Genomic DNA, 56097 nt, shown 5'->3' with positions numbered 1-56097 from the left:
GGCCATGTCTACGCCAATGTCCGCCAGCCCCCGGTTTCGACCCTGAATCTGGCGCATATGATTCCACTCTCCGCCGTCTGGGCGGGGGCGGAGCAGGACGGGCATTTCAGGGCTCCGCCGCTGTTCTACGGCAGGACGGCGGGGGCGACACCCTTCCGGTTTTCCCTGCATGTCGGGGATGTTGGTCATACCCTGATCGCCGGGCCAACGGGGGCGGGGAAGTCGGTGTTGCTGGCCCTTATGGCGCTTCAATTCCGTCGTTACGCGGGATCACAGGTTTTCGCCTTCGATTTTGGCGGTTCCATGCGCGCGGCGACGTTGGCGATGGGTGGCGACTGGCACGATCTCGGGGGCGGGTTGTCGGACGGCGACATAGAAACCGCCGCCGTCGCCCTTCAGCCGCTGGCGTCGATCGATGATCCGGACGAACGGAAATGGGCCATGGAATGGCTGGGTCAGATTCTGATGGGCGAAAGGGTGCCGCTCACCCCCGAGGTGAAGTCTCACCTCTGGTCCGCCCTGAATTCGCTTGCATCTTCGCCCGTTGGTGAACGGACCCTGTCCGGTCTGGTGGCATTGCTCCAGTCCAACGCGCTGAAGCAGGCATTGGCGCCTTACTGTCTGGGTGGCCCCTATGGTCGCCTGCTCGATGTCGATATCGAACGGCTCGGTGACGCCGACGTCGTCGTTTTCGAAACCGAGGGCCTGATCGGCTCAGGCGCCGCGTCTTCGGGTCTCGCCTACCTGTTCCACCGCATTGAAGGCCGTCTGGATGGCCGCCCGACGCTGCTGGTCATCGATGAGGGCTGGCTGGTGCTCGATGACGGTGATTTCGCCGGACAACTCCGGGAATGGCTGAAAACGCTGCGCAAGAAGAATGCGTCAGTGATTTTCGCCACGCAAAGCCTGTCAGACATTGCCAACTCGCCGATCGCGCCAGCGGTGGTGGAAAGCTGCCCCACGCGGATATTCCTGCCCAACGAGCGCGCCATCGAGCCACAGATCATGGCGCTCTATCGGGATTTCGGTCTGAACGACCGGCAGATCGCCATCATCGCCCGCGCGGCGTCCAAGCGGGAGTATTATTGCCAGACCCAGCGGGGAAACCGGTTGTTCGAACTGGGTCTCGGTCCGGTGGCGCTGGCGTTGTGTGCCGCGTCCGGCAAGGACGATCATCGACTGATCGATAGCGTGCTGACCAAGCACGGGCGGGATGGTTTCCTGCCTGCGTGGTTCGAAGCACGTGGTGTCATGTGGGCGGCGGACCTTCTGCGGGAAGGGGGCGTGCCGTGAGATATCGTCTGATTCCTGCCGTTATGGTCATTACTTTTACGGTTTCATCTTCTCCACCTGCCCACGCGCAATGGGCGGTCTATGATGGTGCGAACCACGTCCAGAATGTGCTGATCGCGGCCCGCACACTCCAGCAGATCGACAACCAGATCACCTCTCTCGCCAATCAGGCCCAGATGCTGGTCAATCAGGGACGTAATCTGGCGAGCCTGCCGCTTTCGACATTGTCGACGTTGCAATCAACGGTTTCCCAGACCACGGCATTGCTCGCACAGGCGCAGAACATCGCCTACAGCGTCCAGTCCGTTGAGCAGCAGTATCAGCAGGCGTACACGTCCGTGTCCTCGGGCATGTCCGACAGCGCCCTGTTCGGTCAGGCACAGACACGCTGGCAGAATTCCGTTGGCGGGTTTGAGGATGCCCTGAAATTGCAGGCCCGCGTGGTCGGAAACATCCCGAGCGACAGCAGCGCCATGACGCAACTGGTCTCGGCCAGCCAGACGTCAACCGGGGCGTTGCAGGCGGCGCAGGCCGGAAACCAGCTTCTGGCCCTGCAATCCCGTCAGCTATCTGACATTCAGGCGGAACTGGCCGCCAACGGTCGCGCCACGGCTCTGCAACAGGCACGTGATGCTGCGGCGGAAGCGGAAAGCGATGCGCAGTATCAGCATTTCTCGCTGCACGACGCCTATGTGCCTGGCACGGTGTCTATGTTCGGCAGCGGCGGGAACTGACGGTCATGGCCACCAATGATGTCGGCGTTATCGACACTTTCCTGAACACCTTCACGACCACGATCGACAGCGGCTTCGGTCTGCTGAAAGGAAACGTTGTTTCGCTGGCGGGGTCGTTGTCCGTGCTCGACATCGCACTGGCCGGGCTGTTCTGGGCGTGGGCAGCGGATGAGGACATCATCCAGCGTCTGGTGAAGAAGACCACTGTATATCGGGTTCTTCGCATTCCTGATCAACAATTTCGACCATCTGGCGAAGGTGGTGTTTGACAGCTTCGCCGCCATGGGCCTGAAGGCTGGGGGCGGCAATCTGACATTGTCGGATTTCCTCCGCCCCGGTCGACTGGCCGCGACCGGGTTTGATGCGGCCCAGCCACTGCTGGACTCTGTCCACAACCTTTTGGGTCCGGTGGCCTTCTTCAAGAACTTTATCCAGATCTTCGTGCTCTGCCTGTCCTGGCTGATCGTGCTCGCCGCGTTCTTCATCCTTGCCGTGCAGCTTTTCGTGGCGCTGATCGAGTTCAAGCTGACCAGCCTCGCCGGTTTCGTGCTGATCCCGTTTGCCCTGTTCAACCGGACGGCCTTCCTGGCGGAGAAGGTGCTGGGCAATGTCGTGTCATCGGGCGTGAAGGTGATGGTGCTGGCGGTGATCTCCGGCATCGCGTCTGTATTATTCCGGCAGTTTACGACCTCTTATGGCGATGCTGTGCCCACCGTCGGACAGGCAACGTCAGTGGTACTGGCGTCCCTCGCTATCGTCGGTCTGTCCATTTTGGGCGGCAGCATCGCCAATGGTCTGATCTCCGGCGCGCCACAGCTTGGCGCTGGCGCCGCTGTCGGCACCGGCATGGCGGTTGGCGCGATGGGGGCAACGGCCGTGGCTGGCGTTGGAGCGGTTGCCTCTGGTGGGGCTGCGGCCGTGGGCGCGACGGCAGCCGCCGCGCGGGGCGGGGCCGCGATCGCAGGTGCGGCGAACACGGCTTATTCGATGGGTGCCATGAATGCCGCTGGCGAAAGTGCCGGTGCCCGCATGGCAGCCGGGCTGGGCGGTGTCGCCCGGGCGCCGGGCAGTGCTGCCGCGAATGCCGTGAAGAGCAAAATGTCGTCTGCGGCGACCGCCATGAAGCAGAGCTACGGCGAGGGCGCGCGAGGCGCTTTTACCGCGACGGGCGGACGCTTCACAGGTGGGACATCGTCCGATGCGAACGGCGGGCAGTCTGGTGGTCCGTCCGGTAACGGCGGCGGCCCAGCGGATGGTGGTCTAGAAAGCAGCGGTCCCGACGGTCAGCCACCCCGCTGGGCGCGGAGCATGAAGCGCCGTAACGCAGCCACCCATGCCGCCGAAGCCGCGCATGTCATCCGTTCCGCCGATGGCGGCGGCGGAAGTTCCAGCATTGATCTCTCGGAAAAGGAATGAGGACGATGTTCCGTCGCTCCACCAGCCGCTACGGGATCACGCCCGAGCCCGTAACCCCATACCAGAAAGCAGCGCAGATCTGGGACGAGCGCATCGGCTCCGCCCGTGTGCAGGCCCGCAACTGGCGTCTGATGGCGTTCGGGTCACTGTTTCTGTCCGCCGGCCTTGGTGCCGGTCTGGTCTGGCAGTCGGTGCGTGGCACCGTCGTGCCATGGGTGGTGCAGGTCGATCGGCTTGGCCAGGCGCAGGTCGTGGCTCCCGCGACGGCGGGCTACATACCGACCGATCCGCAGATTGCCTGGTATCTGGCGCAGTTTATCGGCGATGTCCGTGGTCTTTCATCAGATGCGGTGGTCGTGCGCCATAACTGGCTGCGGGCCTACGACTTTGCCACTATTTCGGGGGCGCAGGCGCTGAACGATTATGCGCGCCTGAATGATCCATTCTCGCAGATTGGCCGCGAGCAGGTCGACGTCGATGTGTCGTCGGTCATCCGGGCTTCCCCCGGAAGTTTCCGTGTCGCCTGGACCGAGCACCATTACCGCGACGGAGCGTTCACCGGCACCGAACGCTGGACCGCCATCGTGTCGGTTGTTCTGCGCACGCCGCGTGACGCCGATCATCTGCGGAAAAACCCGCTTGGCATTTACGTCTCCGCCATCAACTGGTCGAAGGAACTCGGACAATGATCCGCATGGTCATGCGCGCCGTTCTACTGGCGCTGCTCACCCTGTCCGCCTGCGCGGGGCAGTATCATCCGCCCGTCATCCGCTACGATGATGCGGCCCAGGCGACACGCCAGCCCGATCCACCGAAGCCTGTGCAGGTCGTGGAAGTCCCGAAAATCCTTCCCCTGCCGGGCCAGCTCAAGCCGCTTCCACCGTTACGGCGCGTCCACTTCGCGCCTGAAGCGGCCGATCCCGCCGTGCGCGTGACCCAGGCCAATCTTGCCGCCCGCATCCAGCCGACACGGGCCGGTTATGTGAACGCGGTGCAGGTTTATCCCTACAGTCCGGGAGCGCTCTATCAGGTCTATGCCGCGCCAGGCGAGATCACCGACATCATGCTCCAGCCCGGCGAGAAGCTGGTCGGCACCGGGCCGGTCGCGGTGGGTGATACCGTGCGCTGGATTGTCGGTGATACGTCGAGCGGAGCGGGAACCACGAAGCGCGTGCATATCTTGGTCAAGCCTACACGCCCGGATCTGACCACCAACCTGATCGTCAACACCGACCGGCGGACCTACCTCGCCGAACTGAGGTCGACGCCCGCGACCTATATGGCGTCGGTGTCGTGGGACTATCCCGAGGACGATCTGATCGCGCTGCATCGGCGGGATGATGCCTCCGACGAGGAAGCGCCGGTGGATGCGGGGCTGGATCTGAACTCGCTGAATTTCCGCTATGCCATCCAGCCAGTGAAAGGCGGGAAACCGCCCTGGCTGCCCGGCCGGGCCTTCGATGACGGCCACAAGGTCTATATCGCCTTCCCGTCGGGGATCGGGCAGGGGGAACTGCCGCCCCTGTTCGTGCTGGGGGCCGATGGCGGGCCGGAACTGGTCAATTACCGGGTGCGGCAGGACTGGATGATCGTCGACCGCCTGTTTGCCGCCGCTGAATTGCGTCTGGGTGACAAACATTCCGAGCAGCGCGTGCGCATCGTGCGCACGGATGGCAGAAAGTCATGAGCAGCGCGGAAGAACGCCCGGATGAGGACGGAGGCGCTACTGGCAACGGAAGCGCAGCGGGGCCGGGATCAGCAGCGCCACCCGATCTGCGGCTGCGCGCGCAGCGTCCGCCGGTCGTAAAGCTGTCGCGCCCCGTCATCTGGACATTGGGTGCCGCCGGAATGCTCGCCATCGGTCTTGCGCTGGGCTACGCGCTGCAAGGCAACACGCCAAAAGGGCCGGTTCAGGCGGCACAGGATACCGACGCGCGCGCCTCGGCCGATGGGCTGTCGGCTCTGCCCAGCGACTATACCAATGTACCGAAGCTGGGGCAGCCTCTGCCCGGCGATCTGGGCGGGCCGATCCTTAATGCGCAGCGGCAGGGACGTGCGGGACCGGTTCCCGGCATGGGGGATCGTCGCGGTGACCAGGAGATCGAAGCAGCGCGGACCAGTCGGCTGTTTGCGCAGGTCGAGGCGCGGGAGGGTCAGAGCGCACAGGCGGTCCCGGTCCCGGCACAGGCAGCTCCCGGAGTGCAGGCATCATCCGCAGGAACCGATCAGCAGGTTGGTAATCGTACCTTTCTGGCGGGTCAGCCAGATCGTGCGACGGTGAGTCCCGACCGGATTACGCCGCCTGCATCTCCTTATATCCTTCAGGCAGGGACCGTCATCGCCGGGGCGCTCAACACGAAAATCAGCTCCGACCTGCCGGGTCAGATTGTCGGTCATGTCACCCAGAACGTCTATGACAGCCCGACCGGGCGGTATCTGCTGGTCCCGCAGGGCAGCACCCTGTTCGGGGCCTATAACAGCAGCGTCTCCTTCGGACAGCAGCGCACCCAGATCATCTGGACCCGGCTGATCTACCCGAACGGGGAGAGTCTCGTGTTGGAAAAACTGCCCGGCGGCGACGCCATCGGCCAGTCCGGTCTGTCCGACGAGGTGAACAATCACTGGGGGCAACTGTTCCGCGCAGCCCTCGTCACGACCTTGCTCAGCGTGGGTTCGGAAGCGGGCACGTCATGGAATGAGAATAACCTGATGCAGGCGATCCGCAGCGGGGTCAGCAATGGCTTCTCCATGGTCGGCAACCGGCTGATCGATCGCAGCCTCAACGTCCAGCCCACGCTGACCGACCGGCCGGGGCTGCCGTTTACGCTTATTTTGAACCGCGCTCTGGTTCTAAAGCCTTGGACAGAGAAGGAAATCCACCCATGACGACAGTAGCGGTTCGTCGAGCGATACAAGATAGTCAAGTGAGTCTGAGAACGCTGGCAAAACGCTACAGATTAACGACCAATCCGTCTCGCGCCTGCACTGGAGTTGGAAAACATAAAGACAACGCCATCATACCCAAGCCTCTTGAACATGCACGCGGCGCTTCAGGGTGCTTACTCCCCAAATACACGATACAGCCCGAAGATGGTGGACGAGGGTTTCGAAACACCCCGCTCCATCCACCGCCGGGATTGCTGATAAACTGCAGACCTCGGCACTGACATTAGATAGATACGGTTTGCGGGCAGTAATCATCCACTTGTTCTGTGCCACCCATCCCGGAAGGTGTATAATAGCTTTTAATTAAGCGTAATCGCCTGCACCTCAGCAAGCAAAAGGGGCGAAAGTCCCAGCGCTTCAAGCGGACGAGTTCGCAACCACTGTAGCGCGGCGGCAGTATCGAGATCTTTACGGGCAGACATTTCGTTCAGCTTCATCGCTGTGACACGTGATAACCCTAGAGAGATGAAGCTAATCATCGTTTTGTCGGATGCGCCGATCTCCAAGTAGAGTGGCAAGGACGGGATACTGGAGACCATGTCCACCAAACCTGCGCTGTCGAGCGCGTAGACAAGAAGTGCAGTGTAGCAACCAAATAGACGCACCGCTTGAAAACGGATATCACCTTCAATTAAATCTAACGTGCTTCTGATCGTCGTTCGAACAGGTTTCGACGCATTTCGCGAAATTTGCTCGTCAATGATCTGGGGAAGCGGAAGGCCAAGCATCCAGCGCCGCGCAATCAGGGCATGGAACCGATGGCGGTTTTTCGATGTGTCGATACCGAGGATGATCTCGTGGCACAACTCCAATATATTCGCATAGGACTGAAACGCTTCGCTCTCTCTCGGATGCGACGGAATAAGGGTTCGCGCGACATCGGGACCTAGCGCTATCTTCGAGCTCAGCCGCTCATAAAGGCACTGCTGTTTATGGGCAGAGATGTTCGGAGTTCGGCGCAGAACCGCCGCGGGCAGGGTCAGTTTTTCGCTGGCCGATCCAAGTGCAGCTGCTAACAGACTGGACTGGACATCACCTACTGCGAGGCCAGCACGCTCGAATGTCTGATTTAGATCGCCACCTTTGAAATCGGTATAGAGGCGGACGAAAACTGTCTCGAGATCAGTCTCATCGCTGCGGCCTGCTGTGGGCGCGCCAGCAATCACATTCATTAACTGGTCATGATGTTTGTTGAGGCTGGTTTCAATTGCTGGCGTCACGACCGAATTTTTTGGACCGGCGAGCGGTTTTTTCTTCCAAGTATCATAGTCGATGAGAAAGATGTTGCCCTGAAACTCCCGTTTGAGTCTACCGGCGCGACCAGCAAGATTCCAGAAGTCTGTCGATTCCAGCGCTCTGGTCCGCCCCTTTTCTGGGGCGAACATAAAGATATTCTTGGCGGGAAGGTTGACACCTTGAAGCAGCGTACTTGTGCAGACGAGATAATCGATTTCGCCAGACGATACGGCCGCTTCAATTGCACGTCGGAGCTGGGTCGGGATGTTGGAGTAGTGAAATGCTACGCCGTGTTTGACGCACTCGACCAACCCGTAGTTAGCGTGTACCGCTTCTTTCGCCAAGTCGGATAAAGCAAGGAGTGCTTCGGTTGGCTCGCGATCGGACATCAACTCTGCGAGTTGGAGCGCGATGCTCTCCGCTTCAGCCGCACCATTCGCGTAGATGATATTTGAATGCCCGTGTCCAAGCACCGCCGGGATATGGACGAGCTTCTCTGTTCGGCTCGCCACCGTCCGCCCCAGCTGCAGCGTTGCGACTTGCCGCAGCGTTCTTGATCCGTCGCCAGCGGTTTGGACCACCAGCTTGCCCTTGGTGGCGGACTCGACGGTAATGACCAAAAAATTTTGGGCAACGGTCGGCTCTACAGACGAAAATTCAACCACATCGTCCAAGCCAAACAGCCGTCCAAAGACATCTAGGTTACGGATCGCTGGGCTGGCAAAAAGAATTTGTGATGCCGAGTTGCGGATTAGTAAATCGTCGATGACCCATTGCAGTAGTACGCCGCGTGACCCTTCCGCGATCGAATGCGCTTCATCGACGATGATGACGCTGGCGCTAAAGTCTGGGTGAGCTCCAAGGGCGAGTTGTACCCTCTCTTGAGTCATCACGTAAATGGAGCGCTCGGCGAGGGTCGTTTCAGCATCGACTGGTACCGTCACGATGTCGGGGGCATCTTGGTGCATTCCCTGAAACTGGATCTTCAAATCTTCGGCCACTTGGGCAATCAAGGCGCGAGTTGGGACGATGTAGACGACTGACTTTGGCTGCTCGTTGTCGAAGAGCGCCGACAGATAGCCCTGCAAGACAAAGGATTTTCCTGCGGATGTAGGTGCAGCCAACGCGATGCGACGACTTTGGATAAGGTTTAGCCACAGTTTCTGCTGGAAATCTGTCAGCAGCACTGTTTGTCCGTTGATCGTAACCTCATGAGCGTCCGCCGATACAATTTCTTCTGCCGCAAGCATGAGCGGTAGACTTGTCCGTGCGGATGCCACGTCTGCACGAGTGCCGATGGAAGGAAAGTTGCCGAGACGCGTGAGCACAACACGTAGGGCTTGATCTAAAGGCACTTGGCTGGTTCCGAACAAGTCATACGCACACGTCGCCACCCGGAACGCCGCGTGTCGATGATCTCGCGTCTCGGAGCAAGCCAAGATTGCCGCCGAGCGCATCAATCGCGTGGCGTCCGCAATGTCGGCGTGACCATCGTCAATGCCGCCGATTTCTTTGGTTAGCCACGCGAGCTCAATGCGATGCGCCGCATCATGAAAGCCGGGGTTTCCCCAAACCTTATCAGCCAGTTCCTGCATCATGGTAGCCAGCCAATTCGAGCCTGAAAAAGATCGCGAAACTCCTGGACGGCAGGGAGTGGAAAAAAGAATAGCTCCACGTCCTGAGAATCCAGTCCAGCCGTCTTGAGCGCAGCTGAAACCTTAGGAGCCATTGCTGCAAGCTGCTCTTTGGCCAGTGCTCGAAACGTATCTTCAGCAGCCTGATCACCAGCAGCGTTGGCCTTCTGGAAGCCATCAAAATCGAAGCCGATTAGGCAGGTGATGACATCCTTACGTTCATTGTATTCCTCCTCATGCGGGTCTAGGTAGCGTAGCAGCGCTGCTTTGCCGTCAGCCCCTAGTCCTGTAAAATCGATATTTCGCTGAACAAGCTGGAGTTCGTGGTCCAGTTCTCCTGGCCCTAACGATTTTGCGATCGATGTCGCGGCAGCGTTAATAGCTGCACCGACATCACCATACATTTTAGACTCGCCCCAATAGAGGAATAGCCGCGCAGTCTCCGGGCAGTAGCGAACATGGATCCCGTCCGCTCCGTGTACAGGCATTTGCGAATTAGTTTTTAAGGTCATCTTGGCGATGAACTGCGGCGCGCCTAATATCCACTCGGTTAGCAGGTAGAGCAACAATTCGCCAGCTTCGCCATTTCGATTTGTCGCTTTATGAGCCTTAATGAAAAGCTTGGCCGCCGTGTCGTTGAGCTGCGTGGTTTTGATTAGAAAATCTTCAAACGGCAGAGTCGACTGAAGCTCCCTTACTGCGTCGATTTCTTTTCGCGTGAGCGCAAAAGGGGTCAGGTGAAGCCATACCAACTCCACCAATTCATGAATGGTAGTCTTGCCTTGTCGGAAAGCGGGAAAATGCAGACGAAGTGTGACACCGGCGCACTCGCACGTCACCTCGTGCTGTAGTTCCCTTATCCTTGGTCCTAATTTCGAATAGTCACGGCGGAGCGCTGCTAGGACCATATCTAAATCAGAGTTTACTGCTTCATTTACACGCGGCTGGCTCAAACCTTAGTCCCCAATGATCCAAAAGCATTGTTCATTTTTCAAATAAAGCTGTCTGATTTTTTCCTTCAGGATTTATCTGATACCTGACAGGCCTCGTTAGTTTAGAGATCTTTTCTTCACATTGCGCGCGCTTCAGCCAAGCGTTTACCTGCGTCTTCTCAAGTTCAAGGCGCGCGGCTATATCATCGACCGCCATGGGGCCGGCTGACGTAAGCTCCAGAAACCGGGCCAGGAAAAGGGTATAGAAGTCTACGTTGACCACCGCGCTGCTCTCAGGAACAGATACGCTAGGAATGACTGTCGCGCTTACTGGTGGTAGTTGGCTCTCCGTTATGGAACTGGCTCCAGTCTTTTTTTCATTTTCCGATCCGGCCTCTCGGTCATCATCCCGCCCAAGCAGTGGAAGTTCATTGCTTAAGGTTTGAGACGATGCGAAGTGAGGTTCCCCGAATAATTTCGACAGCGAGGTCATGTCTTCTGGAAACCAGTTGGCTCCACGCAGGACAAGCTCTCGATTGCCGGAATCCCGATCGTTACTCGCCTTAACCCAAAGCGGAACCCATCCAGCGCGGATGTCCTCGATCGCTCCGTTCCACGTTCCTCCCTTTTCGCGCGTGCTGCTAATGACGACAGCAGCGTCGGATAAGCAGTAAATATATCGATTGCGCGACATTGCATGACCAACATTGAAGCCTGCCTCGGGATTATACGGGCTGATCAACGCTAAATCGCCGGACATAATATGCTTGCGATACTTCGATGACGTTGCGGACCGAAGCAGGCTGTCAGCAAGAACACCGACAGCTGTGCCTTGCCTCGCCAATGCTCCAATCATTGCGCTTTGATCGACCCCGCGAGCACCCCCAGAGACAAGTGAATATCCTTGTGCTGCTGCCTCGGCTCCAAGTCTTTCGGTGTAGGCGAGATCCTCTTCGTTGGCGTCACGCGAGCCTACCACGGCGATTCCGCCGGTATTAAGAAGAGCCTTGTTTCCGCAGCCGAACAGGACGGCGGGCGATTCTGAGCGTAGCCGCCGCTTCAGCCGCTCCGGGTATTCTTGGTCAGATCTCGTTAAAACCCATAAACCTGCCCGCTGCCATTTTTCGAGCGCAAGTCCAAGGGCGGCCCCCCTTCCTAAGAGAGTCCGAATACGCGCTATTGAAACTGTACGATCCACCCAACTGGCGAGTAGAGAGTCCAGATCGCCTCTCAACAGGACGGCAGGCTCCAGCCCATGATCCTTTAACCAAATGGCAAATTTAGCCCACTCGCTGTTAGAGAAGGGTTTTCCATTCTGTGACTCGGACTTTCCGAAAGACACGGTTAGGAGCATCACCGCCTGAGCTTGAGGTGTAAGATGCATGTCAGCCTCCCACGCTCGAAGTCGTTAAGGCGACTGGCCAAACAGGGCCACTGCCGGCTTGCCTGAGAAGCGCAGCGGCCACTGTCATTGTCCACGCTGAGTCAACGACGTCATCTAGGAGGAGCACAGGGCCATTGGACACAGCCCCGACGATTTCAAAAACACCATCGAGGTTGCGGCACTGGTGGAACCTGTTCTGTTGCCCCTTCTGGGGCTCATTGTCCTTCACCTTGACGATTGCCTGCACGAACGGGAGGCCAAGAGCCTTCGCAAGGCGGTGCGCGAAGTCAGGTACAAGTGTCGGATGGTTTCTGGAAGGGACGCAGGTGACCCATGTCGGTGACGGATTTGGTTGCCAGCGGTCGCGCAGCATCTCCACAACAGCATCAACGAGTTCGTCTCTGAAACGACCATTGTGCTTGTCGTCAGCGACCACTTGCCCCCAACCAGCGTCACCCCAACGGGAAAGAATCCGACCTGGTTCTGCGCGGAGTTCCAAGGGAAGATTCCCTCTAAGCCCATATTCGGCGAAGGCATCCTTTGCGACCTGCTTGTTGCATTCCAAGACGATCTCGGAATGGCGCAGGAAACGGCCGGCCGCGAATGCCGTTTTGCGAGTGAATGACGGATCCACGACTGGCCTGCCCAAGCAGTTGGCACAGTTGCCGCATGCCTGCGGGTTCGCATCATCAAGGGCGTTGGCCAGAAACTCCATCAGGCATCCCGGTTCATCGATGTAGGCTTGAACTTCGTCCCACTCGATTTCGCGCTGTTCGGTTAGACGCTGAATGCGTTCATGATCCATACGAAATGGGACGGGGGTCCTCTGCCATTTCGAGCCGTCCTTGATGACAGGGGCAGGGCTATTGACGGAAAGGAACTTGAGTACCTGCTCGATCTGGCCGTGTCGCAGGTTCACTATCTCCTCGATTTGAGCTGTGCTCAGACCATCGCTGTCCTCAAGCGCTTTCAAGATCGATTGAACCCATCGCTCGCGCGGGAACGCATTGCTACGAAAGAATTCGTGGATCTGATCATCTTCGTCGCCTGACATTAAAACGCCGACTGCGTGAGCAATGCCACGGCCGGCCCGGCCGACTTGCTGATAATAGGCAACGATCGATCCGGGTGCCTGATAGTGAACAACGAAGCTGAGATCCGGCTTGTCGTATCCCATTCCAAGGGCGGTCGTCGCGACCAATACCTTGATCTCGTTTCTCAGGAGTTGATCTTCAAGGTGCTCACGATACGTGTCAGAGTCTTCAAACCCATCGCTCAGCACACCGCTATAGTAAGGTCGGGCAGCAATGCCGTGCTGATTGAGCCAATCAGTAACCTGGTTGGCATCCCGCTTTGTCAGCGTGTAAATGATACCTGTACCCGGAAGTTCATTGATATGCTCCACCAACCACGCGAGACGCGCTGCTTGCGTGGGGAGGCGTAACGTCTGTAGCGCAAGTGTTTGCCGTGTGAGTGCTCCGCGCTCGATTCCAACGTTGCCCAGTTGTGCTTGAACATCCGCAACGACGCGATTGTTGGCCGTCGCTGTCGTACCCAGTATTGGGACGTTCTCTGGCATCCTCTGCAAGACGTTGACGAGGCGCCGGTAATCGGGCCGAAAATCGTGGCCCCAGTCGGATATGCAGTGGGCCTCATCGACGACGAGCAAGCCAATCGTTTCAGCGATTGGTAGCAAGATGTTTTCTACGAAATCGTCATTGGCCAAACGTTCGGGAGAAATCAGAAGCGCATCAGCCTGATTGGCCCGCACGATCTGTTGAAGTGCCGGCCATTCGTTTCTGTTCGTAGAATTTATTGTCAGGGCGCGAATGCCAAAACGATTTGCGGCTTGAATCTGGTTGCGCATCAAAGCGTGAAGTGGAGAAACGATGAGAGTTGGTCCACGACCACGATCTCGAAGAATACGGGTGGCAATAAAATAGACGGAACTTTTTCCCCAACCAGTCCGCTGTACGACCAGCAAGCGCTCCTGTCTGTTCACCAAGGCGTCTATGACTTCCCACTGCCCATCGCGAAATGATGCCGTGTTATCGCCAAGAGCCCGTCTAAGGAGAGAAAGTGCGGTCGAATAATCGGTCATTATCTATGCTCCAGTTCCGTACCGATCCGCAGTCGGTCGACATAGGTTTGATAGGCGAAGCTGCGATCTCGTTTTTTGCCCGTCGTCTCGACGAGAATGCCTGCAGCGATAAGCGTCTCAACGGCACGAGTGGCCGTCGGCTTACTCGTCTCGATAAGCGTCATGGCGGTTGCGATGGTGATGATCGGATGATTGGGCAAAAGCTCGAACAGCCGCATAGCGGAGACAGATGTCGTGTCTTGGGCCAGTACGCGGGCTCGGTCAGAGGTGACGACGGCAAATAGCTCGCGTGCCGATGCGACGGCCTCGTCGGCAATCGTCGCCACGGCATCGAGAAAGAAGTCGGTCCAGCCCTCCCAATCGCCGTCGGTGCGCACGGCAGTCAGTCGGCTGAAATATTCTGCACGATGACGCTTGAAAAAGAGACTGATATAGAGAAGCGGTGCCTTCAGCAGCCCCCAATGTTCGAGGAGCAAGGCAATGAGCAGGCGACCCAGGCTACCGTTGCCGTCGAGATAGGGGGAGATGCTCTCGAACTGAACATGGGCTAACCCCACTCTTACCAAAGGTGGCAGGTTGTCGGTCGTATGAAGGTATTTCTCAAGATCGCCAAGCAGACTGGGAAGCGCCTGCACAGGGGGCGGAACATAGATTGCATTTTCCGGACGACTGCCGCCGATCCAGTTTTGGCTCCGCCGCACCTCGCCAGGCTGCTTGGTTGCGCCCCTCGCGCCGTGCATCAGCCGCTGATGCGCGCCGTTCAACAACCGCATCGAGAGCGGCAGGCCATCGGATTTCGCCAGCTCTTCGCGCGCGTAGGTCAGTGCATCCAGATGGTTGCAGATCTCCTCGACATCCGCGTCTGGCTCTACTTCATGCTCGGCTTCGAAGTTCAGCAGATCGATAAGTGTCGCCTGTGTGCCCTCGATCTGGGATGAGATGACCGCCTCTTTGCGCACGAAAGCGTAGATGAACCAGTCGAGAGACGGGACTATCTCACTGGCGAGATCGAGCCGCGCCAGCGCGTGCTCGGCCGTGCGCAGTCGCTCCGCGAGTTGAACGCCGATCTTAATTTCAGGGTCATTCGGTGGCAGGGCCGCTGGTACGAATGCCTGTACCGCCTCACCACCTGCGATAGTGCGTTCGTAACGACCAGTGGTTCGTTTCACGCGTGCATCCTGCCTAGCAAAGCGTAATTATGTGCCGACTCGGCAGAGGAGCATGATTCCATTTCCAAGCTGAGACTCTAAAGAAAGAACTCTTTACCAGCCGGGAGAGAAAGTCAAGAGATCGTTATTAACTGTGAAGCCGGGTGCCTTCTTTGCGGCTTTCGAAGACTGCGGGAAACGTTAAATCGTATTTTAAAATGCTCGTGTGAGGGAAAGTGGTTTATTGATATTTCGTAATTATATCGCCGTCTGAAGTGAATGTGGGTATCGGTGCTTGCGTGCCCCCGCAACCACACCAATACAGTTCCAAAAACCCCCGCTCTCTCACCGAGACAGCGGGGGTTTTCGTGTTCTACCCTACCGGATCACACCACAAATCACGCGAGACCCCGAGCCCCCAATCGGCTGACTCTTGTAATCATCAGAAAACGCATGAACCACTAGAGAAGAACCATCAGCATCCAGCAATGCTGGACGCCCATCTTTGCCTGTTAGAGAGACGAAAGTTGAATAAACTTCAGCTGACGCTTTGCCGTCTGCGCCCGCAAAAATGTTAGGAAGATCGCCAGAGTCATTTTCCTTTGCATTCAATAGGCCGTGCGTGACTGGTGTCTTTTTATGGACATGTGACCCTGCCTTGGTAAAGGCTGGGTCGCTGCAGTCGCCTTTTTCATGGAAGTGCATGCCGTGCCAGCCCGGTGTTAGCCCGCTGACTTCAATATGAAGGAGGACACCTTGTGGCGCTTCGGTAATTTGAGCCGTGCCAGCCGGTTTTCCGTCGCTTCCTGCAAGAGAGGCAGTCGCCTTTTCTGCTGAAAAGGCCAGGGACGGCGTCAGGCTCAGGGACCCGGCTATAAGAGCGATCCGTGTCAAGCGCATTATAGTCATTGGGAGTCTTTCTCAGTTATGAGGATGGCAGGGGCATTTCGTGAAATTGCGGGATATGGTGCAAACCTGATGCAATTAAGACGCAATAGCAACAAGGATATGTTGCTTTCTTCTCCCCACTTTCTGGCCTTGGAACGAAAACGCTAGCGCCTGCTATCATAAATCGACATTCACATTGTCATGAGGAGAGAGCGGCTAGCCAATCGTGCCATTTTCCCAGCGGGAGATTGTGAGGGGAAGAAATAATAAAGAACCTTCGGTGAACTTCACTTCTTTCGTTTTGTTTTGGTGGAAAGAATGGCAGAACGCGCCCTGGCCCAACGCAATCACTGCGGCACTGTATTCAGGGAAATTATGCTTTTCAAAACTCTCCCCAGGCAGACCGTTATTGGTTTGTGTGCACTATTCGCGTGTACATTTACGGCACTGACCAGTGAAGTGGCCCCGGTTGGCCTCCTGATTGATATGGCTCAAGGGTTTCATATCACAGAAGGTCAAGCAGGACTGGCTGTTAGTGCCTTTGCTCTGATGGTTGCTTTGGGAGCAGTCCCTCTGACCATCCTGACGGCGAAAGTGGACCGTAAGAGACTGATGCTGCTGTCTTTGGGAGGCTACGTGCTTTCCAATCTGATTGCCGCTGTTGCTCCGACCTTTATGATTCTATGTGCGGGGCGTGCGATCGGTGGCATCGCGCATGCGTTGCTGATGTCGATTGTCTCGGCTTATGCCGCACGGCTTGTTCCGCCCAAAATGACTGGGCGCGCTATTTCGTTTGTTTATGGTGGTACATCTTTGGGCTCTATTCTTGGGGTGCCGGGGGCCGCTGCAATCGGACATTTTGCCAGCTGGCGTATCGCGATGCTCGTGATGACTGCCATTGCAGTGTTGCTGACGGTTTGTATTGCTTTCTTTCTGCCGCCAGTCGCAACATCCGGAGATGCGAGCACGAACTTGCCATCGATGGGCTCACGGAAGGCAATGAGGATCTTCCTGATCGTCGTGGCTATTGATGCAATCTTCTTCGTCGCTCACAACATGCTTTATACTTACGTCACTCCATTGCTGCTGGCACATGGTCTTCCCAAGAGTGTTCTCAGCGTTGCTCTGCTCCTGACGGGTGCTGTGAGTATTCTGGGTCTTTGGGCCGCGGGGCAGATTGTGGATCGCTGGCCGGCGGCGGGCATGCTGGCAGGGGGAATGGCGATGCTCATCGGAATGGGCCTGATGTATGGTCACATTCTGTCTGGCTGGGGTTCTGTGGCCTCTGTTGCGCTTTGGTGTACCGGCTATTCAGCACTCATTCCATTCGTCATGTCTGGGGCCATTCGTGCAAGAGCGACCCGCCCGGATGTGGCGGGAGCAGCTATCAACGGCGGTAGTAATCTCGGGATTTTGCTCGGATCAGCGTTGGGTGGTCAGGTGCTGACCTGGAGTGGGTTCAGCGTTTTGACGCCAATCGCTATTGCCATAACGCTTACCGCTATTCTTCTGGCAATTTTCAATCCCGAGGCTTTTCCAAGGATATTGAACTCTTCAGAAGAAGAGACTGCTTCCTGACAATAAAAAGGGGCTCCGAATAGCAATTCGGAGCCCCTTTTTGTCGATTTGGTCTTAGTAGACTGAAAGCCTATCAGAATGATGTCGATAGTGTTCCCATCATCGCGAATGGCGGCATGATGTAATAGGTTGGGGCTGTATCAGCACTGATCTTGTGGCCATAGACGCCTGTCGTTGCCCGGGCATTGTTCGAGAAGTAATAAACGCCACCCAGCTTGTACTGGCCTGTCAGGTTGGTGAAGTTCAGCTTGAACGTCGGCGACTGGGCGATGAAGAACTTTGGCAGATGGTAACCCAGCGTCAGGGAGTCTGAGAAATAAGACGGCATGTACTGATCATTCATAAAGGACGATGCCTGCTTGGACGTGTAATGCACGCTCGCATTCAGGAAGAACGGGCCTTCATTATAGGTTAGGCCAACGCTGCCAGAGAACTTCGGCGACATGACAGCCGTCTTGCCCTTGGTCCGCATATAGTCCACGGAGCCGTCGTCGGCCGTGGTCTGAAGGTTGTTGTCCATCGTCGTGTGCAGGTATTCAAATGCGAAATACGGCTGGAAACGATGGAACAGCGGACGAGTGGACAGCATGACATCCACGCCGCGGATTGTTTCGCCGCCTGCGTTAATTGTCTGGCTAACCTGAACGTCGTTGCTGAACATGTTGACGGACAGCAGACGATTAGAGACGTTCATGTTGAAGAAGCTGATATCCGCCAGGAACAGGTTGTCGTTGTAACGATAACCCAACTCTTCTTTGATCGAATACTGCGGCTTTGCTCCTGCCCCGGATGTCGTCATGACGCCTGTGCTCGTGCTGTAGCGCGAGATCATGTTGATCGGGGAGGGCGCGCGGAAATCGCCTTCAGCATTGATATAAAGCTGATGATGAGGGGCAAAGTTATACGACCAGGAGAAACGCGGCGTTGGCGAAACATAGGTGTGATTGGTGTGGCTGGCCGTGCTGGGCAGGTAATCCTGCCCTTCCAGTGTCATGGACGTCACCTTGATGCCGCCAGTGACGGACATCTTGTGGTTCAGAAGGTGGACGGTGTCTTCCAGAAAGCCTGAGTTCAGGCTGTAGGATCCCAGATAGTCAACGGAATAGTAGATGTTGCCGCTTGTCGTCCGGTAATAGGACGATTTATCCGTATCAGAGGGCTGTGCGCCTGTTGTCTGGTTCATCCGTGACAGGGGAGTGCGCAGGGCATAACGGTATTCTTCATGCCAGTAACCGATCTGCCCGTCATTGTTCTCCGAATGCCAGCCGAGCGCCGCAACAACACCGCCCTGTTGGGTAACGGACATGGAATTCGTTGAGACCGCAGCGCGTGTTGATGTGCTGATCCTGCCATCGCCATTCAGGTCCACCCGTTGCAGGGCTGTCCCGGCGTAGGTCCGGCCTTCCTGCAGGCGGGAAGCACTGTTCAACGTAATGTCAGACCGCTCATAGTAGGGCGAGATGTTCAGCGTAAAGGTGTCGTTCAAGGCGAATTTCATGGGCATGGACACATAGAACTGGTCCTTGTCCGTACCACGAACACCATAATAGCTGCCCGGAGACGTGGCGCTGAACTCGGCATTATAGCTGAGTGGCGTGGAGACCGGGCGGCCATGTTTGTCATTCTGAAAGTTCGCCAGCGTCGGATAGCGGTTCAGGTAGTAGTGCGAGTGGTTGTATCCAGCGAACAGGTCAATGGAACTGCGGTTGCCGATGAGCTTCTGGGCCCGGAAGTCCATATGCTTGCGATCACTGTCCCCCGACCCGCGCCATGCATCGGAATGAGTATTGGAGAACGAGGCATAGCTGGTGATGCCGGTGTGCCCAATCTCACCTGAATCCACACGGATGAAACCGCGTGTTCGGTTGAAAGAGCCATAGCTGCCGGAAACCAGACCGCCAAACTTTCTGGAAGGCGCACGGGTTGTAATGCTTAGGGCACCGGCGCCAGCCGAGGTCAGCGGGTCTTCTACGGAAATAGAGCCAGGGCTCATGCTTTCCGAAGAGATATTGTTGCTGTCGATGTAGTTCTGAACAAAGTTTGAGGCCGAAGACGTACCGCCGTTTGCGATAGGCATGCCGTTCAGCATGATGCCGATATCGTTGTCATACAGACCGCGGCTCTGCATGGACCCGCCTTCGTTGCCGCTCGGGTCCGGCGTGGTGATATTCACGCTTGGCAGATTGCTGATCAGGTCCAGCGGGCTGCTCGTCGGGCTCTGCATTTCGATGTAGTTCTGCGTCACGGTCTGCACAGCGCGGGATGCTGTCTCGGCGCGCATCATGCCGCCGCCCGGCTGATGATGTGTTCCTGTGACACTGATGGACTCTTTGCCGGCTTCGACTTCAGTACGGGCAGCGTGTGCACGGTGCTTGGAGGGCTCTGTTGTCGCAGAGGAGGCGGCATAGGCTGTTGGAACAGTGACGGAGAGGCCGCTCAGAAACGTGGCTGCTGCAAGAGCTTTCTTTCCCGGTCCGAAAAGAGCGTTAAGCGGAACGGAGATTCCGGAACGGCTGGAGCGGTTGGGAGAGAAAGTACAGGAAGACATTTCTGGGACTCATTCTGCAGGAGACTAACGCTTCGATAGCGTTATGAATTTGGTAAGCGAAGATAAAGGAGAGAATTATAAGAACATTCCAAAGAAAAAATTGATAGTTTCAATTTTTGTCTGAGGGGCTGTTTTGCGTCAGGAGCGACGCGTCAGCAGGGGCTTGGCCAGAAGGACACTCATGAAGGAAATAATGGCCGTCAGGATCATATAAAGCGCCGGCGCATGGTTCATGCCGCTCCAGGCAATCAGGGCGGCGTTGGTCATGGGAGCAAGGCCTCCGAACAGCACCACGCCGAATGAATACCCCATCGTTAGTCCACGGCCTCGCCGTTCGCTGGGAAAGATCTGCCCGATGAAACCATCGAGTGCCGCAAAGTAGAAAAGCCCACTGAGATTGAAGATCAGCGGCATCAGCAGAACTGTGGCCGGAGCAACGCGGATCAACTGGAATGCAGGTAATGGAAGAAGGATCAGAAAGGCGCAGGACAGAAGCATGGGGCGAATGCTGTGTGTTCTGTCGAAGCGGTCTGCCAGTTTCCAGCGCAAGGGGGTGAAAAGCAGCTGTCCGCCATAGGTCAGGAGTGGCGCAAGGGATGTGCTGATATTGGAGAGACTGTACTGGCTGCGGGCATAATGCGGCATGTAAAGGCCGAGATAGGTAATGCCGCTCCCCAGTGCGACAGATCCCATGATGAGCGTGGTACGCAGGATTGTATCGGACTGGAAAAAGGGAGCAACGACTGGCGGCGGAGCAAGCTGTGTCGGCGGTGCCCGGCTGTTCAGAACAAGGCGCAGGATCAAGCCCCCCATGCCTACAGCCGCACCAAGTCCTGTAGCGATACGAAAGGCATAGTCGTTGAATGCTGCTGTCGGAAGGCAGAGGTTCAGAAGAAGGACCACGGTTGCTGCGCAGAGGGAGGCCGTAATCTGACCGATAGCCTGCCAGCTTGCGGCACGGGCTTCATGGTGAGGTGCATGCTCGATCAGGAAAGATGTTGCGCTGCCAAATTCCCCCCCAAGTGAAAAGCCGTGAATGAGACGCGCCACGACAATCAGAACTGGTGCTGCAATGCCGATGGTGGCGTAAGGCGGCGTCACGGTGAGGAGCACGCTGCCAACCGCCATGAGAAGAATGCAGATCATCATGGTGGGGACGCGACCCCGCCGGTCTGCATAATTGCCAAGAACGATAGCTCCGAGCGGGCGGGCAAGCAGGGTCAGGCCGAATGTTGCGAGAGATAGCCCGAGTTGCGACAGCGGAAGCCCTGACGGAAAGAAGGTGCGTCCAATCGAAGCGGAAAAATACGCGTAAATGACGAAGTCGTAGTACTCAATGATATTGCCAATGATCGAAGCAATAACAGCCTGATCTGGCTTTTTTTGAAACAGGGCAACCCTCTTCGCCATCAACCCTGGATGCCCCCAAGTTGCTGGATCAGGAACTGGATGAATGAGCGGAGGGTCGGCGCGCTGTAGCGTTCCTTGTGATACAGGAGATAAATAGGCCGGGACGGAAGCGTATAGTCTGGAAGAAGGGCTTGGAGTTTTCCGTCCCGGATATCTTCGCGCACCAGGTCTGAGGGCAGCATGGCAACCCCCATGCCTGATAAGGCGGCACGGCGCATGGCCTGCGTGTTATTGAAAAGGCCCTTGCGGTTCATTTCTATCGAGACATGCCCCTGCGGTCCTTCAAAGTGCCATTCCCGTCTGGCCCAATGCCAGGGGGATGCTGGCGTATAGGAAAAGGCTAAGGCGTCATGTGTTGCCAGTTGCTGGGGCGTAAGGAGTTCCTCACGGCGCGAAAGATACGCAGGGGACGCGCAGAGCGTCATGGTGTAATTGGCAAGCCGACGACAGATCAGGGATGAGGGCTCCGGCACGCCCAGTCTGATGGCGATATCGAACTTCTCGTGCGTAAGATCGACGCTGCGTTCCGTCAGGACGAGGTCGATATCCACGGAGGGATGCTCGCTGAGGTAATCCGCGATGCAGGGCGTGATGCTTTGTGTGCCATACGTGACCGGAGCGGTAATTCTCAGGGTTCCGGAAGGGAGGCTCTGGGCAGCTTCCGCCATCCGTTCCGTCTCGTCCAGCATGCTGAGAATCTTCTGGCACTTGGCGAAATAGACGGCCCCAAATGCGGTCAGGCTCTGTCGGCGTGTCGTGCGTCTCAGCAGACTTGTGCCCAAACGTTCTTCCAGCAGGCGCACGTAATTGCCCACCATTGTGGGTGAGATGCCGCACCGCTCTGCGGCAGACGTCATGCTTCCTGTTTCAACGACCGCGATAAAGGTCGTCATGGCCTGAAAAACGTTCATTGCAAACCGCAGGTTAGTAATTATCGCACCATAACAGCATTTATCGAAGAGATCGAAGACCGTAACGGTTTGACGTAGATGCTCCCGATCAGGAACTGAAGGTTGATGTTTTCCATGCGTATCAGAAGTGCGGCTCTCTCCCAAAGAAAGCTTTCTGCCAGAACTCCGGTTCTTGTCGGCCTGCTTGGAGCAACGGCCCTCGGACTGAGCGCCTGTGCACATCAGCTTCAACCTGTTCAGCCTGTATCCCAGCCCACAGTGGCCCATGATTTTATGGCTGCCACAGCCAATCCCATGGCGTCTCGTGCCGCTTCTGATGTTTTGCAGAAGGGTGGAAGCGCCGTTGATGCTGCCATTGCGGCCCAGATGGTTCTTGCCGTGGTGGAGCCCCAGGCTTCCGGTCTGGGTGGTGGTTCCACCATCCTGTACTGGGACAAGGCCGCTGATCGTCTGAGCTTCTTTGATGGTCTCGCCAGTGCGCCGTCTGGTATGCATCGGGACTACATGCATGACCGCAATGGCGTCCGGATTCCTGAAGCAATATTGCAGCGGACGGGCCGTGTCGTCGGCGTCCCTGGAACCTTGCGAACGCTGGCACTTTTGCATGAGCGCTATGGCAAGCTGCCGTGGAGCGATCTTTTCCAGCCAGCAATTTCAGCTGCCCGGGGTGGTTTTCCGCTTGCCGGATATTTGCATCTCGTCCTGACCGAACGTCCGGAGCTCGCGAAAGAGCCGCAGTTTTCGGCATATTTTGATGGCAGCGGTCAGCCTCTGCCTAAAGGCACGATCCTGCACAATGCCGATCTGGCAGGTACGCTCGAACATGTGGCGCATGATGGAGCGGAGTATTTCTATACGGGCGCTTTTGCGAAAAAGCTGTCCTCTGCGGTTACGAGTGGCGCTTATCCCGGAGCGCTGTCTCCTGCGGATTTAAAGAACTACAAGGTGCGCGAGCGAGCCCCTCTGTGCGTTACGGCCTTTAATCGTCGCATTTGCTCCGCGGCTCCCCCGGTTGCGGGCGGACTGTCCGTTCTGCAACAGCTTGCCATTCTGGATCGTCTGAACATTGGTCAGTACAAGCCGGGCAGTGTGGAAGCCGCCCACTTGCTGCTTGAAGCCTCCCGTCTGGCCGAGGCCGATCGCCGGAAATATGCTGCTGATCCGGATTACACGCGAGTGGATACGGCAGCCATGCTTGATCCAGCGTATCTCGATCGCCGGGCAAAGCTTGTTTCAACGGGTGAAGCGGCCAGCCGCGTGGTGGCAGGGCAACTTGCCGGGAAGCTGGCGCTTTTGCCATCGTCCGACCCTATGACTGTGCCTGCAACAACGCATCTGTCCATCCGTGATGCATCTGGCAATGCGCTGTCTTTCACAACCACGATCAATTTGAATTTCGGATCGGATATCATTGTGGATGGTGTCGTCCTGAATAATGCCATCACGAATTTTGCGTCCCATCCTTTCGTGAATGGGCAGCCTGCGGCTAATATCGCAGCACCGGGGAAGCGTCCTATCACCACCATGTCTCCAACCATCGTCTTTGGGCAGAACGGGCAGCCTGAAGTCATCGTTGGTGCGGGCGGTGGTGCCCGGATTATTGATTCCGTCGTGCAGACGCTGGTGGGCTATCTGGCGTGGGGACAAAATATCCGCACGGCTATTGAGCAGCCTCGGATTGGGGCCCAGAACCATGCCGAGGAACTGGAGCAGGGCACATCTGCCGCCGGGCTTGCTTCCGCTTTGAGTGCCATGGGGCATCACCCGAAAATTGACGTCATGAATGCCGCCGTGCAGGGCATCACCATTCATCCGGACGGCCTTACGGGATGGGGTGACCCGCACCGTGACGGCGTGGCCGTCGGTCAGTAATATCTGCCTCGATCTGCTGGAGACCACAATGAAGCTTTCTTTCCGCGCTGCCCTCAGCGCTGCCACACTCCTGTCTCTCGCGGCCTGTGCCGAACCTGCCCAGACTGCAAAGCCTGCAGGTGTGGCAGAGGTGGATCGTGCTCTAGGTGATGGTGGGGTCAGCGATTTTTACACACCGCCCGCTCAGGTGCCGGCAACGGTGGGTCAGATGATCCGCACTCAGCCTATTACCGATCGTCCGCTGCCGGAGAATGCAGGCCAGGCCGTACGGACGCTTTACACGTCCATCAGTGGGGTGAATGCTCCTGATCCCGTCACGGTTTCCGGTCAGATCATCTTTCCCAAGGGTACGCCCCCTAAAGGTGGCTGGCCTGTTGTGGCATGGGAACACGGCACAACAGGGATTGCAGACATCTGCGCCCCATCCTGGCGGGGATATCTCTCCCGGGATCGTGCCTATCTGGACCATTGGCTGAAGGCGGGCTTTGCCGTTGTGGCCAGTGATTATCAAGGACTGGGAACGCCGGGGCCGCATCCGTATCTGATGTATCGCCCGGAAGGTTACAGCGTTCTGAACGGATTGCGGGCCGCTCTGGCTCAGTACAAGGGCACGCTTCAGAACCGTATCATTCTTGTTGGTCAGTCGCAGGGTGGTGGCGCGGCATTGGGTACGGCGTGGCTTTCACCGAAATATGCACCGGATCTGCATGTCCTTGGAACGGTTGCAACAGGCGTCGTAACGCAATTCAAGCTGCCGGATCATCCCAAGCATGAGCCGCTTCCACGCCTGAATGTCGAACCACCCCACATGGCTGCTGCTTTTGGTATCCTGACGATTGAGGGATCCCGGAAGAGCCTGCATCCTGAGGTGGATGTCCGTGCGAACATGACGGATAAGGGCAAGGACCTGTCTCATCAGGCCCGTCAGACCTGCCTTGGCGATCTGTTCCGGTACACGGAGGCGCATGACATCACCGAAGACAATGCGTACGCAGGTGATACATCCAGGCTTGAAGCTGACTTTCAAGACGCATTCACCATCCCGGATGCGCACATGACGATGCCGGTTTTCGTGGGTACAGGCCTTGCCGATAATGAAGCTGGTGTGGCCCAACAGTATAACGCTGTGGCGGCCATGTGTGACGCAGGTACGAACGTAACCTGGAAGACCTATTCCGGTCTGACTCACAACGGGGCAGTGAACGGCTCTGCGGCTGATTCTGTTCCGTTTGCGCTGGCGCTGCTGAAAGGCCATCATCCGAAAGGAAACTGTGCAACGATCAAGCCCGTTTCCGAAGTGGAGAAGGCATTGCCAGGAATTCGCTGGAACAACTGAGTTCTGTCGGCCTGTGCGTTCTGCCGTCTGGGAAAGGAACGTTTATGCCGACGCTTGAAATCTGTGTTGAAGATGCCGTTGGGTTGCAGACAGCCCAGCGGCCCGGCGTCTCACGAATTGAACTATGTTCCGCTCTGGCGCTGGGCGGCCTGACCCCTTCGGCAGGGCTGATGCACCTTGCTGCAAAATCGACGGTCCCAGTTTACGCCATGATCCGCCCGCGAGAGGGCGGTTTTGTGTTTGCCGAAGCGGAAATTGATCAGATGCTGGCGGACATTGATGCCGCCCGTGCCGCAGGACTAGCCGGTGTGGTTCTCGGCGCGTCTCTGGACGATCATACGCTTGATATCGCGACCCTGAAGCGTCTGTCTGAGGCCGCCGGTTCAATGGGGCGCACGCTTCATCGCGTCTTCGACCTCACGCCTAACCCGCTCATGGCCGTGGATCAGGCGGTTGAGTTGGGCTTTGAAAGAATACTGACGTCCGGGCAGGCAATTAGCGCCCCCAAGGGACATTCTGTTCTGAAGAATATTGTGCATCATGCCGCCGGGCGTATCGAAATCATGGCGGGAAGTGGTGTGCGTGTCGGGAACGCGCGCGATCTTCTGCGCGACACAGGTGTCACCAGTCTTCATGCCTCCTGCCGGGGGCCATCTGTCGGGCAGGCCTGTCGCGTCTGGGACCTGGGCTTCGGGCGACTGGCATCCCGAACCAGTGGTCGCATCATCGACCAGATGCTGGCCATTCTGGCGGAGGAGACAACAGCGCAGACTGTCTGAGATGTCAGAGCTGGTGTGCGAGCGCTGCCCGAAGTTTCAGTGGCGTGTTGGTCACCAGAATATCAATCGGCAGAAAATGCGCCCGGTGTGCGCCTTCACTCGGTGAAACGGCATCCATTATTGCGGTTGGGCCGAGCAGATCCGTGATGATAACGGCGCCCTTTGCGTGGGCGGCTTGGAAAAGAGATGGTGGAGAATTTTGTGGGATATACGCTGCAAACTGTCTGCCAGCGGCCATTCCGGCATATGCTTCCAGATCCTGCGGTTGTGTGACGAGGACGGAAATGAGCGCCTTGGGGTCAGCAGCAAAGGCTTCCCGGGCCTGCTGTTTTTTGAATGTCAGCACCACAATCCGCTCTGACAGACCTCTTTGCTGAACGGGTTGTAAGGCATCATGAGGCGAGACATCTTTGATATCGAGCATGAGAAGGGCATCGGGTGTTGCAGCGGCCCATTGCAGCACCTTGTCGTAGGTAGGAACAGGGTCGCGGGGTGTCCCATGCCCATTCCTGAGTCGTAGCGTCGCGATCCTTGCATCGGTCAGGGCGCTGAAGAGGCCGTGCCCCGTCGTGACACGATCCACCTCTCGATCATGCATTAGCATGATGGTGCCGTCAGCCGTTTTGGCGAGATCAATTTCCATCATGAATGGACCGGCCTGATGGGTCTGGCGCATCTGGGTAAGGCTGTTTTCCGTTCCTGCAGGGCTGGTCCAACCGCGATGCGCACAGATTAACGGTCTGGCGCGCAGATAAGGTTTCAGATCCTGGGCCCTGACCATGGAAGAACACATGAGGCCAACAAGAACTGCTGTGCTTTTCGTCAGGATTGTCCTGCGTTGCATGGTCTGCCCTTCGACCGAAAGATGTGTGGGTAAAATACAGGGTCTGTCAGAGCGATAAAAGTGCTCTGGCTGCCTGCATTCTGTGCTGGCAGCTCCTATCGGGACTGGCTAGAGAATTCAGTCCGAATTGCTGTGGAAAAGGAATAACCAGAATGACCGTTTCAGTCGTGCTGTATGGCATCAAGGCTTGTGACACCATGAAGAAAGCCCGGCTCTGGTTGGACGATCATGGGATCGATTATGCGTTCCATGATTACAAGAAGGACGGGATCTCAGATGCTGTGCTGGAAGGCTGGGTTCGTCAGGTGGGCTGGGATGTGTTGCTGAACAAGGCTGGGACGACGTTTCGCAAACTGGCACCGGAGCAGAAGGACAATCTGACACAGGATAAAGCTGTGGCTCTGATGCTGGCACAACCGTCCATGATCAAACGGCCTGTTCTGGAACGTGCGGGTAAGATCGTGCGCGTGGGCTTCAAGCCTGCTGAGTACGAAGAAACCTTTGCTGGCTGAACCTGCTGTTCAGGGCGTCAGGTTCAGCATCTTGATCTTGCGATGAAGTGTGGAGCGACTGATGCCAAGTGCGCGAGCCGCTGCGCTGACATTGCCCTGTGTCGTGGCAAGAGCCGAACGTATGACGTGGACTTCGGCTTTGCGGAAACTCAGTTCATCCTCTGAATCCAGGAAGTTCATCAGGGCAGGAAGATGCTCCAGTTCGCCTTCTGGCCAGTGCATACGCTCCCGGCTTGCATGGGTGGCACCCTGCACATGCCCATCGGCGTTCAACGCGACCAGTGGCGTTGAACTTGCCGTCGCCAGCCCGAGCGTAATGATCGTCTCGTTTGGGAAGAATTCCCGGAACAGTCTTTCTTCGATTTTGCGTGCCGTGGTCGTCATTGTCTCCATCAGCAGGCCTGCAAACGGCAGGATATCGTTCCCCGCGAAAGAGCAGATGTTAAGGACGCCCGCCAGCTTTCCACTGGCATTGTAAAGCGGCGCGGCAATACCGGTCAGGCCCCGGAAGCACAGACGCCAGTGCTGGCTTTGCAGCACCATGACGGGCTTTTTTTCCTGCAGGCACGTTCCAATGCTGTTCGTCCCGGCATTGGCTTCATCCCAGAGGGCCCCGGCCTGAAAGCCCCAGCGACGGCAGCCGGTCAGATCTTCCCGGCTGGTCTGACGTGACAGAACAACGCCGTTCGCATCCGCCAGCATCACGGTAAAGCCAAGTGCCATCACCATCGTATGCAGACGCTCCATTTCTGGCAGGGCATGCTGGATCAGAAGGCGCGTACGATTGCTGATGAAGCGCAACTCCGGCGGGCTCAGAAGGCGCGTTTCCCACCGCTCAGCCGGGTCAAGATTGTAGCTGGTGGAGCACCGGATCCATGACTCGGACAGACCGGCTTGTGGCGTAATACCGGTCATGAGTGTCTCTCGTTTTTCAGATGTGTCTCAGAACTGCGACAGGTGACGACGATATAGTCACAATCGGGTGAAAGAGATCCGATCATGGATGGCATCGCGCGGGCTGTGGAAGGAACAAGGCTGTCAGAGTGCGTGACTGACCGGTGCCCGTGTCTTTCAAACGAAAGTTTCGTCCGCCGGTAGCTCTCGCCTTTCTGTTGTAACGCTCTTGGCGAGGGGTTGGATGCATGGATGAGAAACAAGCTTTTCAAGACAACCATCCGGCCGGCAGGGAAAGACCTGCGCAGCAGTTTTCTGCCCTCGCACAGTCATATGGGGGACGGATCATATCCTGCTCCTTAAGCGATTAAGAGAGACAAAATATTTCAGAAAAAGTGGTTTTCCATATTTTTGAAAAACGAGGTGTCATGTCTTCTTCTCTCCAGAGGGTGCTGTCTCCAGTAACCTCTATCCTGCTCGCGCTTGTGGGGCTGTTCCTGTTGGGTGGGGGCGGTTATCTGCTCGTGCTCGGCGGGTCCTGGTTCTATGCGCTGGCTGGTCTCGTCATGCTTGCGGCGGCTGCCGTCAGCCTGAAGAACCCGTCTCAGGCAGGCCGTATTTATGCAGGTCTGCTGCTGGTTGCCACGATCTGGTCTGTTGTTGAAGTCGGCTTCAACATCTGGGGGCTGGAAGTTCGTCTGTTCACTCTGGTTGGCATTGCCTGCTGGATGCTTCTGCCGTGGGTCTGGCGCTCCAATGCGTCCTGGGCTGCGGACAAGCGCGAACTGGCCGGTTCTGCGGCCATCGCCGTTGTGGCGATCGTTGCAAGCTGCTTCACGTCCTATTCCATCAATGGCACGCTTCCGGCAGAGCGTATGGCTGCATCTGGCCAGGTTGACGAAACCGGCAAGGACACGCCTGCTGCGGATTGGCCTGCTTATGGCCGGACGGTGGGCGGTGATCGTTACAGCCCGTTGGGTCAGATCACGCCTGCCAACATCAGCAACCTGAAGCGCGCCTGGGTTACCCAGACGGGTGACGTCCAGAAGGCTGACGAAGGTGTTGTGGCCGGTCCGGATCAAGGCCACGAGTTTAACCTCGAGGTTACCCCGATCAAGGTTGATGACACGCTCTACCTTTGCACGCCGCATAACTGGGTCATGGCCCTTGATGCCGCAACGGGCAAGGTGAAGTGGAAGTTCGATCCGAAGCCTGCTGCTGAAGATCTGGCTGCCAATGTTTATCTCGCCTGCCGCGGCGTCTCCTATTACAAGGCTCCGGACGACTATACCGCTCCTGATGGCTCCAAGGCCTGCCAGAAGCGTATCTTCTCCCCGGTTGGTGACGTTCGTCTTCTTGCTGTCGATGCTGAAACAGGCAAGCCCTGTGAAGACTTCGGCGAGCACGGCTTCATCTCCCTGCGCCAGTATCTTGGTCATGTGCCGCATGGCTTCCACTTCGTGACGTCTCCGCCGCTGGTGGTGAAGGATCGTGTGGTTCTTGGTGGCTGGATCTTTGATAACCAGGCGAACTTCGAACCGTCCGGTGCAATCCGTGCGTTCAACCCGATTTCCGGTGAGATCGAGTGGGCATGGGATGCCGGTCACAACCCGGAAAACTGGAAGCCCGGCCCGAACGACGAGCTGACGCGTGACACCCCGAATGCATGGGGCGTTTACACGGCAGATGAGAACCTCGGCCTGCTTTACCTGCCGATGGGTAACTCCCCACCAGATAACTGGGGTGGTTCACGCCGTCCGTTCGACGACGCAACCTCCAGTGCAACGATTGCTCTCGACATCGAAACCGGTGAGCGTCGCTGGACTTTCCAGACCGTGCATCACGATCTGTGGGACATGGATCTGGCCATTGGCCCGTCGATGGTTGATCTGCCAGGCCCGAACGGTGAAACCGTCCCGGCTCTGATCCAGACCACGAAGCGCGGTGAGTTCTTCGTTTTGGACCGTCGCACAGGCAAGCCTGTTCCGGGTTATCCGGTTGAGGAACGTCCGGTTCCGACTGCTGGTGTTGCTGCAGACGATCACGTGTCTCCGACACAGCCGTTTGCTGTTGGTCTGCCGTCTCTGACGCCGCCTGACCTGAAGGAAAGCGACATGTGGGGCGCGACGCTGCTGGATCAGATGATCTGCCGCATCCAGTTCCGTCAGTCTGCTTATGAAGGTCAGTTCACGCCGCCGCATGTTGGCAAGACGACAATCGTCTATCCGGCATTCTATGGTGTGGTTGACTGGCAGGGTGCGTCCATCGACCCGCAGCGCAAGCTGCTGATCGCCAACGCCAGCTACCTGCCGTTCCGTATCCGTTTGGAAAAGCGTAACCACGCTGAATCCGCGGGTATCCTGCCGAAGTGGGATGGCAAGGGTGACAAGCCTGAAGCCAAGGGCGATGCGCTTAGTGTCTCTCCTGACTACGGTACGCCTTATATCGCTTACACCAGCCCGTGGCTGAACCCGCTTCAGATCCCCTGCAAGGGACCAGTCTGGGGTACGATCACCGCTATCGATCTGGTGACAAAGAAGATTGTCTGGCAGCACCCGGTTGGTACGACGCGCGACACCGGTCCTTTCCGGACGCATAACAACCTTCCGCTTCCGACCGGCATGTACAACATCGGTGGCAGTGTCATCACCAAGGGTGGCGTATCCTTCATGGGTGCGACAGCTGACGATTACCTGCGTGCCTTTGATGTCTCGACCGGTAAGGTCATCTGGCGTGACCGTCTGCCGGCTGGTGGACAGGCAACCCCGATGTCCTATCAAATCGGCGGGAAGCAGTATGTTTTGATTGCCGCTGGTGGTCATGGGGGCCTTGGCACCCGCAGCGGTGACTATATCATCGCTTATACGATTGACGGACAGCAGGGCGCAGCCGCGCACTGATCTGACCGGATTACTGCTGGAGCGTGTCCTTTAGGGTATGCGCTCCACGCTCTACTTCTTCGACGGAAATAAATGTCATGTCTCGCAAAACCTGGACCGGAGGGTGTCTCCGGGCCCTGAGTATCCTATTGCCCGCGTCATCCCTTCTGCCAGCAGTTGCGGTCCATGCAGCCGATATTCCACTGGCCATCATCGGCCCGCACGAATACGACCTGCCGGTAGATTTCAAACCTTTCAACGTGCTCGTGCAATACGGAGACGGGAACGTTGCCGGCAATACCTATGACAGTGGTGGCCGGCGTCAGCCCACAGGCGGAAGCCACACTTGGGCAGGCATGACGAAGTACGTGCATTTCCGCAGCTTCGATGCTCTGCCGCATGTCGGTTTTGCGTTTGAAGTCATTCAGTCGGAAAGCTTCGTTCTGGCACAGGGCAAGGATTACGGTGGCCTCGGTCCGACAATCGTGGGCCCTGCTGTCTGGTTCAAGCCGAATGCTCACAGCACCTTCGGTATCCAGACCTTCATGCAGACGCCAGTTGGCACACGGGATGCGTTGTCCCCGAGCTACTGGTCAAACCTGTCCAGCTTCATGTTCGATTATGAATGGAAGCATTTCAGCTTCGATGGCGATCTGGGTGCAATTGTAGCATCCACGAAGCACAAGACAGGCGAGCACAGCTACTCGCCAGGGACGGTCTTTCATTCCAACCTGCGTTTCAGCTGGAAAGCGAGCAAGATTGTTGAGCCGTTCTTTGCATTCGACTGGCAGAACACAGCCGGAATGCGGGACAACACTGCCAACAGTTGGGTCAGTGAATCCAGTGGGCGTGAAGTCGCACTGGGTGTGGGCGCCATGGTCAATATTTCCAAGCGCGTCTCATTAACTGGTCGGTATTCTCATTCTGTCGATGGCAGAAACGTGCCTGAGACGAATGCGTATTACATGAAGCTTGTCTATCTCTGGTAAAGATGGCTTATCCCGTCTGAGCAGTATTCTCGGACGGGGTGCCGCCTCCTAGAGGCCCAGTGTTTGCCGGGCAAGGCAACACGCTGCCAGATCCCACGCAGCACAGCCGACACTCTTGAAAAATACCGGACCTTCCGGTTTTTCTTTGCCGGATAGGTAAGCGGCCAGAGGTTGGACCTCTTCCCAGTTTTTCCCTGCCTGAATGATGTCTCCCGCCTCTGACGGTGCACCAACGGGATCATCCACAATACAGGTACTTCCGTTGACGATGGCCGGACCAATTTCAATCATTTCCGGTCGATAAGCCCCCACACCAATAATCAGTCGCGTAGACTTTGGCGGCGCGTCGTACAGAACACTTTGGCTGCTGGTCACGGTGACGACCACATCCGGGTCGCAGGCTTCGTCATCGTTGCGAAGCCTCAGGGCAGGGTATGCGTCGCTTCCTGTCAGCGCGGCTACGCTCTCACGGGAGCGGCCACGAATGTAAACCGTGAGGCCCGGATAAAGCACATTCAGCGCTTCCAGATGAGCTTTGGCCTGTACGCCTGTACCAATGAGAAGAACCGTTTCCAGAGTGTCTGGGCGAAAGCAATCCAACCCCAGCATGGAGATGGCGGCGGTTCGTCGCTCCGTTGTAGCAACGCCGTCCAATGCGAACAGAAACTGTCCATCGACAGCATCCATGCACATGACTTGCCCCTGAATAGCAGGAAGGCTGCGTGCGGAGTTGCCAGAATAAAGGGTCAGAAGTTTTGTCGTGAGAATATCAGGCGCGCACGCAACCATGGACATGACCGTCCCGGAGCGATCAAGCGTTGGCACAACCATGCGTTCAGGACAGGAGATCTGCCCGGCATGATAGTCCTGACCTGCTTTCCGAAGTGTTTCTACGAGAGCGGGAAAGGGGAGCAGTTTTCGCGTTTCGGCGGCGGTCAAAGTCTTCATGGAGCACCTTCCTGCTGTTGTCTGGAAGATGCCCCGTTTTGGCTTGAAGATGAAGGGATGGCGAGAGAGCGTCCCTGTCTGGGTTAAGCAGCAGCTTTTGGACGGAACCGGGCTGTCGAGATATCGCATTCGTAAGCGGCCGCGACCGAATAAGGATCAAGCGCCAGCTCATCGACAGCATCGAGAATGCGTTCGACTTTGGCATCATCCATCAGCACGCTGAAGTTCAGGCGCGTCCAGCCGGGCTTCTCGATTTCCTGCCCAGATAGAATGGCCTGACGAATTGCATCTGAGGCCGCTTCGTCAATGTCGAGCAGGCGATGTGCATACGGTCCTGCACAAGCGCATCCGCCACGCACCTGAATGCCGTAGCGGTCCGACAGCATGCGCGTGAAAAGCTGCTGGTGGATGAAGCCACCTGTGCTTTCGTCCCGGACCTGGAAGGAGAAGATGGGCAGGGCTTCAGCTGTGGCGTGACCAAGAATGCGGATATTCGGGTTTTTGCTCCAACGGGCAACGGCGCGGGCGCGAAGTTCCGCATTGCGGTCGCTCATGAAAGTCTGGCCGATGACGTCCTTGACGATGAAGGCCAGTGCCGCGCGGATGTCTCCGACCACATCTGGTGTTCCACTCTCTTCGAGAGCCGCAAGGCTGGTGGTGTAGTCATGGTTCCAGGGGGACACGAACCGCACAGTTCCTCCGCCTGGAAGAACCGGGCCGCACCGCGTCACTACGTCATTGCGGACGATCAGGACGCCTGAGGCTGCCGGGCCACCGATAAACTTGTGACAGGACACTGCCACGGCATCTTTTTCGAAAGGCGTGCCCGGCTTCATGTCGATGGGAAGATACGGAGCGGCACCCGCATAATCCCAGATCGCCAGAGCCCCGTGCTTTTTCAGAAGTTCCGTTACGGCATCTACATCCGTCATGATGCCGGTGACGTTCGACGCTGCGGAGAAAGAGCCGACTTTCAGGCGCCCTTCGTCGCAGGTGATTAATGCCTGTTTAAGAATGGCCAGATCTGGACCACCATTCTCGGCTTCCGGGATCTCGATGATCTCGGCGCCACTTTCCCGCCAGGGGAGGATGTTGGAGTGATGCTCATACGGGCCAATGAAAATGATCGGACGATTTCCAGCAGCACAGCGGGCAGGGATTTCCAGCAGATGTACGAGACGGTTCAGGCCTGCTGTTGCGCCGTTGCCCATGAAAATGGTCGTGAAACGATCCTTTGGGGCATGGCAAAGCCGAGCAATTGCGTCACGGGCGGCATTCCGCATTCGCGTCATGTACGCCCCACACAAAGACGCTTCAGTGTGGCTGTTGGCATAGTAGGGAAGAACTTCGTTCATGACGAATGTTTCGACCTGAACAAGCGCGCGGCCTGAAGCGACATAATCTGCATAAAGAAGCGACTGAACACCAAAGGGGCTCATGAACTTCGTGCCGTCTCCAAGGACGCCCTTGCGGAGGGCGTCGCGGCCACCTGCACGGAGCATTTTCTCAAATTGCTCCAGCGCTGTTGCACTGTTGTCGAGACTGCCGATCGTTTCCATGATGCCCTGTCCTCTTAACCTGATCTCGTCAGAGGAAAATATCTCAATGGCGGATAGGAAACTGTCTCTTTCTTGTAGACGAAAACCGGTTTTTTGTTGTCATTTACATCATTATGAGCAGAATCATCGATCAAACGGACCGTGCCATCCTTCGCATTCTCCAGAAGCAGGGGACGCCGTCCCAGCGTGAACTGGCTGAACAGGTTGGCCTTTCCCAGAATGCCTGCTGGAGGCGCCTGAACGCCCTGCGGGAAAGTGGAATCATCAGCCACGATACCGTCCGTCTCAATGCTCAGGCGCTTGGCCTGACATTGACGGTCTTTGTGCTGATGAGGACACGTCATCATTCACACGAATGGTTTGAAACGTTCCGCAAAGTGGTCGTTTCGATCCCAAACATCGTTGATTTTTACCGGATTGCCGGTGAGTATGATTATCTTCTCAAGGTCGTGGCATGCGACATGAACGATTTCGACCGTGTCTATCAGCAGATCATCAGCAAGGTCGAGCTGGATGCCATCACCTCATACATGACCATGGAAACCCTGGCAGATAACCGGGATCTTCCAGTCTGACACAGACCACGGACAAGGACACTTCATGACCCAGACAGATCAGCTCGCCCAAAGTCTCCGGACGAGACATGTTGTCATGATTGCCTTGGGCGGGGTGATTGGTGCTGGGTTTTTCATCGGCTGCTCGGCTGCCCTGTCGATGGGTGGACCAGCCGTCATCGTGTCATACGTTCTGGCGGGACTTCTGGTCTGGCTTGTAAACGGCATGATGCGAGACCTTGCTTCACAGACACCAGGGCGTGCGTCCTTTCTCGGACAGATCCGCCATGCTCTTGGGGATCGCTTCGGTTTTGTCGCAGGCTGGACCTACTGGCTGACCTGGGTGACGGTCATTGGCGTTGAAGCCATCGCCGTAACATCCATGCTCGCGCCCTATATCCCTGTTCCCTATGCCGTTCTGGAACTCCTTATTCTGGGCGTGATGACCGCCATCAATCTGTTGTCTGTCAAAGGGTACGGTGAGTTCGAGTACTGGTTTTCAGCCATCAAAGTGGCTGCCATCGTGCTTTTCATCGGAATTGGTATCTGGGCGTTCGGGGCGCATTCCATCCCCGTGCAGGAAAACCTGTTTGCGCATGGCGGTATTATGCCTCACGGCTTAATGGCGCTTCTCGCCGTTATTCCAACAGTGCTTTTCTCGATGGGTGGGAGTGAAATTGCGACGGTGGCCGCAGTTGAGTCCGACAACACGGAAGTGAACATTGCCCGCGCAACACGGACCATTCCTCTTCGCATTGGTGGCTTTTACCTTGTTACCATCTCGATGATTCTGTGCCTTGTGCCCTGGAGTGACATCGTACCTGGACAGTCACCATTTTTGTTGGTTCTGAACCGGTTTCATGTGCCTTTCGCCGGGTTGGCAATGGGCATTGTCATTCTCGTAGCGGCGCTTTCCAGCCTGAACTCCGGGATTTACGTCACCTCGCGCATTCTGTTCGAACTGGCTGAACAGGGAGATGCTCCTGCAGTCTTTCTGGCGGTTGAGCCTAAAACGCAGCTTCCCCGTCGCGCGCTTCTCGCCAGTGTCGGAAGTGCCATTCTTGTGGCGGTGACAGCTGTTCTGTCGCCGGGCGTTATTTTTGCTGTTCTTGTCAGCCTCACAGGCGGGTTCATGCTTTTCAACAACGCCCTGCTGGTTCTGGGACGGTTGAAGCTGATGCCTCAGAAAGCATTTGGGGCCTATGTGGCGCTTGCGCTGATTGGTCTGGCGATCATTGCCATGATGATTCAGGCTGAGACCCGTTCACAAATCGAAATGGGCGCTTTTGCGATTGTTGTCATCCTGTTGGCAGAGCGTTTTCTGCCACGAGGGAAAAAGATTCAAAACAGCACGCCCTGAGCAGGTTTGTGGGGAACATCCGTCCCCATATCTTTCAGGATCCATGCGCGCAGGACAGCTAGAATGGCGTCTTGATCGTTACGAGACAGAGGCTTCCCTGCGGGAATTCCATGCCACTTCGCCAGACATCCCCGGCAGCATGAGCCCGTTGCATGCTGTGCGATGAAGACCGGATGCCCTCGCATCGGCGTCTGCTTTCCGTCCTGCGCCGGCCATGCAGGTGCCAGACGATCCCGGATGAAGGCTGTGCCATGTTCCATGACAGCATCCAGCCCACGATTTTCCAGATAAAGGCGTGCCTGTTCATCCAGATGAAACCGTGCCCGAAAACTGGACTTTTGAAGTCGGAGGAGAAGATCCTGAGGAGCAGAACCGGTCAAGACGGACCAACCTTCTGAAAATACATAAAAAAATGCTGTGAGGGCTGCTGCACCCTCTGTGAGAACATCTGTTCTTACTCCATATGGTGCGGCATGGACGCTTTTCCGAGACGCACCCGAACTGATTCTTCAGCCAATGATATGGCTGCCATGCCAGTCCTGTCGCCGCTTCAGGTTCAGGATCTGTTCATGGCCCGGCTGGATGAGATCTGCGGACGGTTTGAAGAATGGAGTTTTCCTCTCGCGGTAGAGGGGCAACTGGGCGATGTCGCGCCTAATGCGTACAAGAAATATTATCAGCTTCCTCTGATCGACCCGCAGCTTGGAACGTCCATCTCTCTGGAAGCAACCAAACTGGTTCTCGCAGCGGCAGATGTGCGCGCTGGAGATCATGTGCGAGTGACAGGTTTTCTGCGCGCTCGTCATCTGCGCGGGCAGGTTGCCCTGCGGTTTGAAGTGCTTACCGTTGAGCCGCATGACCCTGGTCGCCAGAAAGTGGATCGGGCAGAGCGATCCCTGCTGGATGTTCTGAGAGGGTTGAACTGGCAGTTTCAGCCCTATCCCGAGCGCCGGGACGCCAGACTGCTTCTGATTCATTCTGCATCTTCCAATGCGCTGGTTTCGGAAGATTTTCTTCAGGCACTGGGGGGCGGGTGGCGTCCGGAGCGTATTCGAGCACTCCCCGTGGCCATGACGGATCCACACCGCATTGCCGATGCCATCGGTACGTGTCGGGAAGACATTATTGTCCTGATCCGTGGCGGTGGAGATGCTTCTGATTTCGCGGTGTTCGAGCATCCGCTCGTGTTGGAAGCGCTCTCCAACTGTGTGGCGCACCGTGTTCTGGGCGTCGGACATACTGCTAATCGGACACTGGCGGAACGGCTGGTGGATCATTCTGCAACGACGCCTGCGGATGCGGGGCACTATATTCGCAAGATGAGCGGTCGTGTGTGGCAGCGGCAGGAGGAGGAGCGTGCGCAGCAGGAAGAAATTGTGGCACTCCGGGAGAGTGCAACGTCCATGGCCGCTATTCCGGTTGGGGCACCATTGGGAGTTCGCTTGCGGAACGGCCTGATTCTGCTGGCTCTGGGCCTATTGGCCGGTCTGGTTCTGGCCCGTATCCTCTAAAAATCAGAGGAACGTTTGTAATTCTGGTGCAACGTTTTCCAGATCGCTCCGCCCCTTTTCAGAGAGCAGAGCGATGACGCGTGCTACATCTCGCAGTGCGCACTTGGGATGGCGAATAAACCAGGCACAGAACCCATTGAAAGAAAGGCCTTCCGGTGTATCGGTGGCTGGAAGGGGCGGGAGATCCAGAGAAATCTTCTCGTCGGCGACCACGAAGTGAAACAACGTGTCGGCAAGGCTGCTCTCGTCCTCGAAAACAAATGTGTTGGCGTCAATCCAACGTATTTTCAGGACGGGGCGGAGAAGAGACTGGTTCGCCAGTTGAACAGGATGTCCGTTTAAAGACGCGAGCATGAGGATTTCAGGATGGCTGTCTTGATAGATGGCGGCCAGTTTTTCCGTCGTTTGTATGTTCTGATCGTTTGATAAGCCGGGAAATCCATCTTCACCGACGAGCAGAAAATTGCCTGCTCCGTCCCGAATAAAACCAGTCCGTGTGCGTGTTGGCAGAGGAGCCGTCTGAGGTGTCAGAAGAAGACGTTCTCTTGCGGATGGCAGGACACGATGAAAAGAAAATCGCTCGTGCTGGCCATGGTCCGGCATGGAACTTCCTGCATCCGGAAGCGCGGGTAAGGCCATGGAAGGATCTTGGTGCAGCCGATCCAGAAGGTCTGCCAGCCCTCGATAGGCTTGTGCATCCATAAAGTCATGCCGGATTACGGACACATCAGGCAGTCTCCGTCTCGGAGAGAGATCTTCCTCATCCCGGCAGAAATAATGTTCGGCAAGGTGAGGGGGCATGTCCGGGTCTCCCGCCCAGACATAATGAAGAATGCGCGCTCCTTCCCACGAGACGGGGAGACCTGGGCCAGCCTGATCGACTGGTGTGCCATCTGGGCGGACAATGCGTTGGGGAGAGAAATCCGGAGATAGAACGTCCATCAGGACCGGGAGATTTTCTGTCTGTGCAAATAGCCGGGCCATTCCATTGTCAGGGAAGGTGGAAGCACTGCGGTAGGAAGATGCCTGAATCACAGATCCGGCCGGGACTGGCTCGAGAGGTTTGCCGTAAACGCACCAGTTAATGGCAATGGCATCAGCATCTCCTGCCGTCACAAGGAGATTGTCCAGCGTTGTGTCCGGATCGAGGAATTCATCAACGTCCAGAACCAGCAGCCAATCCTGTTCCCGCCCTACCAGACGAACGGCTTCGGCTGTCAGAACCTGACGAAGCTCATGAGGGGAGAGGTCATCCGTTCTGGCGAATTCATGAAATTCAACCGGGCCGATATGTTCTGCGGTGAGGGCGATGGCCTGCGTATTGTCTGTGGAGCCCGCATCGAGCACGAGAATGCGCTCGAACCCAAGTGCCAGATGCCATAGCAGCCACTCCTTCAGGAGAGGAGCGGCATTATGGGTCAGAACGGCGCAGGCTGCACTTGGCATAATGGTATGTTTCCGTGGTGGCTGGTCAGCGTACGTCCACACGGATCAGCGGATGCTGGACCGATGGATCGGTGAGAGCATGCATCTCGATCTGGATAGGCTGGGCGCCCGCCGTGCTGATTCTGTGGGCGACTGGTTCCAGATCCGTTTGTGTAGCCTCCGTCATGGCCTTGGCCTGCGCTGCCGGATCAGACTGGAGCGGAACCAGAAGCCTGACGATGAACAGGACGTTTTCCTTGCGGGCCAACGCTGACTTAACAGCCTGATCCACAACAGGTCCGTACTCGGATTCCGGAGTCCCGCCCTCGATCTGCAGGAATGGCGGTTTCGCTTTCGGGGCGGGGGGCGGTGGCGGGATATATGGCTGGGGCGGTTTGCCAGCCTGCGGGTTGAACGTGCGCTGATCAACCAGTTTGCACCCGGCAAGCAGGGGCGTAGCCAGCAGGATGCAGCCTGCCAGAGAAAGGGCGCGTGGAGCCATGATGCCTCGGGGCGAACGAAAATGTCGGACAAATGCAGCCATATTGCGCGGGACCGTCGCAGGAACGGAGGGTTTCGGCAAGATTAAGAGCATCAAGTTCATGAAAAACTATGCCAACCCCCTGTTGCTTCGCTGTGGCGGTGCTATGGAAGAAGCCCTTTCGTCAGAATAGCGGAGTAGGCAGGCATGGCGGTAAAAATCGCAATCAACGGTTTCGGACGTATCGGACGTCTCGTTCTGCGCGGCATCATTGAGAGCGGTCGTACGGACGTTGAGGTCGTAGCTATCAACGATCTTGGCTCGGTCGAAGCAAACGCACACCTTCTGGCTTATGACAGCGTCCATGGCCGTCTGCCAGGCAAAGTCCGTGCTGAAGGCAATACGCTCATCATTGAAGCAAACGGCCGCACCTATGGTCCGATTACCGTTTCTGCCGAGCGTGATCCGTCCAAGGTTCCATTCGAAGGCATTGATGTTGCCATGGAATGTACGGGCCTCTTCACCACGCGTGAAAAGGCTGCTGCCCTGCTGGAAGCTGGTGCAAAGCGCGTCATCGTCTCCGCTCCTGCAACGGATGTGGATGCCACCATTGTTTTCGGTGTGAACGACGACGTTCTGACGCCGGACATGAAGGTCATTTCCAACGCATCCTGCACCACGAACTGCCTTGCCCCTGTCGCTTACGTTCTGGACGAAGCGTTTGGTATCGAGCGCGGCTACATGGTCACGATTCACTCCTACACCGGTGACCAGCGCACGGTGGACACCCTGCACAAGGATCCCCGTCGTGCCCGCGCTGCGGCCCTGAACATGATCCCGACGTCCACGGGCGCTGCGAAGGCTGTTGGTCTGGTTCTGCCGCATCTGAAGGGCAAGCTGGACGGCACGGCGATCCGCGTTCCGACGCCGAACGTCTCTCTTGTCTCTCTCGACTTCGTGCCGAAGACCGCTCCTGCTTCCGCTGAAGCCGTGAACGAAGCGATCCGTGCAGCGTCCGAAGGCAAGCTCAAGGGCGTTCTGGACTACAACACGGCACCGCTGGTCAGCACGGATTTCAACCACTCTCCTGCGTCTTCCACGTTCGATGCAACACAGACGGCTCTGGTCGATGGCGGCCAGCTCGTTCGCATCTGCGCCTGGTATGACAATGAGTGGGGTTTCTCCAACCGCATGGCCGACACGGCTGCTGCTTTCGGGAGCCTCTGACCCATGGTTTTCCGCACGCTCGACACCCTGGAGGCACGCGGCAAGCGCGTGCTCGTCCGGGCTGATCTGAACGTGCCGATGCATGACGGCGTCATCACTGACGCCACGCGCATCGAGCGCGTTGCCCCGACCATCAATGAGCTTGCCGGTAAGGGCGCGCGCGTTGTGGTCCTCAGCCATTTCGACCGCCCGAAGGGCAAGGTCGTTCCTGGCATGTCCCTGCGTCCGATTGCTGAAAAGCTTGGGGAAGTTCTGGGCAAGCCGGTTGGTTTCGTTCCGGAATGCGTAGGTCCGACTGTTGAAGCTGCTGTTGCGGCTCTCAATGATGGGGAAGTGCTGGTTCTGGAAAACACGCGCTTTCATGCGGGTGAAGAAGCCAACGATCCAGAATTCGCCAAGGCGATTGCGCAGAATGGCGATATTTTCGTCAATGATGCCTTCTCGGCAGCGCATCGCGCCCATGCCTCTACCGAAGGTGTGGCGCATGATCTTCCGTCTTTCGCCGGGCGGTTGATGCAGGCCGAGCTATCGGCTTTGTCGGCTGCGCTGGAAAACCCGGAACGTCCGGTTGGTGCCATCATCGGTGGCTCCAAGATCTCCACGAAGCTGGATCTGATTGGCAATGTTATCGCTAAGGTGGACACACTGTTCATCACGGGGGCCATGGCCAACACGTTCCTGGCGGCAGAAGGCATGAATGTCGGCAAGTCCCTTCAGGAAGCGGACATGCACGAAACAGCTCGCAAGATTGCGCATCTGGCGCAGGAAAAGGGCTGTGAAATCATTCTGCCAGTGGATGCCGTTGTGGCGCGCGAATTCAAGGCCGGTGCAGAAACCGAAACCTGCCTGATTGGCGAAGTGCCTGCCGACGCCATGATCCTTGATGCTGGTCCGCGCACTGTTGCGCTGATCAACGAGCGTCTGGCTACGTTGAAAACGCTTGTCTGGAACGGCCCACTCGGGGCGTTTGAGATCGAGCCGTTTGATCGTGCAACGGTTGAGGTTGCACAGGAAGCTGCTCGCCTGACGCAGGAAGGCAAGCTTCGTACTGTGGCAGGCGGTGGAGACACTGTTTCTGCGCTGCGTCACGCCGGTGTTGCTGGACAGATGAGCTACGTTTCCACGGCGGGTGGTGCGTTCCTGGAGTGGCTGGAAGGGAAAATCCTTCCAGGCATCGAGGTGCTTCGCACAACCGGACACCAGCTTGGTCTGGACTGAGTTCTAAAAAAGCGGGGAGAGCAATCTCCCCGCTTTTTTTGTAGCCGCATTTACGGAAAAAAGATTTCCTCAATGCTACGGCCGAAAAGCTGTGAAATCGTGAATGCCAATGGCAGGCTCGGGTCGTAACGCCCTTTTTCAATGGCATTGACTGTTTGTCTTGATACCGCCAGCGCTGCGGCCAGATCGGCCTGGCTCCAGCTTCGTTCTGCCCGAAGTTCCTTGAGGCAGTTGTTCATCGATAGCGCCTTTGGGCGACAAGGCCCCCGATCCACCAGAGGGTTCCCATGATCGGCCAGACTGCAAAAGCTCTGAGCTTTGGTAACCCGGCACTTTCGGCAAAGCCCCAGCCGAAGGTCAGTAGAGCGGTTCCCAAAAATGACATTGCAATGGCATCCAACTGAATCCGACGTTGTAATTCATCCATTCGCCAGATTGCACGCATGATGACCCATGCGGCTGTCACCGCTCCCACCATGGGCGTGAGTGCCAGTATTATTCTTGTTAAAGGTGCAGGGTGGAGTGCCTGTTGCAGATAATTGGCTCCGAACAGCAGCACAAGATACAGCGCGAGCGCGCTACCGAGTTCGATGAGATATTGACGACCATACAACATGTCTGAGCCCTCCTGATGTAAAGCAAGCTTTACTTTTTAGGCTCGAATGTCAAGTAAGCTTTACAAAATATTCATTTCAGATACCTGCTCGGATCACGTTTTGTGACGTCACGAAACTTTCTAATTTTTTCAATTGTAATTGGAGGCTTTGACCCAGCACACTGTTTTCAGCTCCCCGTCGTGCTGGAATCCGCCTGATGCGCCTTCTGCCTATGCTGATGAAGTCTTTTCCACTGTTCGCTCTGGCAGTAGGAACATGCAGTGCGTTCGCTGCAGAAACTGTGCAGCCAGCTTCGGCGACGAAAAAGCCGTTCTCAGCGTTTACGCATCCTTTTAATGCTTCTCTGTCTCAGGACGCATCGGCTGACCCGCGGCAAGGAGCGGCGCTGATGCGCGGTTTGGAACACCACCGGGCGGACGTTATCGCGCAACAAATGACTTCAGGTTTCGGCGCGGCACCAGTCCCTGATGAGAATATTGAAGGTCCTCAGGATTCAGCGCAGTCCGATGCCTATGTGAAGCCCGATTTCTTTTCCAACAAAGTCGGCGAAGTCAACGATGCCGCTGCGGAAAATCACCCTGATCAGCATCGTAAAGGCGGCGGCGCAATGGCGGGCGGGCTAGCTTTGGCCGTGCCTCTCTCCCAATAAGCCCCTGTTCGGTCAATTAGGGCGATGCATATAAATTGAGTGGCTCAGGCAAGGGCTTCTCGTAGGATATGAATGGCAGCCTCAGGAGCTTCAATATACACATGGAAATGGGTGTGAGCTTTTGACCAATGAAGATGCAGCCTGACGCTTTTTAGGCAGCGTTCAACATAGTTCGAAAAATTGGCAGTCTTTGTTTTGGTAGACGATGCTTGCGAAGGCCTGTTGTGCCTTCCGAGGCGGGACATAGAAAGGCGTAAGCCATCCAGGTCTGCCCTCCTCGGGAGAGGATTGGGCTTCGTCACATAAAAAGGGCTGCCAACACTTGTGCTGGCAGCCCTTTTTCTAAAAAGCTTTTCTTATCAGGCCTGAAGGCCATTCTCGCGACGACGAAGTTCAACTTCGGCCGACATGGCCTTCTGAAGCTTCTCCATGGCGCGGGCTTCAATCTGACGGATCCGCTCACGCGACACGTTGTAGTGGTGAGAAAGATCTTCCAGCGTAGATGGTTCTTCCTTGAGGCGACGCTCTGCCAGAATGTGACGCTCGCGCTCATTCAGGGTCATCATGGCTTGATCGAGAAGGGCTTTACGACCGCTGAACTCTTCTGACGCCGCGTAGGTCTGCTCCTGGTTTTCGTTGTCGTCCACCAGCCAGTCCTGCCACTCGCCTTCGCCATCAATGCGCAGGGGCGCATTCAGGCTATGGTCCGGGGCAGCAAGACGCTGGTTCATTGACACCACGTCCTGTTCCGGAACGCCGAGCGTGGTGGCAATGGAGTTCACCTGCTCGGGCTTCAGATCACCATCATCAATCGCCTGCATCTGTCCTTTCAGGCGACGGAGATTGAAGAACAGCTTTTTCTGTGAAGCTGTCGTACCGATTTTAACCAGTGACCAACTATGCAGGATATACTCCTGCATGGCGGCACGGATCCACCACATGGCATAGGTTGCAAGGCGGAAGCCACGCTCCGGGTCGAAGCGGCGGACAGCCTGCATCATACCGATGTTGCCCTCACTGATGAGTTCATTCACCGGGAGGCCATAGCCGCGATAGCCCATGGCAATCTTGGCCACGAGACGAAGGTGAGACGTCACCAGGCGGTGTGCCGCACTGGTGTCTTCATTCTTGCGCCAGGCACGGGAGAGATCGAGCTCTTCCTGCGGCGTCAGAAGGGGGAATTTGCGGATTTCCTGGAGATAACGGGTCAGGTTGTTTTCAGGACCCACGGAGATGACAGCTGGAGATGCCATGGTCTTCGATTCCTTTCGCCCGGGGGTGTGCCTGGCTCGATGAGGAATAGACTCATACGAACTGGCAGAGGCAAAGTTCCTCACACCCAGGTGACGCATTGGGAAGGACTATCACGTCCCCAGCCGCTTACCCCCAGATTGGGCAGTGCACGGTGGTACGATCCGTTCCGGCGGCGCGTCAGCTCGTCGGATAAGTAAGTTTATGACAGGTGGAACCGAAAAGGTCAAGAACTTTCAGAGGTTGAGCCTGTCAGGCGCATTTTCAAGGTCTGGAAGTCTTCAGGAGGCGCAGTTTCGAAAGAAAGTGGCTTTTTTGTCCTGGGATGAATGAATCCGAGTCGGGCGGCATGGAGAGCCTGGCGTGGGAAATCGAGAGCCGCTTCTTTCGCATCCTGAGGTAAACCGCGGGCTGCGGCCGGAATACGACGCAGATACACGGGGTCTCCGAGGAGAGGGTGCCCCGCCTGTGAGAGATGAACACGAATCTGGTGGGTTCGCCCAGTGGCCAGTTTGCATTCGATCAAAGAGACGCTTGCATGGATCGGCTCCAGCAGCTTGAAGCGCGTGAGAGCGGTTTTTCCGCCTGACTGAACGACCGCCATGCGCTTGCGGTCTTTCTTGTCCCGCCCAATGGCGCCGTCAAATTCGCCGGAAGAGGGTAGGAGACCCCAGGCAAGGGCCATGTAGGCACGATCTATATCGCGCGCAGCGAACGCTTCAGACAGGGCATTATGAGCCATGGCATTCTTGGCCACCACCATCAGGCCTGATGTGTCCTTATCGAGCCGGTGTACGATTCCGGGGCGTTTTTCACCGCCAATGCCTTCAAACCCTTCGCCGCAATGTCCGAGAAGGGCGTTGACCAGAGTGCCGGTTTCGTTGCCGGGGGCAGGATGGGTCACGAGCCCGGCCTGCTTATCCAGAACGATCAGGTCCCGGTCTTCATATAAGATCGTCAGGGGCAGATTTTCCGCCAAGGGACGAGCCGGAAGTGGGGTAGGGAACGAAAGCACAAGCTCCATCCCGTCGCGGAGTATATCGGCGGGCTCATTGACGATCTGGCCGTTGCGGCTCAGATGACCCTCTTCGATCAGGGTCTTGACCCGGGAGCGGGAAATCGTGCCGATGGCGTCAGCAAGGGCGCGATCAACGCGTTGGCCGGCCAGGCTGGCATCAACAACAAGACGGAACGGGGTTTCAGGATCTGACATGAATCAGGGTTTAGCCGAGGATCAAGCGGGCAGCGAGTCAGGCACACCGAAAGCGTTGCTCGGCGCCGTCATTATCATGGGAGTTATGATCGTCGCCGGCGTGGCGGTCATGATTGGTGTGATCGCCCATCGCGTTATGCATCCGCATCATGATGTCAGTATTTCCGCGCCGCCATCCGGGTCTTCGACGCGCCTTGCGTTGCCCTTGGGAGAGGGGGAACATATTACGGCTGTGACTGCACGGCCGGACGGCATGATGGCTGTAACATTAGGGCGCCCGGGCGCTGAACGCGTTCTCTTGTGGAGCCCTGAGGCAGGTCGCGTCATGGCGGAACTCGATTTCGGCGTGCCTCCCAGCGCCCCGTAAGGTCTTTCGGCTGAACATTCCAGTTCCTGATGCGTTGTTACTGACAAGATCATATCAGGACAGACATCATGGGACGCATTATTGACGCCGCTCTGGCTGCTGGAACGGTTTTCGGAGCGCAATATCTCGGCCGGGAGATCAGCCCGGCCGAAGATGGCTCAACCCGGCGCTGGTATCACCATCTGAACAAGCCAGAATTTTCGCCGCCAGCGCCTGTGTATGCCGTGGTCTGGACCCTTCTGGACGGCCTGCTGGCATGGTCCGGGTATCGTCTTCTGCGAGCTGAACGTTCCTGCGCACGGACCGCAGCACTTTGGCTTTGGGCTATCTGCGTTGCTGGCGTAGCTGGCTTTCCGTTCGCAGTTTTCCGGAAGCGGCGTCTGGATGCAGGATTGGCGATCTGCATTGGTCTGGTCGTAACGTCAGGCGCGTCGATCTGGACGGCAAAAAAAGCTGATCCGGCCGCAGCTAAGCTCCAGATCCCGTTTTTCGTGTGGCTGACGTTTGCGGTGTTTGTTCAGGAAGAAGTTTGGCGCCGCAACTGAGTGGCGTCTGCCCCACCGAGGATTGATTGCATCAGCCCGGGAAAGCGTTCTTCAAGTTCCTGAAGGCGGAGGGAATTGTGGTGCTGCACGCCTTCAATTCGGGTGTGCAGAACGCCGCTTTCTCTCAAAACCTGAAAATGATGGGACATGCTGGACTTCGGGCGTGCCCCGATCAGGGCGGCACAATTTGCCTCTCCCAGAACATATAACCGCTGGACGATGTCCAGACGCACGGGGTCAGCCAGAGCCCTGAGGACCGTAATCAGATCGAGCTTTTTCAGATCGGGCGAGTCATGGCACGGCATACGGCGTCTTATCCCTTCCTTGAAGAATTGACGCAACACTTCTATAGTTCGATCGTTATCGAACTATAGAAGTTTCGATCAGGGAGTACCCTTTCATGCCCGATCTTTTTGATCCCATTGAACTTGGTGGATTTTCGGCAAAAAACCGCATTTTCATGTCTCCCCTCACAAGAGCACGTGCGGGCCGGGATGCAGTTCCAACACCGATCATGGCAAAGTATTACGCGCAACGGGCGGAAGCCGGTCTCATCATCTCTGAGGCAACAGGGATCTCCCGGGAAGGGCTGGGCTGGCCCTATGCGCCGGGCATCTGGTCTGACGAACAGGTTGAGGCATGGAAGCCCATCACAAAGGCTGTGCATGACAAAGGCGGCCGCATTGTCTGCCAGCTTTGGCATATGGGCCGGATGGTTCACTTCTCCGTCACAGGTTTGCAGCCGGTTGCACCGTCAGCCACGACGGCACCCGGTCAGTCTCACACCTATGACGGCAAGCTGCCTTATGAAGAGGCGCGCGCGCTGAGACTGGATGAAATTCCCCGTATTCTGGCAGATTATGAACGTGCCTCTCAAAATGCCATCAAGGCAGGCTTCGATGGCATTCAGCTTCATGCAGCCAATGGCTATCTGATTGACGAATTCCTGAAGGACGGAACCAATCATCGGACAGATGAATATGGCGGTTCAGCCGAGAACAGAATCCGGCTTCTCTCGCAGGTCACTGAGCGGATCATCTCGACCATTGGTGGAGAGAGAACTGGCGTCAGGCTTTCTCCGAATGGTGACACACAGGGATGCCTTGATTCCGCACCGGGAACCGTTTTCGTACCTGCGGCCGCTGAACTGGAGCGTCTGGGCGTAGCGTGGCTTGAATTGCGTGAACCTGGACCGGATGGCACGTTTGGCAAAACGGATCAGCCACCGGTTTCACCGCAGATCCGGAAGGTATTTCGCCGTCCGCTGGTGTTGAATCAGGATTATACATTCGAAGCCGCTCAGGAGGCTGTCCGCCAAGGCCGGGCTGATGCAATAGCCTTTGGGCGTAAATTTATTTCAAATCCGGATCTACCGACGCGTTTCGCTAAAGGCTTGCCGCTTCAGGCAGATGATATGGCCACATGGTATAGCCGTGGGGAGCACGGATATACGGACTACGCTTTCGCTAGCTGAGGCTAAATACCGGGGCGAGATGTCGTCCCGGTTATCTCGGCCACAGATGAATGGCACTTTAGGCCGAAAGTGATTCAGAGTGTTGGGAATCTAAGTCTTCCAGCAGGTAGGGGCCTCCAGCGAGGATTTCGATGGCAAGCATTCCGAGGCTGTTGGTTGAGCGTTCAGCAAGTGGAAGAAGAGCATTGCCGTTCGTCCAGCGGACATTATTCTTTTCCAAAGGATACCAGCCTTCCAGATCCTTCTCACCCTTTTTGGACGAAAGACAGATGGATTTTCCGGAATCGTAAAAGGTGACGTCACCGACGCAAACGCCAAGCTGTCGGCGGTCATCAACAAACGGGCCGATTGTGTCGCAGGGACGGCTGGAGCGAGAAACCAACCTCACTGAGGTGACGGCGGATGGAATCATAAAGAGTGAGCGACCGCCCACCTCGCGTGTTTTATGGATAATCAGCCCGGTGTCAGAGATCAGATGAAAATCTGACTCCGTTGTCATCGCAACGGGCTTCGTCTGCCCTGGAGTATGAAGCTGTTTTGCGCGCTGTAGAATTTTCGCAAAAAGAGGCTCTACAAAACGGCGGGCGGGCACGGCAGGAGCGGTAGAGCGCTTATCCTGGCTTTTCGTATGGTTTGCGATGACAGCAATACTATCGTTTTTATGGAAGGAAAGACGGTTACCATTCGCGAGGTAACTCTCAATCAGCAGGCCATTTGCCATAATGGTTGAGTGGGTTTCAGTCTGTATATGAACGTGAGTGAAGCTAGTGATGCTACGGTCGTAGAAAATGGACCGCCCATTGACCAGCATGCGAGCAGGAACGAGGTTACCGTTTAAAAACAGGCAGTGTTCCGGCGTAATGAGCAAATCTTTATAAGGGACTTCGTCTGCAATTGCGTTTTTCAGGATACGCACAGGATATCCTGCTTGATCGTTTGGAAGACTAACTTTGGCATTAATATGCGTATGGCCAATCTTTATAATTTTAACTGTTTTTGGTGATTTATCACAATAGGCGAGCACGTCATCGCCAACTTTAAGACTTTGTATTGGCGTCTCACCTGACGGTGTTGCGACAGTGAAATCTACAGTAAAGCAGGCACACTCATTGGTCTTCTCATTAATTTCCAAAGACTTTTCTTTTGTAGTATTGGGTTTAATGAATTTTTCTTTGTTATCTTTTTTTACTGTCTAATTTTTAGTAATGACATTCAAATTTGCTTTTTGAGGATAGATATACTTCTGGGGGCTGGAGTGTTCGGTAAGCGGAAAAGAGTATGGTGATCCTGACGTGACAGCACTTGAGGTAAGAGAAACTGTAATATTTTTCTCGAAATTCAAGTTTTCATCGTTTGGATAAGTTATTTTTCTTAACGAATGAATTTCTAGATTAGAAAAATAGTAATTACCTAAAATGGTTCTATAATTATTTCTGGGCTTTGTTTGAGTTTTTACTGGCGATTTTTTATAAAAGGGCGTCGTCGCCATTCCACCTCTCCTGTCTATCTCATAGATTCTATGAACAAACATAGGAAACCGGCATGTCGACCGGTGATCTGAATACAGATACACGGTAGCAGTTAGAAAATTATTAATGCAAACCTTAATGTGATGAAATTTGACGATAATGGGGCATTTTCACAAAATAGTGATTTAAAAATGGCAGAGTTCGTTAAAATAAATTATTCGTTATTAATTAGGTAACAAATAATTTCATGTTCCTGATCAATCAGCGAGGATGTGTTTGATCCTCGCTGATTGATTTTCCAGATTATGGTTCTGATCAGAACCGCACTTAATTCTGGGGGCGGGCCAGTTCATAGAGCGCAACGGCCGCTGCGTTGGATACGTTCAGGCTTTCCATATTTCCGGGCATATAAACGCTGGCAATCTCATCGCAGGTTTCTCGCGTCAGTCTGCGTAGTCCTGCACCTTCTGCGCCAAGAACCAAAGCAACGCGGCGCGTGCCAAAGCTGCTTCCGTCGAGCCTTGATCCGCCTGCATCCAGTCCGACAACCCAGACGTCCTGAGACTGGAGGGTTGCAAGGGCGCGTGACAGGTTCACTTCCCGAATGATGGGAACAAGGTCCAGCGCGCCTGATGCCGCCTTGGCCATGGCACCGCTTTCCTGCGGAGTATTGCGATCCTGAACAAGCAACGCACAGGCGCCGAATGCGGCAGCGGAGCGCAGGATGGCGCCGATGTTCCGAGGATCCGTAACCTGATCCAGCACAAGAATGGGGCCGGGCCGTTCAAGTGCTTCATGAATGGTTGGCGGTTCGAGGGCTTCGACCCGAAGGCAGACGCCCTGATGAACGGCATCACGCTCACACAGGCGATCCAGTCGTTCGCGGTCAACGATCTGGGGTTGGGCACGGAGAGACTGACTGAATGATGATGCGGCCTCTCGAGTTGCGAGAAACTCGAGAATGGTTCGGTCAGGATTGTTAAGTGCGGCTTCTACGGCATGGTGGCCATAGATCCAGTATCCGGAGGCAGGTTTGCCTGAACGGGAGGAGCGCTCGGCATTGCCGGAACGTTGAGGGCCTCTGTCCCCAGAGTGGGACGGGGCGGCGGATCGGGAGTTTGGTCGTCTGGACATGAAAAAATCATATAATCGACGATAGGCGATTGACATAGCCGTTCATCCGCCATATTCCAACCGCCGACCCGGAGAGGTGCCCGAGTGGCTAAAGGGGGCGGACTGTAAATCCGCTGGCGTACGCCTACGTTGGTTCGAATCCAACTCTCTCCACCAGGTCTCCTTCTCATACAATCTAATCTTGTCTCAAAGCCTTGGTTCTCCAAGCGTTTTGCGCCATTCTTTTGTCTCAAGTGTTCTTGTTCTGTTCCGTCCTGTCTCGTCGTGAGCCGGGTATCGGTCGGGCAAAATTGAGATAGGGACCGGGTATAGCAAAATGCTGACTGACACTCAGATTCGTGCGGCCAAGCCGAAAGAAAAACCGTACAAGCTCACAGATGGGGGCGGTCTATATCTGCAAGTCTCGCCAGCTGGTGGCAAACACTGGCGCTGGCGCTATGAGTTCCAGGGCAAAGAAAAGACCTACACGATTGGATCATACCCGGATACCCGGTTGCCTGATGCCCGGTCAGAGCGGGATGATGCTCGAAAGGTTCTAAAATCTGGCCGGGATCCGTCAAAAGAAAAGAAGATCCTGAAGGCTGTCGCCAGAATTGATCCAAACCAGACTTTTGAAGCGACTGCGCGTGACTGGTTCGATCAGCGGAAAGACTTGTGGACAGAGCAGTACGCAGTTGACGTCTGGCGCAGCCTGGAGCGGGATGTCATCCCCTCAGTCGGTCACATGCCTATTAATGATCTGACGCCACCGATCGTCCTGGCTGTCCTGCGGGAAATAGAGGATCGAGGCGCGGTCGAGACAGCGCATCGAGTTCGCCAGCGTATGTCTGACGTTTTCGTCCACGCGATCGCCAGTGGGTATGGCGTTGCAGATCCTGCTGCCATTGTTGCGCCGGCGCTTCGTCCTGTTGTTCGTGGAAGGCAGCCGGCCATCACGGATCTGCATGATGCGCGGGCAATGATCAGGAAGGTCGAAACGGAAGACGCCCATCCTGTAACTTTGCTGGCGCTCCGGCTTCTCTATTTGACGGCCGTTCGGCCTGGTGAACTGCGCTATGCTCGATGGGAAGAATTTGAGGATATGGAAGGCGATGCTCCGCTATGGAGAATTCCAGCCGCAAGAATGAAGAAAAAACGGGAACACTTGGTCCCGTTGTCGCGCCAGGCTGTGGAAGTCTTAAAGGCTCTTCATCCTCTATCTGGGCGATGGCCGCATCTATTTCCAAACACACGGCGGCCCAGGCAGGTGATCAGTGAGAATGCTCTGGGGTATCTTCTGAATCGTGCGGGCTTCCATCAGCGGCATGTTCCGCATGGATTTAGGGCCACGTTTTCAAGTTCTATGAATGAAATGTATCCAGAAGACCGGCAAGTCATCGACATTATGCTGGCGCATATCATGAAAGACCGTGTCGAAGGCGCCTATAATAGGTCGGTGCATTTATCCAGGCGAAGAGAGTTAGCCCAGATCTGGGCCGACCTGATCCTGAAAGGGCAGGTCGGGGTGGATGAGTTAGTCAGCACAAAGAGGAAGGAAGGTCGGCCGGAAGCGTATATGCTTTAATTCGTGCTTTGGGCCTGATTGGCCCATCCTTCAGCTCCGACCTCTATCCATCGTTCGATAGTGTTGTGTTCCCACCGGACAGAGCCTGACGATAGGCGTTTCGGTTTGGGGAATGTACCGGCAGACATATGACGATAGATCGTCGCGCGGCTCCAGGTGACGCGTTCCTGTACTTCCTTGATTGTAAGAAGCTGATCACTCGTCACTGTAGTTTCACCTTTCTTCACGATTTTTCTCTTTCCATGGCAAAATCAATCGCCGTTCTCATGCTGTCGCTGGAGCTTAATTTTTGGCATCTACTACCGGAGCAGTTCCAGACTACCCATACATTCAGGTGTTGCTCGGGGATGGCTCCAAATTGGTGGAAACCAATCTGGAGTTTATTGGCCTCTAGCCAATTCAGCCGCTCCGTATCCGTCCGCCCGCTCATGCGCGATACCCCGGATAATCTGGATAAATCGGCCGCAAAGACACGGCCGCTGTGTGTCCAGCATCCGTCAGGACGAAATAAGACTCCCCTTCGTTCCATCCCCGGCCCGTGTCTTTCATCAGTCCGGCCTGAACCAGGCTGCAAATCGCCTTGTCATCCGTTGCTGTGTAGAATCTCTGGTTTATCAGAGTGTGGTTCAATACTGATTTCGCCTCTTCATCCAGCGCAGCAGTGACCGCATCGACAGCTGGCAAGATGATGTCCTCATCCGGCATCCGCCGTACGCGGATGCTGGCGAAAGTGATCGAATCACAATCTGCTCCCAGAAGTTTCTGGTATCGAGCCTTGCTCGCCGTAGGGGCGTAAATAATCTCACCTAGACCGTAGGCGGGATCCATTATCTGCGCATGCCAAGCCTTGCGCACCCTGGCTGTATCCGTCCGTCCGCTCATGCCGGGTCTCCGAAGCAAAGCATGACATGACCGGGTGATAGCCATGGCCCTTCGTCGGCGTGCAGAATAAAGGTGATCTCACGGACAATGGAGTTTGTGCCGATGCGGCCAAGCGCCTCGGTCCAAGGGTACAATTCGACCAGATCACCGACTTGATACCCGCGATCATCAAGCCGGACTTCTGCTGTTTTCTGACGCAGGACAACCGACTCATAGTAGATCGGCGCTGTCTTCAGTTCGTGGATGCGCCTCATGCCGGGTCTCCTGCGCGCGCATGAGCTTCCCAGCCGCCAAGGCGCTCTTGGGTAAGGTCCAATCCACCCGCCTTCAGAATGTCAGTCATAGTGTCCCATGAGCCTACAGACAGTCCCATAGCGTTTCCCGACGCCGAATTGATCATTTTCAAGCCAATGGTTTCCCAGCGGAAACAGTCTTCCTTTTTCCAGTGACCTGTTACGGGCATGAGATTTCTGCCATCGAACGGCAGGACGTTTACGCCCACGCGTTCGAAGGCTTTTGACAGCATCGCCGCGGTTTTGTGGCGCACTTTTCCTACTGCATTCGCCCTCATGCCGGGTCTCCTGCGCAAGCTGTCCACATACCTACACACCATCGCTCTTTGCGCCCGATCGGGTGTTTATCTTCGCGTGGCCGTGAATCTCGGCTCCATGTTTCTCCACGCGTTTCTCCATGCTTTTTCCAACCAGAAGCCCGTAAAGATGCGCCGCCTTCTTCCGGCAAGATAAAGGTGCAAGCCCGGGTGTAGCCAATCGCTCGCGCAGCTCGCCAAGCGGCTGAATACAGAAAAGAGCAGGCGTTTCGCGTCCCATCAGTGCATAGACGAGTGATTTCCACCGTGTACCCGTCGTCACAGCGGCGAGCGGAAGGGCGGCCTACTACGCACACACCCACGAGTTTCCCCGTCGCGTCTCTCGCTCCGATACCAAAGAGCCAACCAACCGGCCGCTTATGATGCCTGTGAAGAGCGTCAACAAAAGCGAAGGCCTCTGCCTGCTTAATAGGTACGGCACGCATCACACCCCTCCCTCGCGTGTGAGGGCAGGAACACGGATCACCGGCCTGTAGTAGCGGATACCTATGCGCCCTTCTGGAACGTCCGGGCCATCATAGTATTCGCAAATCACCCAACCTGCGGGCGGGATGGTAATGCGCCCCCAAGGTTCGACGTTAATTTGGGCGCGCCACCGCTTGCCTGGTGTCGTTCCCGTTGGCAGCGAACAACTGTATTCTGGCAAGCTCTTGAAATAGCTGAGTGTCCCCCGTAACGGGGGCCGGGCACGATGTATTTCTTTCGCAGCTTCTACGGCTTGTTTCAGATCCTTGGTCATGCCGGGTCTCCTGCGTGTATGGCAGTTTGCAGCATTACAGGTGGATGTGAGTGCGTTCCCCAGACCCACAATTCCACCGATCCGCCATTGTTAAGCATTTTCAGCTCGTCTGGCGTTGGCTCCCACCGCGTCACGAGGCAGTTATCAACCCGACGCGCAAAGAGATCTCGCACACCATCACGGCCGCCGCGCAGAACAACGTCAGATCCTTCGATGTTAAGCGGTACCATCACACTCCTCCCTCGCGTGTGAGGGCGGCGATTGGGTCTCGGCCACCGCGTGCTGATCTGATCTTTGCAAGCGCTTTCGCATCATATTCGGTCAAATCAGCCGCTTTGATATCGTCTTCGGTCAATCCGCATTCGGCCAAAACGTCACATGCGATAGATGGCTCGTCATGTAGGTTCGTCAGGTTGCAACAAGCGATCAGATATCCCTGATTAAATGCCTGTTTTTTTGCTTCGCGCATATCAGCAAGTTGCGCATCCAACACCTTCACCCGCGCCTTACTCGCCTCGGCATCAGCCCGCGCGAGCTGCTCGGCTTCAGTCAGGGACGCAATCTCCGCTTCCAGCGTGGCGACGTTGGCGGGGCGGGTGTAGAGAATGTGCTTGTCATCATCATTTTCGACCGCATCGTATTCGTCCCTTCCGCAAAAGCACCATCCTTCGTAATCGGCGTGCCTTAAGTAAACGACCTCCCCACCCTGCGCATTCTCCGCCTTCCGGCGCTGTTCTTCCACGCCTCGGGCTTCGGCTTCTGTCTGGCTCTGATGTGCAATATCACAGCGGACATAGAGTACCGGGCCTTCTACAAGCCGATCTGCATCTAGGTCGTCGCCGTCCAGTTCAAGCTGCCAAGTGTCGCCTGAATAGCGCCCGACGCACACTGACTCTGGATAGGTGGAAAGCTGCTCGCGTCGTGTCCGCGCGTTATGCGTGTTCTGGGTCATTTCGCGGCTCCTTTCGGCGTGCTGCGCTTGATCTGGGCGAGTGTGTTGCGGATTGATCGGACGTCGCCTGGCGTGGATGAGCTG

General features: G+C 56.3%; 54 protein-coding genes, 1 tRNA gene and 1 pseudogene (1 of these 56 only partly in view). 24 read left to right on the top strand and 32 right to left on the bottom strand.

The features are described from left to right. The 6 genes and pseudogenes from trbE to JN414_RS13245 all read left to right on the top strand — a co-directional run. Window positions 1-1293, top strand: partial view of a conjugal transfer protein TrbE gene (gene trbE, locus JN414_RS13270; RefSeq protein WP_202208363.1) — the 3' portion only. The gene continues 1140 nt to the left of window position 1, outside the view; 1293 of the gene's 2433 nt are visible here — the last part of the coding sequence; its start codon lies beyond the left edge, outside the window; its stop codon occupies window positions 1291-1293. Continuing rightward, window positions 1290-2027, top strand: a complete 738-nt coding sequence (trbJ, locus tag JN414_RS13265; protein WP_202208362.1) for a P-type conjugative transfer protein TrbJ — start codon at window positions 1290-1292, stop codon at window positions 2025-2027. The genes trbE and trbJ overlap by 4 nt, the downstream gene beginning before the upstream one ends. A gap of 5 nt (window positions 2028-2032) precedes the next feature. Beyond that, a pseudogene (trbL, locus tag JN414_RS13260) lies at window positions 2033-3443 on the top strand (P-type conjugative transfer protein TrbL). A gap of 5 nt (window positions 3444-3448) precedes the next feature. After that, the gene (gene trbF, locus JN414_RS13255) at window positions 3449-4132 is read left to right on the top strand and encodes a conjugal transfer protein TrbF (RefSeq protein ID WP_202208386.1); all 684 of its coding nucleotides are present in this window, start codon (window positions 3449-3451) and stop codon (window positions 4130-4132) included. Further along, on the top strand, window positions 4129-5130 hold the full coding sequence (gene trbG / locus JN414_RS13250; RefSeq protein WP_202208361.1) for a P-type conjugative transfer protein TrbG: 1002 nt from the start codon (window positions 4129-4131) through the stop codon (window positions 5128-5130). Before trbF ends, trbG begins: the two co-directional genes overlap by 4 nt. After that, a complete protein-coding gene (locus JN414_RS13245; RefSeq protein WP_202208360.1) occupies window positions 5127-6329 on the top strand; it encodes a TrbI/VirB10 family protein in 1203 nt (400 codons plus the stop codon). Before trbG ends, JN414_RS13245 begins: the two co-directional genes overlap by 4 nt. Before the next feature lie 359 nt (window positions 6330-6688). Here the strand turns inward: JN414_RS13245 and JN414_RS13240 are convergent, their stop codons facing one another. The 6 genes from JN414_RS13240 to sodC all read right to left on the bottom strand — a co-directional run bounded on the left by JN414_RS13240 (window position 6689) and on the right by sodC (window position 15724). Beyond that, window positions 6689-9223 (bottom strand): DEAD/DEAH box helicase, encoded by a 2535-nt coding sequence (locus JN414_RS13240; RefSeq protein ID WP_202208359.1) that lies wholly within the window; start codon window positions 9221-9223, stop codon window positions 6689-6691. Continuing rightward, on the bottom strand, window positions 9220-10212 hold the full coding sequence (locus JN414_RS13235; RefSeq protein WP_202208357.1) for a DUF1837 domain-containing protein: 993 nt from the start codon (window positions 10210-10212) through the stop codon (window positions 9220-9222). The genes JN414_RS13240 and JN414_RS13235 overlap by 4 nt, the downstream gene beginning before the upstream one ends. A gap of 31 nt (window positions 10213-10243) precedes the next feature. Beyond that, entirely contained in the window at window positions 10244-11575 is a 1332-nt protein-coding gene (locus JN414_RS13230; protein ID WP_237390067.1) for a DNA-processing protein DprA, read from the bottom strand. 1 nt (window position 11576) lies between these two features. Further along, window positions 11577-13676 carry a RecQ family ATP-dependent DNA helicase gene (locus JN414_RS13225; protein ID WP_202208355.1) on the bottom strand — a complete coding sequence of 700 codons (2100 nt, stop codon included), beginning with the start codon at window positions 13674-13676 and terminating at the stop codon, window positions 11577-11579. Continuing rightward, on the bottom strand, window positions 13676-14845 hold the full coding sequence (locus JN414_RS13220; RefSeq protein WP_202208354.1) for a Fic family protein: 1170 nt from the start codon (window positions 14843-14845) through the stop codon (window positions 13676-13678). Before JN414_RS13220 ends, JN414_RS13225 begins: the two co-directional genes overlap by 1 nt. A gap of 357 nt (window positions 14846-15202) precedes the next feature. Further along, complete coding sequence (gene sodC / locus JN414_RS13215) at window positions 15203-15724, bottom strand: superoxide dismutase[Cu-Zn] (protein ID WP_237390071.1); 522 nt, start codon at window positions 15722-15724, stop codon at window positions 15203-15205. A gap of 363 nt (window positions 15725-16087) precedes the next feature. Here sodC and JN414_RS13210 point away from each other — a divergent pair, with 363 nt between their 5' ends. Continuing rightward, window positions 16088-17290, top strand: a complete 1203-nt coding sequence (locus JN414_RS13210; RefSeq protein WP_202208352.1) for an MFS transporter — start codon at window positions 16088-16090, stop codon at window positions 17288-17290. 73 nt (window positions 17291-17363) lie between these two features. On the opposite strand, the gene JN414_RS13205 is transcribed toward JN414_RS13210, so the two are convergent. From JN414_RS13205 to JN414_RS13195, 3 genes are all read right to left on the bottom strand, one after another. Then, window positions 17364-19838, bottom strand: a complete 2475-nt coding sequence (locus JN414_RS13205) for a TonB-dependent receptor (RefSeq protein ID WP_202208351.1) — start codon at window positions 19836-19838, stop codon at window positions 17364-17366. Window positions 19839-19976: 138 nt separating this feature from the next. Then, the gene (locus JN414_RS13200; RefSeq protein ID WP_202208350.1) at window positions 19977-21248 is read right to left on the bottom strand and encodes an MFS transporter; all 1272 of its coding nucleotides are present in this window, start codon (window positions 21246-21248) and stop codon (window positions 19977-19979) included. Continuing rightward, a complete protein-coding gene (locus JN414_RS13195) occupies window positions 21248-22141 on the bottom strand; it encodes a LysR family transcriptional regulator (protein ID WP_237390066.1) in 894 nt (297 codons plus the stop codon). The genes JN414_RS13200 and JN414_RS13195 overlap by 1 nt, the downstream gene beginning before the upstream one ends. A 123-nt stretch (window positions 22142-22264) precedes the next feature. Here JN414_RS13195 and ggt point away from each other — a divergent pair, with 123 nt between their 5' ends. The 3 genes from ggt to JN414_RS13180 are packed head-to-tail and all read left to right on the top strand — an operon-like array spanning window position 22265 to window position 26146. Beyond that, window positions 22265-24031 carry a gamma-glutamyltransferase gene (ggt, locus tag JN414_RS13190; protein WP_237390065.1) on the top strand — a complete coding sequence of 589 codons (1767 nt, stop codon included), beginning with the start codon at window positions 22265-22267 and terminating at the stop codon, window positions 24029-24031. A 28-nt stretch (window positions 24032-24059) separates the two neighbouring features. After that, window positions 24060-25367, top strand: a complete 1308-nt coding sequence (locus JN414_RS13185; RefSeq protein WP_202208348.1) for a lipase family protein — start codon at window positions 24060-24062, stop codon at window positions 25365-25367. A 44-nt stretch (window positions 25368-25411) separates the two neighbouring features. Then, window positions 25412-26146, top strand: coding sequence for a copper homeostasis protein CutC (locus JN414_RS13180; protein WP_202208347.1), 735 nt, complete (start codon window positions 25412-25414; stop codon window positions 26144-26146). A gap of 4 nt (window positions 26147-26150) precedes the next feature. Here JN414_RS13180 and JN414_RS13175 read toward each other — a convergent pair whose 3' ends face one another. Next, window positions 26151-26990, bottom strand: a complete 840-nt coding sequence (locus tag JN414_RS13175) for a glycerophosphodiester phosphodiesterase family protein (RefSeq protein ID WP_202208346.1) — start codon at window positions 26988-26990, stop codon at window positions 26151-26153. Window positions 26991-27142: 152 nt separating this feature from the next. On the opposite strand from JN414_RS13175, the gene JN414_RS13170 reads away from it, so the two are divergent. Further along, a complete protein-coding gene (locus JN414_RS13170) occupies window positions 27143-27502 on the top strand; it encodes an ArsC family reductase (protein WP_202208344.1) in 360 nt (119 codons plus the stop codon). Between the two features lie 9 nt (window positions 27503-27511). On the opposite strand, the gene JN414_RS13165 is transcribed toward JN414_RS13170, so the two are convergent. After that, window positions 27512-28417, bottom strand: a complete 906-nt coding sequence (locus JN414_RS13165; RefSeq protein ID WP_202208343.1) for a helix-turn-helix domain-containing protein — start codon at window positions 28415-28417, stop codon at window positions 27512-27514. A 407-nt stretch (window positions 28418-28824) separates the two neighbouring features. Between JN414_RS13165 and JN414_RS13160 the strand changes: the two genes are divergently transcribed. Together JN414_RS13160 and JN414_RS13155 are read left to right on the top strand one after the other, a co-directional pair. After that, window positions 28825-31296, top strand: coding sequence for a membrane-bound PQQ-dependent dehydrogenase, glucose/quinate/shikimate family (locus JN414_RS13160; protein ID WP_202208342.1), 2472 nt, complete (start codon window positions 28825-28827; stop codon window positions 31294-31296). 77 nt (window positions 31297-31373) lie between these two features. Continuing rightward, window positions 31374-32264, top strand: coding sequence for a transporter (locus tag JN414_RS13155; protein WP_202208341.1), 891 nt, complete (start codon window positions 31374-31376; stop codon window positions 32262-32264). Between the two features lie 48 nt (window positions 32265-32312). On the opposite strand, the gene JN414_RS13150 is transcribed toward JN414_RS13155, so the two are convergent. Both JN414_RS13150 and JN414_RS13145 read right to left on the bottom strand, forming a co-directional pair. Then, window positions 32313-33212: a delta(1)-pyrroline-2-carboxylate reductase family protein gene (locus JN414_RS13150; protein WP_202208340.1), complete on the bottom strand. Its 900-nt coding sequence runs from the start codon at window positions 33210-33212 to the stop codon at window positions 32313-32315. Window positions 33213-33295: 83 nt separating this feature from the next. Next, window positions 33296-34771 carry an aminotransferase class V-fold PLP-dependent enzyme gene (locus tag JN414_RS13145; protein WP_202208339.1) on the bottom strand — a complete coding sequence of 492 codons (1476 nt, stop codon included), beginning with the start codon at window positions 34769-34771 and terminating at the stop codon, window positions 33296-33298. A gap of 113 nt (window positions 34772-34884) precedes the next feature. Between JN414_RS13145 and JN414_RS13140 the strand changes: the two genes are divergently transcribed. Next, on the top strand, window positions 34885-35346 hold the full coding sequence (locus JN414_RS13140) for an Lrp/AsnC family transcriptional regulator (RefSeq protein WP_046900845.1): 462 nt from the start codon (window positions 34885-34887) through the stop codon (window positions 35344-35346). Window positions 35347-35371: 25 nt separating this feature from the next. Further along, window positions 35372-36685 (top strand): amino acid permease, encoded by a 1314-nt coding sequence (locus JN414_RS13135; protein WP_202208338.1) that lies wholly within the window; start codon window positions 35372-35374, stop codon window positions 36683-36685. Here the strand turns inward: JN414_RS13135 and JN414_RS13130 are convergent. After that, window positions 36667-37065, bottom strand: a complete 399-nt coding sequence (locus tag JN414_RS13130) for a DUF4186 domain-containing protein (RefSeq protein WP_202208337.1) — start codon at window positions 37063-37065, stop codon at window positions 36667-36669. The two genes, JN414_RS13135 and JN414_RS13130, sit on opposite strands and share 19 nt — an antisense overlap. Window positions 37066-37158: 93 nt before the next feature. On the opposite strand from JN414_RS13130, the gene JN414_RS13125 reads away from it, so the two are divergent. Further along, window positions 37159-38196 (top strand): exodeoxyribonuclease VII large subunit, encoded by a 1038-nt coding sequence (locus JN414_RS13125; protein ID WP_202208336.1) that lies wholly within the window; start codon window positions 37159-37161, stop codon window positions 38194-38196. Between the two features lie 3 nt (window positions 38197-38199). On the opposite strand, the gene JN414_RS13120 is transcribed toward JN414_RS13125, so the two are convergent. Beyond that, window positions 38200-39642, bottom strand: a complete 1443-nt coding sequence (locus JN414_RS13120) for a glycosyltransferase family 2 protein (RefSeq protein WP_202208335.1) — start codon at window positions 39640-39642, stop codon at window positions 38200-38202. Between the two features lie 25 nt (window positions 39643-39667). Then, window positions 39668-40165 carry a hypothetical protein gene (locus tag JN414_RS13115; RefSeq protein ID WP_202208334.1) on the bottom strand — a complete coding sequence of 166 codons (498 nt, stop codon included), beginning with the start codon at window positions 40163-40165 and terminating at the stop codon, window positions 39668-39670. Window positions 40166-40309: 144 nt separating this feature from the next. Between JN414_RS13115 and gap the strand changes: the two genes are divergently transcribed. After that, the gene (gene gap / locus JN414_RS13110) at window positions 40310-41329 is read left to right on the top strand and encodes a type I glyceraldehyde-3-phosphate dehydrogenase (RefSeq protein WP_202208333.1); all 1020 of its coding nucleotides are present in this window, start codon (window positions 40310-40312) and stop codon (window positions 41327-41329) included. A 3-nt stretch (window positions 41330-41332) separates the two neighbouring features. Further along, window positions 41333-42547 carry a phosphoglycerate kinase gene (locus tag JN414_RS13105; protein ID WP_046900852.1) on the top strand — a complete coding sequence of 405 codons (1215 nt, stop codon included), beginning with the start codon at window positions 41333-41335 and terminating at the stop codon, window positions 42545-42547. A 50-nt stretch (window positions 42548-42597) separates the two neighbouring features. Here the strand turns inward: JN414_RS13105 and JN414_RS13100 are convergent, their stop codons facing one another. Further along, complete coding sequence (locus tag JN414_RS13100) at window positions 42598-42786, bottom strand: helix-turn-helix transcriptional regulator (protein WP_202208331.1); 189 nt, start codon at window positions 42784-42786, stop codon at window positions 42598-42600. Next, window positions 42783-43163, bottom strand: coding sequence for a hypothetical protein (locus JN414_RS13095; protein WP_202208329.1), 381 nt, complete (start codon window positions 43161-43163; stop codon window positions 42783-42785). Before JN414_RS13095 ends, JN414_RS13100 begins: the two co-directional genes overlap by 4 nt. Before the next feature lie 197 nt (window positions 43164-43360). On the opposite strand from JN414_RS13095, the gene JN414_RS13090 reads away from it, so the two are divergent. Beyond that, complete coding sequence (locus JN414_RS13090) at window positions 43361-43813, top strand: hypothetical protein (protein ID WP_202208327.1); 453 nt, start codon at window positions 43361-43363, stop codon at window positions 43811-43813. A gap of 359 nt (window positions 43814-44172) precedes the next feature. On the opposite strand, the gene rpoH is transcribed toward JN414_RS13090, so the two are convergent. Continuing rightward, the gene (gene rpoH, locus JN414_RS13085; protein WP_046900857.1) at window positions 44173-45066 is read right to left on the bottom strand and encodes an RNA polymerase sigma factor RpoH; all 894 of its coding nucleotides are present in this window, start codon (window positions 45064-45066) and stop codon (window positions 44173-44175) included. Between the two features lie 224 nt (window positions 45067-45290). Continuing rightward, on the bottom strand, window positions 45291-46277 hold the full coding sequence (locus JN414_RS13080) for an RluA family pseudouridine synthase (RefSeq protein WP_202208326.1): 987 nt from the start codon (window positions 46275-46277) through the stop codon (window positions 45291-45293). Here JN414_RS13080 and JN414_RS13075 point away from each other — a divergent pair. Both JN414_RS13075 and JN414_RS13070 read left to right on the top strand, forming a co-directional pair. After that, window positions 46276-46644: a DUF6476 family protein gene (locus tag JN414_RS13075; protein ID WP_174694841.1), complete on the top strand. Its 369-nt coding sequence runs from the start codon at window positions 46276-46278 to the stop codon at window positions 46642-46644. The two genes, JN414_RS13080 and JN414_RS13075, sit on opposite strands and share 2 nt — an antisense overlap. Before the next feature lie 68 nt (window positions 46645-46712). Then, a complete protein-coding gene (locus tag JN414_RS13070; protein WP_202208324.1) occupies window positions 46713-47189 on the top strand; it encodes a TspO/MBR family protein in 477 nt (158 codons plus the stop codon). Here the strand turns inward: JN414_RS13070 and JN414_RS13065 are convergent. After that, complete coding sequence (locus JN414_RS13065) at window positions 47162-47494, bottom strand: helix-turn-helix transcriptional regulator (RefSeq protein ID WP_046900860.1); 333 nt, start codon at window positions 47492-47494, stop codon at window positions 47162-47164. The genes JN414_RS13070 and JN414_RS13065 overlap by 28 nt on opposite strands. 95 nt (window positions 47495-47589) lie before the next feature. Here JN414_RS13065 and JN414_RS13060 point away from each other — a divergent pair, with 95 nt between their 5' ends. Continuing rightward, entirely contained in the window at window positions 47590-48663 is a 1074-nt protein-coding gene (locus tag JN414_RS13060; protein ID WP_202208322.1) for an alkene reductase, read from the top strand. 58 nt (window positions 48664-48721) lie between these two features. On the opposite strand, the gene JN414_RS13055 is transcribed toward JN414_RS13060, so the two are convergent. The 3 genes from JN414_RS13055 to rlmB form a co-directional block, all read right to left on the bottom strand. After that, a complete protein-coding gene (locus tag JN414_RS13055; RefSeq protein WP_202208320.1) occupies window positions 48722-49795 on the bottom strand; it encodes a Hint domain-containing protein in 1074 nt (357 codons plus the stop codon). Window positions 49796-49855: 60 nt separating this feature from the next. Then, window positions 49856-50152 carry a hypothetical protein gene (locus JN414_RS13050; protein ID WP_202208319.1) on the bottom strand — a complete coding sequence of 99 codons (297 nt, stop codon included), beginning with the start codon at window positions 50150-50152 and terminating at the stop codon, window positions 49856-49858. Between the two features lie 307 nt (window positions 50153-50459). Then, window positions 50460-51266 carry a 23S rRNA (guanosine(2251)-2'-O)-methyltransferase RlmB gene (gene rlmB, locus JN414_RS13045; RefSeq protein ID WP_237390064.1) on the bottom strand — a complete coding sequence of 269 codons (807 nt, stop codon included), beginning with the start codon at window positions 51264-51266 and terminating at the stop codon, window positions 50460-50462. Between the two features lie 70 nt (window positions 51267-51336). Here rlmB and JN414_RS13040 point away from each other — a divergent pair. Then, a tRNA-Tyr gene (locus JN414_RS13040) sits at window positions 51337-51422 on the top strand. A 160-nt stretch (window positions 51423-51582) separates the two neighbouring features. After that, window positions 51583-52830: a phage integrase central domain-containing protein gene (locus JN414_RS13035; protein ID WP_202208317.1), complete on the top strand. Its 1248-nt coding sequence runs from the start codon at window positions 51583-51585 to the stop codon at window positions 52828-52830. On the opposite strand, the gene JN414_RS13030 is transcribed toward JN414_RS13035, so the two are convergent. From JN414_RS13030 to JN414_RS13000, 8 genes are all read right to left on the bottom strand, one after another. Continuing rightward, complete coding sequence (locus tag JN414_RS13030; RefSeq protein WP_237390063.1) at window positions 52827-53057, bottom strand: AlpA family transcriptional regulator; 231 nt, start codon at window positions 53055-53057, stop codon at window positions 52827-52829. The genes JN414_RS13035 and JN414_RS13030 overlap by 4 nt on opposite strands. Before the next feature lie 199 nt (window positions 53058-53256). Continuing rightward, window positions 53257-53712: a hypothetical protein gene (locus JN414_RS13025; RefSeq protein WP_202208316.1), complete on the bottom strand. Its 456-nt coding sequence runs from the start codon at window positions 53710-53712 to the stop codon at window positions 53257-53259. Next, on the bottom strand, window positions 53709-53966 hold the full coding sequence (locus JN414_RS13020; protein ID WP_202208315.1) for a DUF3850 domain-containing protein: 258 nt from the start codon (window positions 53964-53966) through the stop codon (window positions 53709-53711). Before JN414_RS13020 ends, JN414_RS13025 begins: the two co-directional genes overlap by 4 nt. Then, window positions 53963-54283, bottom strand: a complete 321-nt coding sequence (locus JN414_RS13015) for a hypothetical protein (RefSeq protein WP_202208314.1) — start codon at window positions 54281-54283, stop codon at window positions 53963-53965. Before JN414_RS13015 ends, JN414_RS13020 begins: the two co-directional genes overlap by 4 nt. Next, complete coding sequence (locus tag JN414_RS17260) at window positions 54280-54747, bottom strand: XF1762 family protein (RefSeq protein ID WP_375781684.1); 468 nt, start codon at window positions 54745-54747, stop codon at window positions 54280-54282. The genes JN414_RS13015 and JN414_RS17260 overlap by 4 nt, the downstream gene beginning before the upstream one ends. Continuing rightward, a complete protein-coding gene (locus JN414_RS13010; RefSeq protein ID WP_202208313.1) occupies window positions 54747-55061 on the bottom strand; it encodes a hypothetical protein in 315 nt (104 codons plus the stop codon). The genes JN414_RS17260 and JN414_RS13010 overlap by 1 nt, the downstream gene beginning before the upstream one ends. After that, window positions 55058-55291 (bottom strand): hypothetical protein, encoded by a 234-nt coding sequence (locus JN414_RS13005; RefSeq protein ID WP_202208312.1) that lies wholly within the window; start codon window positions 55289-55291, stop codon window positions 55058-55060. The genes JN414_RS13010 and JN414_RS13005 overlap by 4 nt, the downstream gene beginning before the upstream one ends. After that, on the bottom strand, window positions 55291-56013 hold the full coding sequence (locus JN414_RS13000) for a hypothetical protein (protein ID WP_202208311.1): 723 nt from the start codon (window positions 56011-56013) through the stop codon (window positions 55291-55293). The genes JN414_RS13005 and JN414_RS13000 overlap by 1 nt, the downstream gene beginning before the upstream one ends. Between the last annotated feature and the right edge of the window lie 84 nt (window positions 56014-56097).

Source organism: Gluconobacter sp. Gdi, assembly GCF_014132155.1.
Taxonomy (GTDB): Bacteria; Pseudomonadota; Alphaproteobacteria; order Acetobacterales; family Acetobacteraceae; genus Gluconobacter.
Note: the sequence above shows the minus strand (reverse complement) of the source record. Positions and strands in the feature narration are given on the sequence as shown.

Excerpts from the sequence above, each read along its gene's own strand:
- JN414_RS13195 (WP_237390066.1), bottom strand. The coding sequence starts at position 22,141 with ATGACGACCTTTATCGCGGTCGTTGAAACAGGAAGCATGACGTCTGCC.
- JN414_RS13065 (WP_046900860.1), bottom strand. The coding sequence starts at position 47,494 with ATGCCGTGCCATGACTCGCCCGATCTGAAAAAGCTCGATCTGATTACG.
- JN414_RS13095 (WP_202208329.1), bottom strand. The coding sequence starts at position 43,163 with ATGTTGTATGGTCGTCAATATCTCATCGAACTCGGTAGCGCGCTCGCG.
- JN414_RS13170 (WP_202208344.1), top strand. The coding sequence starts at position 27,143 with ATGACCGTTTCAGTCGTGCTGTATGGCATCAAGGCTTGTGACACCATG.
- JN414_RS13090 (WP_202208327.1), top strand. The coding sequence starts at position 43,361 with ATGCGCCTTCTGCCTATGCTGATGAAGTCTTTTCCACTGTTCGCTCTG.
- JN414_RS13100 (WP_202208331.1), bottom strand. The coding sequence starts at position 42,786 with ATGAACAACTGCCTCAAGGAACTTCGGGCAGAACGAAGCTGGAGCCAG.
- JN414_RS13225 (WP_202208355.1), bottom strand. The coding sequence starts at position 13,676 with ATGACCGATTATTCGACCGCACTTTCTCTCCTTAGACGGGCTCTTGGC.
- JN414_RS13135 (WP_202208338.1), top strand. The coding sequence starts at position 35,372 with ATGACCCAGACAGATCAGCTCGCCCAAAGTCTCCGGACGAGACATGTT.
- JN414_RS13145 (WP_202208339.1), bottom strand. The coding sequence starts at position 34,771 with ATGGAAACGATCGGCAGTCTCGACAACAGTGCAACAGCGCTGGAGCAA.
- JN414_RS13180 (WP_202208347.1), top strand. The coding sequence starts at position 25,412 with ATGCCGACGCTTGAAATCTGTGTTGAAGATGCCGTTGGGTTGCAGACA.
- JN414_RS13210 (WP_202208352.1), top strand. The coding sequence starts at position 16,088 with ATGCTTTTCAAAACTCTCCCCAGGCAGACCGTTATTGGTTTGTGTGCA.
- JN414_RS13000 (WP_202208311.1), bottom strand. The coding sequence starts at position 56,013 with ATGACCCAGAACACGCATAACGCGCGGACACGACGCGAGCAGCTTTCC.
- ggt (WP_237390065.1), top strand. The coding sequence starts at position 22,265 with ATGTTTTCCATGCGTATCAGAAGTGCGGCTCTCTCCCAAAGAAAGCTT.
- trbG (WP_202208361.1), top strand. The coding sequence starts at position 4,129 with ATGATCCGCATGGTCATGCGCGCCGTTCTACTGGCGCTGCTCACCCTG.
- trbF (WP_202208386.1), top strand. The coding sequence starts at position 3,449 with ATGTTCCGTCGCTCCACCAGCCGCTACGGGATCACGCCCGAGCCCGTA.
- JN414_RS13160 (WP_202208342.1), top strand. The coding sequence starts at position 28,825 with ATGTCTTCTTCTCTCCAGAGGGTGCTGTCTCCAGTAACCTCTATCCTG.
- sodC (WP_237390071.1), bottom strand. The coding sequence starts at position 15,724 with ATGCGCTTGACACGGATCGCTCTTATAGCCGGGTCCCTGAGCCTGACG.
- JN414_RS13070 (WP_202208324.1), top strand. The coding sequence starts at position 46,713 with ATGGGACGCATTATTGACGCCGCTCTGGCTGCTGGAACGGTTTTCGGA.
- rpoH (WP_046900857.1), bottom strand. The coding sequence starts at position 45,066 with ATGGCATCTCCAGCTGTCATCTCCGTGGGTCCTGAAAACAACCTGACC.
- JN414_RS13105 (WP_046900852.1), top strand. The coding sequence starts at position 41,333 with ATGGTTTTCCGCACGCTCGACACCCTGGAGGCACGCGGCAAGCGCGTG.
- JN414_RS13060 (WP_202208322.1), top strand. The coding sequence starts at position 47,590 with ATGCCCGATCTTTTTGATCCCATTGAACTTGGTGGATTTTCGGCAAAA.
- JN414_RS13050 (WP_202208319.1), bottom strand. The coding sequence starts at position 50,152 with ATGGCGACGACGCCCTTTTATAAAAAATCGCCAGTAAAAACTCAAACA.
- JN414_RS13015 (WP_202208314.1), bottom strand. The coding sequence starts at position 54,283 with ATGAGGGCGAATGCAGTAGGAAAAGTGCGCCACAAAACCGCGGCGATG.
- JN414_RS13140 (WP_046900845.1), top strand. The coding sequence starts at position 34,885 with ATGAGCAGAATCATCGATCAAACGGACCGTGCCATCCTTCGCATTCTC.
- JN414_RS17260 (WP_375781684.1), bottom strand. The coding sequence starts at position 54,747 with ATGCGTGCCGTACCTATTAAGCAGGCAGAGGCCTTCGCTTTTGTTGAC.
- JN414_RS13075 (WP_174694841.1), top strand. The coding sequence starts at position 46,276 with ATGAATCAGGGTTTAGCCGAGGATCAAGCGGGCAGCGAGTCAGGCACA.
- JN414_RS13245 (WP_202208360.1), top strand. The coding sequence starts at position 5,127 with ATGAGCAGCGCGGAAGAACGCCCGGATGAGGACGGAGGCGCTACTGGC.
- JN414_RS13150 (WP_202208340.1), bottom strand. The coding sequence starts at position 33,212 with ATGAAGACTTTGACCGCCGCCGAAACGCGAAAACTGCTCCCCTTTCCC.
- JN414_RS13010 (WP_202208313.1), bottom strand. The coding sequence starts at position 55,061 with ATGACCAAGGATCTGAAACAAGCCGTAGAAGCTGCGAAAGAAATACAT.
- rlmB (WP_237390064.1), bottom strand. The coding sequence starts at position 51,266 with ATGTCCAGACGACCAAACTCCCGATCCGCCGCCCCGTCCCACTCTGGG.
- JN414_RS13240 (WP_202208359.1), bottom strand. The coding sequence starts at position 9,223 with ATGATGCAGGAACTGGCTGATAAGGTTTGGGGAAACCCCGGCTTTCAT.
- JN414_RS13120 (WP_202208335.1), bottom strand. The coding sequence starts at position 39,642 with ATGCCAAGTGCAGCCTGCGCCGTTCTGACCCATAATGCCGCTCCTCTC.
- JN414_RS13230 (WP_237390067.1), bottom strand. The coding sequence starts at position 11,575 with ATGCATCTTACACCTCAAGCTCAGGCGGTGATGCTCCTAACCGTGTCT.
- JN414_RS13025 (WP_202208316.1), bottom strand. The coding sequence starts at position 53,712 with ATGAGCGGACGGACGGATACAGCCAGGGTGCGCAAGGCTTGGCATGCG.
- JN414_RS13165 (WP_202208343.1), bottom strand. The coding sequence starts at position 28,417 with ATGACCGGTATTACGCCACAAGCCGGTCTGTCCGAGTCATGGATCCGG.
- JN414_RS13080 (WP_202208326.1), bottom strand. The coding sequence starts at position 46,277 with ATGTCAGATCCTGAAACCCCGTTCCGTCTTGTTGTTGATGCCAGCCTG.
- JN414_RS13200 (WP_202208350.1), bottom strand. The coding sequence starts at position 21,248 with ATGGCGAAGAGGGTTGCCCTGTTTCAAAAAAAGCCAGATCAGGCTGTT.
- JN414_RS13115 (WP_202208334.1), bottom strand. The coding sequence starts at position 40,165 with ATGGCTGCATTTGTCCGACATTTTCGTTCGCCCCGAGGCATCATGGCT.
- JN414_RS13125 (WP_202208336.1), top strand. The coding sequence starts at position 37,159 with ATGGACGCTTTTCCGAGACGCACCCGAACTGATTCTTCAGCCAATGAT.
- JN414_RS13175 (WP_202208346.1), bottom strand. The coding sequence starts at position 26,990 with ATGCAACGCAGGACAATCCTGACGAAAAGCACAGCAGTTCTTGTTGGC.
- JN414_RS13035 (WP_202208317.1), top strand. The coding sequence starts at position 51,583 with ATGCTGACTGACACTCAGATTCGTGCGGCCAAGCCGAAAGAAAAACCG.
- JN414_RS13185 (WP_202208348.1), top strand. The coding sequence starts at position 24,060 with ATGAAGCTTTCTTTCCGCGCTGCCCTCAGCGCTGCCACACTCCTGTCT.
- gap (WP_202208333.1), top strand. The coding sequence starts at position 40,310 with ATGGCGGTAAAAATCGCAATCAACGGTTTCGGACGTATCGGACGTCTC.
- JN414_RS13155 (WP_202208341.1), top strand. The coding sequence starts at position 31,374 with ATGTCTCGCAAAACCTGGACCGGAGGGTGTCTCCGGGCCCTGAGTATC.
- JN414_RS13005 (WP_202208312.1), bottom strand. The coding sequence starts at position 55,291 with ATGGTACCGCTTAACATCGAAGGATCTGACGTTGTTCTGCGCGGCGGC.
- JN414_RS13205 (WP_202208351.1), bottom strand. The coding sequence starts at position 19,838 with ATGTCTTCCTGTACTTTCTCTCCCAACCGCTCCAGCCGTTCCGGAATC.
- JN414_RS13020 (WP_202208315.1), bottom strand. The coding sequence starts at position 53,966 with ATGAGGCGCATCCACGAACTGAAGACAGCGCCGATCTACTATGAGTCG.